Annotated in this window: 57 protein-coding genes, 1 tRNA gene and 1 pseudogene (2 of these 59 running past the window's edge); 28 read left to right on the top strand and 31 right to left on the bottom strand. The window is 47.6% G+C overall.

What is annotated here, in order from left to right:
• From MTBPR1_RS04575 to rplU, 5 genes are all read right to left on the bottom strand, one after another.
• On the bottom strand, positions 1-848 hold the 5' portion of the coding sequence (locus MTBPR1_RS04575) for a glycosyltransferase family 2 protein (protein WP_069186385.1). It extends 76 nt beyond the left edge of the window; 848 of the gene's 924 nt are visible here — the first part of the coding sequence; it begins with the start codon at positions 846-848; its stop codon lies beyond the left edge, outside the window.
• Entirely contained in the window at positions 845-1,978 is a 1,134-nt protein-coding gene (gene proB / locus MTBPR1_RS04570; RefSeq protein WP_069186384.1) for a glutamate 5-kinase, read from the bottom strand. The genes MTBPR1_RS04575 and proB overlap by 4 nt, the downstream gene beginning before the upstream one ends.
• A gap of 53 nt (positions 1,979-2,031) precedes the next feature.
• Positions 2,032-3,135 carry a GTPase ObgE gene (gene obgE / locus MTBPR1_RS04565; protein ID WP_069186383.1) on the bottom strand — a complete coding sequence of 368 codons (1,104 nt, stop codon included), beginning with the start codon at positions 3,133-3,135 and terminating at the stop codon, positions 2,032-2,034.
• Between the two features lie 151 nt (positions 3,136-3,286).
• Positions 3,287-3,544, bottom strand: coding sequence for a 50S ribosomal protein L27 (gene rpmA, locus MTBPR1_RS04560; protein WP_069186382.1), 258 nt, complete (start codon positions 3,542-3,544; stop codon positions 3,287-3,289).
• Between the two features lie 26 nt (positions 3,545-3,570).
• Positions 3,571-3,882 (bottom strand): 50S ribosomal protein L21, encoded by a 312-nt coding sequence (gene rplU, locus MTBPR1_RS04555; RefSeq protein WP_069186381.1) that lies wholly within the window; start codon positions 3,880-3,882, stop codon positions 3,571-3,573.
• Positions 3,883-4,164: 282 nt separating this feature from the next.
• Here rplU and MTBPR1_RS04550 point away from each other — a divergent pair, with 282 nt between their 5' ends.
• Together MTBPR1_RS04550 and MTBPR1_RS04545 are read left to right on the top strand one after the other, a co-directional pair.
• Entirely contained in the window at positions 4,165-4,692 is a 528-nt protein-coding gene (locus MTBPR1_RS04550; RefSeq protein WP_069186380.1) for a PAS domain-containing protein, read from the top strand.
• The gene (locus tag MTBPR1_RS04545) at positions 4,670-5,956 is read left to right on the top strand and encodes a methyl-accepting chemotaxis protein (protein WP_083222885.1); all 1,287 of its coding nucleotides are present in this window, start codon (positions 4,670-4,672) and stop codon (positions 5,954-5,956) included. Before MTBPR1_RS04550 ends, MTBPR1_RS04545 begins: the two co-directional genes overlap by 23 nt.
• Before the next feature lie 39 nt (positions 5,957-5,995).
• On the opposite strand, the gene greB is transcribed toward MTBPR1_RS04545, so the two are convergent.
• Positions 5,996-6,472, bottom strand: coding sequence for a transcription elongation factor GreB (gene greB, locus MTBPR1_RS04540; RefSeq protein WP_069186379.1), 477 nt, complete (start codon positions 6,470-6,472; stop codon positions 5,996-5,998).
• A 69-nt stretch (positions 6,473-6,541) separates the two neighbouring features.
• Here greB and MTBPR1_RS04535 point away from each other — a divergent pair, with 69 nt between their 5' ends.
• From MTBPR1_RS04535 to MTBPR1_RS04525, 3 genes are all read left to right on the top strand, one after another.
• A complete protein-coding gene (locus MTBPR1_RS04535; protein ID WP_069186378.1) occupies positions 6,542-7,099 on the top strand; it encodes a DUF1190 domain-containing protein in 558 nt (185 codons plus the stop codon).
• Positions 7,100-7,160: 61 nt separating this feature from the next.
• A complete protein-coding gene (locus MTBPR1_RS04530) occupies positions 7,161-8,321 on the top strand; it encodes a glutathionylspermidine synthase family protein (RefSeq protein WP_069186377.1) in 1,161 nt (386 codons plus the stop codon).
• Positions 8,322-8,451: 130 nt separating this feature from the next.
• Positions 8,452-9,528 (top strand): DUF2336 domain-containing protein, encoded by a 1,077-nt coding sequence (locus MTBPR1_RS04525; RefSeq protein ID WP_069186376.1) that lies wholly within the window; start codon positions 8,452-8,454, stop codon positions 9,526-9,528.
• Positions 9,529-9,538: 10 nt separating this feature from the next.
• On the opposite strand, the gene MTBPR1_RS04520 is transcribed toward MTBPR1_RS04525, so the two are convergent.
• From MTBPR1_RS04520 to MTBPR1_RS04505, 4 genes are all read right to left on the bottom strand, one after another.
• Entirely contained in the window at positions 9,539-10,363 is an 825-nt protein-coding gene (locus MTBPR1_RS04520) for a protein phosphatase CheZ (RefSeq protein WP_165602612.1), read from the bottom strand.
• Between the two features lie 212 nt (positions 10,364-10,575).
• Positions 10,576-10,650 (bottom strand) — tRNA-Gln (locus MTBPR1_RS04515).
• 64 nt (positions 10,651-10,714) lie between these two features.
• The gene (locus MTBPR1_RS04510; protein ID WP_069186374.1) at positions 10,715-11,569 is read right to left on the bottom strand and encodes a 4-(cytidine 5'-diphospho)-2-C-methyl-D-erythritol kinase; all 855 of its coding nucleotides are present in this window, start codon (positions 11,567-11,569) and stop codon (positions 10,715-10,717) included.
• Entirely contained in the window at positions 11,566-13,257 is a 1,692-nt protein-coding gene (locus tag MTBPR1_RS04505) for a tetratricopeptide repeat protein (protein ID WP_126465016.1), read from the bottom strand. Before MTBPR1_RS04505 ends, MTBPR1_RS04510 begins: the two co-directional genes overlap by 4 nt.
• Positions 13,258-13,418: 161 nt before the next feature.
• Here MTBPR1_RS04505 and MTBPR1_RS04500 point away from each other — a divergent pair, with 161 nt between their 5' ends.
• A complete protein-coding gene (locus MTBPR1_RS04500; RefSeq protein ID WP_069186372.1) occupies positions 13,419-15,230 on the top strand; it encodes a sensor histidine kinase in 1,812 nt (603 codons plus the stop codon).
• Positions 15,231-15,301: 71 nt separating this feature from the next.
• Positions 15,302-17,002, top strand: coding sequence for a hypothetical protein (locus MTBPR1_RS04495; RefSeq protein ID WP_069186371.1), 1,701 nt, complete (start codon positions 15,302-15,304; stop codon positions 17,000-17,002).
• A gap of 9 nt (positions 17,003-17,011) precedes the next feature.
• Here the strand turns inward: MTBPR1_RS04495 and rodA are convergent, their stop codons facing one another.
• The 11 genes from rodA to miaA form a co-directional block, all read right to left on the bottom strand.
• The gene (gene rodA / locus MTBPR1_RS04490) at positions 17,012-18,184 is read right to left on the bottom strand and encodes a rod shape-determining protein RodA (protein WP_126465022.1); all 1,173 of its coding nucleotides are present in this window, start codon (positions 18,182-18,184) and stop codon (positions 17,012-17,014) included.
• Between the two features lie 12 nt (positions 18,185-18,196).
• Entirely contained in the window at positions 18,197-20,083 is a 1,887-nt protein-coding gene (gene mrdA, locus MTBPR1_RS04485; RefSeq protein ID WP_069186369.1) for a penicillin-binding protein 2, read from the bottom strand.
• A 15-nt stretch (positions 20,084-20,098) separates the two neighbouring features.
• Positions 20,099-20,608 (bottom strand): rod shape-determining protein MreD, encoded by a 510-nt coding sequence (mreD, locus tag MTBPR1_RS04480; protein ID WP_069186368.1) that lies wholly within the window; start codon positions 20,606-20,608, stop codon positions 20,099-20,101.
• The gene (gene mreC / locus MTBPR1_RS04475) at positions 20,605-21,579 is read right to left on the bottom strand and encodes a rod shape-determining protein MreC (RefSeq protein WP_069186367.1); all 975 of its coding nucleotides are present in this window, start codon (positions 21,577-21,579) and stop codon (positions 20,605-20,607) included. Before mreC ends, mreD begins: the two co-directional genes overlap by 4 nt.
• A gap of 66 nt (positions 21,580-21,645) precedes the next feature.
• The gene (locus tag MTBPR1_RS04470) at positions 21,646-22,686 is read right to left on the bottom strand and encodes a rod shape-determining protein (protein ID WP_069186366.1); all 1,041 of its coding nucleotides are present in this window, start codon (positions 22,684-22,686) and stop codon (positions 21,646-21,648) included.
• A 300-nt stretch (positions 22,687-22,986) separates the two neighbouring features.
• A complete protein-coding gene (locus MTBPR1_RS04465) occupies positions 22,987-24,546 on the bottom strand; it encodes a 2-isopropylmalate synthase (protein ID WP_069186365.1) in 1,560 nt (519 codons plus the stop codon).
• Between the two features lie 128 nt (positions 24,547-24,674).
• Complete coding sequence (locus tag MTBPR1_RS18350) at positions 24,675-24,797, bottom strand: hypothetical protein (RefSeq protein ID WP_276204531.1); 123 nt, start codon at positions 24,795-24,797, stop codon at positions 24,675-24,677.
• Positions 24,798-25,219: 422 nt separating this feature from the next.
• Entirely contained in the window at positions 25,220-26,239 is a 1,020-nt protein-coding gene (gene ilvC / locus MTBPR1_RS04460; protein WP_069186364.1) for a ketol-acid reductoisomerase, read from the bottom strand.
• A 53-nt stretch (positions 26,240-26,292) separates the two neighbouring features.
• Entirely contained in the window at positions 26,293-26,811 is a 519-nt protein-coding gene (ilvN, locus tag MTBPR1_RS04455) for an acetolactate synthase small subunit (protein WP_069186363.1), read from the bottom strand.
• A 17-nt stretch (positions 26,812-26,828) separates the two neighbouring features.
• On the bottom strand, positions 26,829-28,610 hold the full coding sequence (gene ilvB, locus MTBPR1_RS04450; protein ID WP_069186362.1) for a biosynthetic-type acetolactate synthase large subunit: 1,782 nt from the start codon (positions 28,608-28,610) through the stop codon (positions 26,829-26,831).
• A 112-nt stretch (positions 28,611-28,722) separates the two neighbouring features.
• Positions 28,723-29,670: a tRNA (adenosine(37)-N6)-dimethylallyltransferase MiaA gene (gene miaA / locus MTBPR1_RS04445; protein ID WP_069186361.1), complete on the bottom strand. Its 948-nt coding sequence runs from the start codon at positions 29,668-29,670 to the stop codon at positions 28,723-28,725.
• Between the two features lie 62 nt (positions 29,671-29,732).
• Between miaA and serB the strand changes: the two genes are divergently transcribed.
• Positions 29,733-30,590: a phosphoserine phosphatase SerB gene (gene serB, locus MTBPR1_RS04440; RefSeq protein WP_069186360.1), complete on the top strand. Its 858-nt coding sequence runs from the start codon at positions 29,733-29,735 to the stop codon at positions 30,588-30,590.
• Positions 30,591-30,597: 7 nt separating this feature from the next.
• Here serB and MTBPR1_RS04435 read toward each other — a convergent pair whose 3' ends face one another.
• Positions 30,598-31,656 carry a tetratricopeptide repeat protein gene (locus MTBPR1_RS04435; protein ID WP_069186359.1) on the bottom strand — a complete coding sequence of 353 codons (1,059 nt, stop codon included), beginning with the start codon at positions 31,654-31,656 and terminating at the stop codon, positions 30,598-30,600.
• A 188-nt stretch (positions 31,657-31,844) separates the two neighbouring features.
• On the opposite strand from MTBPR1_RS04435, the gene MTBPR1_RS04430 reads away from it, so the two are divergent.
• The 3 genes from MTBPR1_RS04430 (at position 31,845) to fmt (ending at position 34,099) form a co-directional block, all read left to right on the top strand.
• The gene (locus MTBPR1_RS04430; protein WP_069186358.1) at positions 31,845-32,486 is read left to right on the top strand and encodes a carbonic anhydrase; all 642 of its coding nucleotides are present in this window, start codon (positions 31,845-31,847) and stop codon (positions 32,484-32,486) included.
• Between the two features lie 66 nt (positions 32,487-32,552).
• Positions 32,553-33,062, top strand: a complete 510-nt coding sequence (gene def, locus MTBPR1_RS04425; RefSeq protein WP_069186357.1) for a peptide deformylase — start codon at positions 32,553-32,555, stop codon at positions 33,060-33,062.
• Positions 33,063-33,145: 83 nt separating this feature from the next.
• Positions 33,146-34,099, top strand: coding sequence for a methionyl-tRNA formyltransferase (gene fmt / locus MTBPR1_RS04420; RefSeq protein WP_069186356.1), 954 nt, complete (start codon positions 33,146-33,148; stop codon positions 34,097-34,099).
• On the opposite strand, the gene MTBPR1_RS04415 is transcribed toward fmt, so the two are convergent.
• Positions 34,100-35,191, bottom strand: a complete 1,092-nt coding sequence (locus tag MTBPR1_RS04415) for a hypothetical protein (RefSeq protein WP_240492859.1) — start codon at positions 35,189-35,191, stop codon at positions 34,100-34,102.
• Positions 35,192-35,307: 116 nt separating this feature from the next.
• Between MTBPR1_RS04415 and truA the strand changes: the two genes are divergently transcribed.
• The 6 genes from truA to MTBPR1_RS04385 all read left to right on the top strand — a co-directional run bounded on the left by truA (position 35,308) and on the right by MTBPR1_RS04385 (position 39,969).
• Positions 35,308-36,045 (top strand): tRNA pseudouridine(38-40) synthase TruA, encoded by a 738-nt coding sequence (gene truA, locus MTBPR1_RS04410; RefSeq protein ID WP_069186355.1) that lies wholly within the window; start codon positions 35,308-35,310, stop codon positions 36,043-36,045.
• Entirely contained in the window at positions 36,042-36,734 is a 693-nt protein-coding gene (locus tag MTBPR1_RS04405) for a M48 family metallopeptidase (RefSeq protein ID WP_165602611.1), read from the top strand. The genes truA and MTBPR1_RS04405 overlap by 4 nt, the downstream gene beginning before the upstream one ends.
• A gap of 80 nt (positions 36,735-36,814) precedes the next feature.
• Positions 36,815-37,015, top strand: coding sequence for a DUF1289 domain-containing protein (locus MTBPR1_RS04400; RefSeq protein ID WP_069186353.1), 201 nt, complete (start codon positions 36,815-36,817; stop codon positions 37,013-37,015).
• Positions 37,012-38,673 (top strand): U32 family peptidase, encoded by a 1,662-nt coding sequence (locus MTBPR1_RS04395; protein WP_240492858.1) that lies wholly within the window; start codon positions 37,012-37,014, stop codon positions 38,671-38,673. Before MTBPR1_RS04400 ends, MTBPR1_RS04395 begins: the two co-directional genes overlap by 4 nt.
• Before the next feature lie 93 nt (positions 38,674-38,766).
• Positions 38,767-39,519 carry a DODA-type extradiol aromatic ring-opening family dioxygenase gene (locus tag MTBPR1_RS04390; protein ID WP_069186352.1) on the top strand — a complete coding sequence of 251 codons (753 nt, stop codon included), beginning with the start codon at positions 38,767-38,769 and terminating at the stop codon, positions 39,517-39,519.
• A 30-nt stretch (positions 39,520-39,549) separates the two neighbouring features.
• Positions 39,550-39,969 carry a secondary thiamine-phosphate synthase enzyme YjbQ gene (locus tag MTBPR1_RS04385; RefSeq protein WP_069186351.1) on the top strand — a complete coding sequence of 140 codons (420 nt, stop codon included), beginning with the start codon at positions 39,550-39,552 and terminating at the stop codon, positions 39,967-39,969.
• Here the strand turns inward: MTBPR1_RS04385 and MTBPR1_RS04380 are convergent, their stop codons facing one another.
• Complete coding sequence (locus MTBPR1_RS04380) at positions 39,970-40,635, bottom strand: tetratricopeptide repeat protein (RefSeq protein WP_069186350.1); 666 nt, start codon at positions 40,633-40,635, stop codon at positions 39,970-39,972.
• Positions 40,636-40,720: 85 nt separating this feature from the next.
• Positions 40,721-41,710, bottom strand: a complete 990-nt coding sequence (locus MTBPR1_RS04375) for an MDR family oxidoreductase (protein WP_069186349.1) — start codon at positions 41,708-41,710, stop codon at positions 40,721-40,723.
• 158 nt (positions 41,711-41,868) lie between these two features.
• Between MTBPR1_RS04375 and MTBPR1_RS04370 the strand changes: the two genes are divergently transcribed.
• From MTBPR1_RS04370 to MTBPR1_RS04340, 7 genes and pseudogenes are all read left to right on the top strand, one after another.
• Complete coding sequence (locus MTBPR1_RS04370; protein ID WP_069186348.1) at positions 41,869-42,606, top strand: FadR/GntR family transcriptional regulator; 738 nt, start codon at positions 41,869-41,871, stop codon at positions 42,604-42,606.
• A gap of 18 nt (positions 42,607-42,624) precedes the next feature.
• A complete protein-coding gene (locus MTBPR1_RS04365; protein WP_083222883.1) occupies positions 42,625-42,999 on the top strand; it encodes an ATPase inhibitor subunit zeta in 375 nt (124 codons plus the stop codon).
• 93 nt (positions 43,000-43,092) lie between these two features.
• Positions 43,093-44,898, top strand: a complete 1,806-nt coding sequence (locus MTBPR1_RS04360) for a DNA polymerase III subunit gamma/tau (RefSeq protein ID WP_069186346.1) — start codon at positions 43,093-43,095, stop codon at positions 44,896-44,898.
• A gap of 4 nt (positions 44,899-44,902) precedes the next feature.
• Positions 44,903-45,225, top strand: a pseudogene (locus MTBPR1_RS04355) (YbaB/EbfC family nucleoid-associated protein).
• 99 nt (positions 45,226-45,324) lie between these two features.
• On the top strand, positions 45,325-45,921 hold the full coding sequence (gene recR, locus MTBPR1_RS04350) for a recombination mediator RecR (RefSeq protein WP_069186345.1): 597 nt from the start codon (positions 45,325-45,327) through the stop codon (positions 45,919-45,921).
• Positions 45,922-46,016: 95 nt separating this feature from the next.
• Entirely contained in the window at positions 46,017-46,970 is a 954-nt protein-coding gene (locus MTBPR1_RS04345; protein WP_069186344.1) for a hypothetical protein, read from the top strand.
• A gap of 142 nt (positions 46,971-47,112) precedes the next feature.
• Positions 47,113-48,045, top strand: a complete 933-nt coding sequence (locus MTBPR1_RS04340; RefSeq protein ID WP_069186343.1) for a ribose-phosphate pyrophosphokinase — start codon at positions 47,113-47,115, stop codon at positions 48,043-48,045.
• Between the two features lie 80 nt (positions 48,046-48,125).
• Here MTBPR1_RS04340 and MTBPR1_RS04335 read toward each other — a convergent pair whose 3' ends face one another.
• The 5 genes from MTBPR1_RS04335 to phaR all read right to left on the bottom strand — a co-directional run bounded on the left by MTBPR1_RS04335 (position 48,126) and on the right by phaR (position 52,838).
• Positions 48,126-48,962 (bottom strand): 2-oxoacid:ferredoxin oxidoreductase subunit beta, encoded by an 837-nt coding sequence (locus MTBPR1_RS04335; protein WP_069186342.1) that lies wholly within the window; start codon positions 48,960-48,962, stop codon positions 48,126-48,128.
• The gene (locus MTBPR1_RS04330) at positions 48,962-50,686 is read right to left on the bottom strand and encodes a 2-oxoacid:acceptor oxidoreductase subunit alpha (protein WP_069186341.1); all 1,725 of its coding nucleotides are present in this window, start codon (positions 50,684-50,686) and stop codon (positions 48,962-48,964) included. Before MTBPR1_RS04330 ends, MTBPR1_RS04335 begins: the two co-directional genes overlap by 1 nt.
• 241 nt (positions 50,687-50,927) lie before the next feature.
• A complete protein-coding gene (locus MTBPR1_RS04325; protein WP_069186340.1) occupies positions 50,928-51,323 on the bottom strand; it encodes a helix-turn-helix domain-containing protein in 396 nt (131 codons plus the stop codon).
• Positions 51,324-51,557: 234 nt separating this feature from the next.
• A complete protein-coding gene (locus tag MTBPR1_RS04320; protein WP_069186339.1) occupies positions 51,558-52,133 on the bottom strand; it encodes a hypothetical protein in 576 nt (191 codons plus the stop codon).
• Between the two features lie 87 nt (positions 52,134-52,220).
• Positions 52,221-52,838: a polyhydroxyalkanoate synthesis repressor PhaR gene (gene phaR, locus MTBPR1_RS04315; RefSeq protein WP_069186405.1), complete on the bottom strand. Its 618-nt coding sequence runs from the start codon at positions 52,836-52,838 to the stop codon at positions 52,221-52,223.
• 232 nt (positions 52,839-53,070) lie between these two features.
• Here phaR and MTBPR1_RS04310 point away from each other — a divergent pair, with 232 nt between their 5' ends.
• The 4 genes from MTBPR1_RS04310 to phbB all read left to right on the top strand — a co-directional run bounded on the left by MTBPR1_RS04310 (position 53,071) and on the right by phbB (position 56,828).
• A complete protein-coding gene (locus MTBPR1_RS04310) occupies positions 53,071-53,478 on the top strand; it encodes a hypothetical protein (RefSeq protein WP_069186338.1) in 408 nt (135 codons plus the stop codon).
• Entirely contained in the window at positions 53,450-54,550 is a 1,101-nt protein-coding gene (locus MTBPR1_RS04305; protein ID WP_240492857.1) for an alpha/beta fold hydrolase, read from the top strand. The genes MTBPR1_RS04310 and MTBPR1_RS04305 overlap by 29 nt, the downstream gene beginning before the upstream one ends.
• A gap of 147 nt (positions 54,551-54,697) precedes the next feature.
• Entirely contained in the window at positions 54,698-55,873 is a 1,176-nt protein-coding gene (locus MTBPR1_RS04300) for an acetyl-CoA C-acetyltransferase (protein WP_069186336.1), read from the top strand.
• A gap of 232 nt (positions 55,874-56,105) precedes the next feature.
• The gene (phbB, locus tag MTBPR1_RS04295) at positions 56,106-56,828 is read left to right on the top strand and encodes an acetoacetyl-CoA reductase (RefSeq protein WP_069186335.1); all 723 of its coding nucleotides are present in this window, start codon (positions 56,106-56,108) and stop codon (positions 56,826-56,828) included.
• A 142-nt stretch (positions 56,829-56,970) separates the two neighbouring features.
• On the opposite strand, the gene pnp is transcribed toward phbB, so the two are convergent.
• On the bottom strand, positions 56,971-57,099 hold the end of the coding sequence (pnp, locus tag MTBPR1_RS04290) for a polyribonucleotide nucleotidyltransferase (protein WP_069186334.1). The gene runs 2,079 nt beyond the window's last position; 129 of the gene's 2,208 nt are visible here — the last part of the coding sequence; its start codon lies off the right edge, out of view; the stop codon is at positions 56,971-56,973.

Here is a 57,099-nt window from a genome sequence, read left to right as displayed (position 1 = left end):
TTATACCAAATGGGCAGTTGCGCCATAAGATAGAGATAGAAATCCTTTGAAAACATGGATTTCTTCTGTTCACGCTTGGCCCATTTCCATGCCCGCCCCGCACAGCGTTTAAACGCCAAACGTTGCAATTGCGTTGGCACATCGGGGTTATCGCGCAAGAAATGATACATATTGGCACTCATGGTATAGACCATGGTGGGATGTGCCCCCATCATGCGCCCATCCACATCGCGCGGGCCAATAACAGCCAAAAGGTCGGTTGAGCCCATGCGCCCACGCCCAGCCACACGCAAGGGAATGGAAACATCTTGCACAAAGACTTCAGGGTCCGCCCCGCCCATTTCCTTAAACATACTGGTACGCACCATGGTGGAGGTTGAGCCTGCCATACCGCGTTTAATAAACTCACGAAGTGGATCATTAATGATATGAACGCTACCGCTCTCATCTTCTTGCTTTAAGGCTTCAGCTTCCACATCATCACTTAAAACCCATTTGGCGGAAAGATGATCAAGCTTATGTTCGCGCATCATTTCTAACATGCGCCTTGAGGCATAAGAAGTCAGCACATCATCGGCATCAACGATTTTGATAAATTCACCAGATGCCGCAAAACCACCTGTGTTGGTTGCCACACTGATGCCGCCATTTTCTCGCGTGATGATACGCACGTTATCCCAGCCTTTTGTGCGCTCCCGGATCATCTCAACTGAATTATCTGTGGAGCCATCATCAACAAAGATATATTCGCGCGAAAAATCACCGCTTTGGCGCTCCAACCCATTGAGCATGGGTTCCATATAAGGGGCTTTATTATAAACCGTGATAACGTAAGAAATATCAATCATAGTTCCACCACCAGATGGTCACGATGGATCATTTCATCACGCCCTATATAACCAAGCTTATCTTTAATCTCGCTAGATTTTACCCCAACGATTTTGCGCGCATCTTCTGAGCCATAGGCAATCAAGCCGCGCCCGATCTCCACCCCGTCCGGTCCTTTAACCGTAACAGCCTCACCGCGCATAAAATCGCCTTTAACTTCCTTCACCCCAATGGGCAAGAGACTTTTCCCCGCCTTTAAGGCCTTGATCGCCCCGCCATCAACAATGACTTCGCCAACAGGTTTAAGACTGCCCGAAATCCATTGTTTGCGCGCTTTCTTGGGTGTGGCAGCAGGTAAGAACCATGTACATTTTGCGCCATCTTCCAAGGCTTTTAAAGGATGCTCGCGCTCTCCTTTGGTAATCACCATGCGACAGCCCGCATTAATGGCAATTTTAGCAGCAGCGATTTTTGTCGTCATACCGCCTGAGCCCACATCGCTGGCAGAACCAGACGCCATGGCCTCAATATCAGCATTAATACTATCAACTACGGGAATAAAAGTGGCATTTTCATCCTTAGAAGGATCAGCCGTATAAAGTCCGTCGATATCTGAAAATAACACAAGCGTATCCGCACTGATCATCGCAGCCACCCGTGCGGCTAAACGATCATTATCACCAAAACGGATTTCATCGGTTGCCACAGAGTCATTTTCATTAATCAAGGGCACCGCGCCGACTTTCAGCAATGTCTCAATGGTATTGCGCGCATTAATATAGCGACGACGATTTTCACTATCTTCCAAGGTCACCAAAATTTGCGCCACAGTAATTTGATGATGACCAAGAACTTCCTGATAGGCATGGGCAAGGCGGATATTACCACAGGCCGCAGCGGCTTGTTTTTCATCAAGGCGCAGGCTTGTTTTAGGTAAATCAAGATGGCGTCTTCCCACCGCAATGGCACCAGAAGTAACGATCACCACTTCTTGACCACGTGCACGCACAGCTGCAATGTCAGCAGCTAGACTATCAAGCCATTTGCGATGCACCGTGCCATGGGCTTCATCCACCAACAAGGCAGAGCCGATTTTAATGACAATACGCTTGGCATCTTGAACCTGCGTACTTTTGAGAAGATCACTCATAAAATTACCCTGATATATTCTTGATGTTTTTATAGGGGATTAGAAATGCGTTGTCATCCCAATGGATCAAACGGTTTATCTTCGCCTTGCTCGCTCTTATCTTCATCAAGAGGGCCTTCATCCCATGGGCCTGCGGTGAATTCTTTAACACCACCGACTTCACCTTTAATGATGCGTTGCATTTCCAGCAAGAGAGCAGGCACACCTGTGTGGGCCACACCGGAAATGGTGTGAATATTGCCATCATAGACTTTTGCCAGCAGTTCTTTTTGCTCTGCCACCTGTTCTTCAAGCAGTGCATCACATTTATTAAGTGCAACCACTTCAGGCTTGGCTGCCAGTTCAGGGCTATAGGCTTCCAGCTCGTGACGGATGGTTTTATAAGCCACATCCACATCGTCTTGGGTCACATCAATTAGATGGAGCAAAACCGCACAGCGTTCCACATGCCCAAGGAAGCGATCGCCCAGGCCTTGGCCTTCATGGGCACCTTCAATCAAACCGGGGATATCGGCAATCACAAACTCACGACCATCTTTCTTATCACCAGAAAGCACAACACCAAGGTTAGGATGCAAGGTTGTAAAGGGATAATCTGCAATCTTTGGCTTGGCGCGCGAAACAGCTGATAAAAAGGTGGATTTACCCGCATTTGGCAAACCAACAAGGCCAGCATCGGCAATCAGTTTAAGGCGCAACCAGACCCAACGTTCCACACCGGGCCAGCCCGGCTCATTTTTGCGAGGCGCTTGGTTGGTGGATGTTTTAAACTGGGCATTACCGCGCCCGCCATCACCACCGCGCATCAAGACACTTGAAACACCGGGTTCTAGAAAATCAGCCAGAACCGTTTCACGGTCTTCATCCAAGATTTGTGTCCCCACAGGGACTTTTAAGACAACATCGTTGCCTTTGCGACCAGACATGTTACGCCCAGCACCACCATCGCCACGCTTGGCTTTGAAATGTTGCTGATAGCGATAATCGATCAGGGTGTTGAGGTTATCCACACATTCGATGATTACATCACCGCCGCGACCGCCATCACCACCATCAGGGCCACCAAATTCGATATTTGCTTCTCGTCTAAAACTGGTACAGCCATTGCCGCCATCGCCACTTTTAAGAAAGATTTTTGCCTGATCTAAGAATTTCATTGTCTCGTCGTCCTCGCCGATGCGGGGACCTCCGTATAATCTGGATAAAAGATCCCCACATTGGCGAGGACGACATATTTCTATTAACGAAAAAAGAGGAATGGAAAAACCACCCCTCTCTTCTCTAACTTTTCATAAGCTTTGAAAAAGCTTATTCAGCAGCGTCTACGTTTACGTAGGTGCGGCCTTTGGCTTTGGTGCGGAAGTTCACTTTACCTTCTGCTGTAGCAAACAGAGTGTGATCTTTACCGATGCCTACGTTTTCGCCTGGGTAGAATTTTGTGCCGCGTTGACGGACCAAAATGTTACCAGCGAGAACAGCTTCACCACCGTATTTTTTTACGCCGAGGCGTTTGCTTTCTGAATCGCGACCGTTACGGGACGAGCCACCAGCTTTCTTATGAGCCATAACTTAATCTCCTGAGGTTAACGGCCTTAGCCTTTAATAGACTTAATGCGCAAAACAGTCTGCTCTTGGCGGTGACCTTTTGTGCGGCGATAGTTTTGACGGCGCTTTTTCTTAAAGATGATAACTTTATCACCTTTGCCTTGCTCAAGAACTTCTGCAGTAACTGCAGCGCCTTTAACAAGTGGCGTGCCAACTGTGGTTTTGCCTTCTGCACCAACCAGAAGAACGTCTTCCAGCTTGATTTCAGAACCGGCTTCACCAGCCAATTTTTCAACAACGATTACGTCGTTTTCAGCGACAGTATACTGCTTGCCGCCTGTTTTAACGATAGCGAACATGGTTCACATACCCTTTAATATACGCGCTTTACGGTGCCTGCATCATGCAGAACTTGCCAACTTAAAAATTACCCCAAGCAGCGTGCTGATAAAATGGACAAAGAAAAACATCTTTATCCAGAGTCGGCGCAATATACTTATATTTGCCAAAGAGTCAATATTTGTCTGTTTTACTACCACATATGTATAACCACATAAATTTTATGAGTTTTTTGTGTACAAATGGAATTTGTTTTATAAAATGTCTTGTACAAAGCAAAAACCAACAAAGGTTCTCAAAAGATGACGAACGCCAATAATATTTTGACCGGGGAAGAACGTACATTTGGTGACGATGAGATTATCGTTAGTAAAACGGACTTAAAAGGCCGCATTACTTACGCTAATAAAATTTTCCTTGATGTTGCGGGCTACATCCTGCCTGAAGTCATGGGTCAACCCCACAGCATGATCCGTCATCCAGATATGCCACGATGTGTTTTCAAACTCCTTTGGGACACAATGGCACAGAAGAAAGAGCTATTTGCTTATGTCATGAACCGCTGCAAAAACGGTGACCATTACTGGGTTTTGGCGCATGTTACGCCAAGCTTTGATGTGAGTGGCAATATTGTGGGATATCATTCAAACCGCCGCGTTCCAAAACGCGACACGCTGGATAACATCATCATTCCGCTTTATGCCCAACTGTTACAAATTGAACAGTCCCATCAAAATAGAAAAGAAGGTATGGAAGCCTCAACTCAGCATTTAATGGGCATCTTAAACGAGAAAGGTGTTGCCTACGATGAGTTTATCCTCTCAATCTAGGACTACGTTTTTAACTATTCTTGCCTTTGGCGCGCTGATCGCCCTTTTCATCCAGACGATTGTTGTAAGCGGGTTTTCCCTGCTTCCTGTTGTCTTGATCGTGCTCACGTCTGTTTGTCTATTTCTCCTGCTTTCTTCGGGTGAAAGTGCTGCTTCTTGTGCAGGCATGGATGAAGTTACACGTGTATGTCATGAAATTGACAAAGGTAATTTCGAAGCCCGTATCACGTCTGTAAGCTCGGGAAAAACCCAAGAGCTTTATGATGCGGTAAACGCTGCCATTGATCGAACAGATGCCTTTGTTCGTGAATCAGCTGCGGCTATGGAATATGTTGCTGATAAAAAATACTTCCGTCGTATTTTTGAGCGCGGCATGACAGGGGCATTCTTAAAAGCCTCACGCGATATCAATGGCTCCATCCATAACCTTTCTGAAATGCAAAGATCATCTATTGAACTGCAAGGAAAAGTGCATGAAGTGGTTGGCCGTGTTGTGGAAAATTCCAATTCTATCGTTCAAGAAGCCGAAAGCATGGGCGGCAAAATCGATAAAAGCTCATCAGGCACCATTGAAGTTGCGGATTCTGCCTTTGAAACCTCACAAAGCATCACGCTTGTTGCTGCTGCAACCGAAGAATTAACCTCTTCTGTTGCTGAGATTACCCGTCAGGTTTCTTACGCCAGTGAAACGTCCAAAACAGCCATGGATAATGTGGAAAGTATTCAAAGTGATATCACCATGCTTTCTGATGAAGCCAAAAACATTGGTGAAGTCATCCAGTTGATTTCTGACATTGCAGCAAAAACCAATCTCCTTGCCCTAAACGCGACTGTAGAAGCTTCACGTGCAGGCGAGGCTGGTAAAGGCTTTGCCGTTGTGGCAGCTGAAGTTAAAAATCTTGCAGATCAAACCAGTAAAGCCACTGATAAAATTGCAGAGCAAATCGGCAATATTCAAGAGGCCACAGATGGTGTTGTCCATAAATCACGCGATATCAGCCGCACCATTCATGAAATTAATGAAGTCTCAGCCGCCATCGCAGCAGCAGTTGAAGAACAAGGTGCAGCCACCAGTGACATTTCAACCAAAGTCAGCCATGTTGCCGATCAATCCACCAAAGTATCTGATCGCATCGGTGATATTGCCCAAGCTTCAGCCGGGTCTTATGCAGGGGCCATTGCCGTAATTTGGGCCGCTGGTGACCAGATTGAACCTGTGGAAGAACTCAACACAGACCTCAAGACCTTCTTTAAAATGCTGTAAATTATCGTTAAGAGCCTCCCACCATATGCGGGGGGGCTCTTACTTATAAGAAATCTCGATAACTTCGAGCTCTTCTGCGCCCTTGGGGGTCTTTACTGTTACCAAGTTCCCCACCCGCGCTTTATTGAGCGCACGCGCAACGGGCGAGACCCAGCTGATCAAGCCTTTGGTGGAATCGACCTCATCTTCACCAACGATGCGCACAGAAACTTCTTCTTCACGCTCATTTTCATAAATAACGCTTGCGCCAAAAAAGACCTGATCGCGGTTGGTTTGCTCTTCGACCTTAACCACAACCGCCGCCTCAATACGTTTAGTCAGGAAACGCACGCGACGATCAATTTCGCGCAGGCGTTTTTTACCATATTGATAATCGGCATTTTCTGAGCGATCACCATTACCCGCAGCCCATGAAACCACCTTGACCACTTTGGGTCTTTCAACCGACCAAAGCGCGTATTTTTCATCTTTTAGGGCCTCAAGACCCTCTGGAGTGATGTAATTTGGTCTTTCCATTGAACTTTCACTTGTTTGATTTTCTATTCTGATTACATTGTTTTGCAGACAGGTCAAAAGGTATTCAAAATGAAACGCTCAAAATCTTTAAAACTGGCCCTCATGGGTGCAACACTTTTCACCATGACGGCATGTGACAACCCCGATGAGGTTGCCTCTATTTTCGAAGACGTGGATGAATGTGCAAAGTTTGAAGGACAAGACCTTGATCAATGCCGCCAAGGTTGGGAAAAAGCTGCTGAAGAACATGTGCGCACAGCACCGAAATACACCTCCGTTGAAGATTGCCAAGCTGACTTTGGTGAAGCACAATGTGAACAGGCCCCGCAACAAACCTCCACAGGTGGTTCTATCTTCATGCCGATGATGATGGGCTATATGATGGGCTCCATGCTGTCAGGGGGTGGACGTTCCAACGTGGCAACACAGCCGCTTTATCGCTCCAAAGATGATCCTAAAAACTTCCGCACGGGTGATAACCAAAAAGTCTCTGGCAAAACGGGTGTGCAAAAAGTCCCCTCAAACGTGACCAAACGCCCAACAACCAAAACTTCAACCGTGCGTCGCGGTGGTTTTGGCAGCACAGCCATGCGCAAGACGGGTGGCTTTAAGAGCTATGGTGGCTGATGTCATTCTGGCACAGGCCAGAAACTAGACACTGGTCTTCACCAGTGTAACAGGAAAAAAAATGCATCGTATTGAGATTGAAGAACGTTCCAACTGGCAGGACCTGGCAAAAGAGGTCGGCTTCCAGTTTCACACCATTGATGGTGAGAAATATTGGGATGAAAGCGTGTGTTATCGCTTCACCCTAGAGCAGATTGAAACCCACATCGAAGACCCAACAGCCGAGTTGGAGCAGATGTGTTTTGAAGTGGTGGAACGCGTCATCAACGATGAAAGCCTGCTGCAAAAATTTGCCATCCCCAGACATTATTGGGACTTTGTGCGCCAAAGCTGGTTAAACCGTGAAAAAAATCTCTATGGTCGCATGGATTTTTCCTATGATGGATCAGGGCCTGCCAAGCTTTTAGAATATAATGCTGACACCCCCACCTCGCTTTATGAAAGTGCCGCCTTTCAATGGGTCTGGCTGGAACAAGCCATGGAACAGGGGCTCATCCCGCCTGATTGTGACCAGTTTAACTCCCTTCATGAAGCCATGGTTGGTGCCTTTGGCACGATGGAGATCAAAGACACTCTTCATTTAGCCGCCTGCCAAGGTAGCCTTGAAGATGAAGGCACCGTTCGCTATATCGAAGAATGTGCCAATCAGGCCCAAATCGAGACACACTTCATCCATATGGAAGAAATTGGTATTGATGAACAAGGGCGTCTCACAGACCTGCATGACCATGTCATCACCAATCTCTTCAAACTCTATCCATGGGAATGGATGATGCAGGATGAATTTGGGGCCGCCATGGCAGACTGTGGTGCAACCTTCATTGAGCCTGCTTGGAAAACGGTCCTGTCCAACAAAGCCATCCTACCCGTATTATGGGATATGTATGAAGGTCATCCGAACCTTTTACCGGCTTATTTTTCTGATGATCCAAAAGCGTCCAGCTTAAGCGGTGGTTTTGTTCAAAAGCCGCTCTTTTCGCGCGAAGGTGCTAATGTCACCATTCATCAAGACGGCGAAGCAATTGAAAGCGTCACTGGCCCTTATGGGGAAGAAGGCTCAATCGTACAAGCTTTACACCCTTTGCCCATTTTTGAGGGCAACCATACAGTGATTGGCAGTTGGCTTGTGGCCAGCCAACCCTGCGGCATGGGGATTCGCGAAGATAATTCAGCCATAACCAAGGATACATCGCGCTTTATCCCGCATGTGATACGCGATTAATCTAAAGCAAGCTCTTCAAAAAACTCATCTTTATGTGTGCGCCGTCACATACATTAAGATAATTCTATTCTACCCTAGGGATAGATTTACAAATCTGTTATAATTTTTCAGGGTTATAGGGATACTTGTTATGTCTGAAGTCACACAAAATGATGTGAAGATTTTATATGGGGATGCGTCACCGGAACGCCGCGCTGTTCTGGCGCAGAAAATCGCCTATAATATGAATAGCGAGACCTTATCGGAGACAGAATTTGAACTGGCCCTCGCCATCTGCCAAAAACTGGCCGATGATATTGATGAAACGGTTCGCTGCTCCCTTTCCCAAGCCCTGAAGAACTCAACTGACATTCCCAAAGAACTTGCTCTAAAACTGGCTCAAGATGTTTTAGATGTCTCTTTGCCTATGCTGGAGTTTAATGAGCTTCTCGATGATGCAGACCTGATTACCTTGATCAAAACAGGGGATGTTAAGCGCCAATTAGCCATTGCCCATCGCCCCGCATTAAGCCCCAACGTCACCCATAATCTTTGCAGCCAAGGTAGTGAAGAAGTTGTTGATCATGCCTTAAAAAATGAGGGTGCCCAATTTATTGAGCAAACTTATGAGCTTGTTTTACAACGCTTTAATCAAAGCGCACAGATTCAATCCAGCATGGCTTCGCGCGCAGAACTACCTGCCCAAATCATTGATCAAATGGTTGATCTGATCAGTGATCAAATCAAGGCACATCTCCTTGGAACCAACGATATCAGCCCCGTTCAACTGGAAAAAATGGTCCTTGAATCGCGCGAAGATGCCAAACAGCGGTTCTTTCAGAACCCTTTATCCAAACGCGATGCGCAAAAGCTCGTGATTGCGTTGGATAAACAAGGGAAACTCAGTAATGAGCTGATCATCAGAGCGCTAGAAATCGGAGACCGCACCTTCTTTGAATATGGCTTGGCTCAGCGCGTAAAAATCCCTGTGCAAAATGCCCAAGCCCTCATTAAAGACAAAGGCGAAAAAGGCTTTAAAGCCCTTTATACCCAAGCTGCCCTGCCCATGGCGGAATTTCAAGCCATCAACTATATGGTGGATGTGGAATATCACAGCAAAAAGAACCGCGCGATCACCTCCCCAGATGACTTATGCGCGCAGGCAGATGAGCCTGAAAGCTGGTTAACCCAGACCGCGAATAAAAAGAAAAAATGGCGTTTTTTCTAAGGCGTGGGTTTTAGCCGAATAACTTATCAATATCGTCTTGGGAAACTTGTCCACCCGGTGCTGGGGCTGCGGCTTCTTTTTTCGGCTCTTTAGGCTTAGGTGCAGGTTCTTTGGCAGCTGGCGCAGGTTCTGCATCAAACAGGGCATCAACTTCACTTTGAGAAGAGACAGCAGATGCGGGCGCAGCGGGTTCTTTTGCGGGTGGCGAAACAGGAGCGGGTGAATCAAACAGATTATCAATGGCATCTTGTGAGACCTGAGCATTGGGTGCTGGCGCGGCATCATTACCAAACAAGGCATCAATATCGTCTTGAGAGACTTCCTGACCAACCACATCGGGCCCGTGCATGGCAATATCGCCATCGCGCATGCCAATGGCATCTTCAATGGTTTCATTCTCATCAACGGGCATTTCTTCCAGCCCTTTGCGCCCAACAATCTCAACCAAGCTATCAAGCGTGCCTTCGAGCTTGTTCATAATACGCACGATTTTAGAAATACGCTGCCCTGTCAAATCATGGAAAGAACAGGATTCAAAAATCTTGTTGGTGCTGTCTTGAATATTATTGCAAGAATTTTGCGCCTCTGGATATTTTACATTTGCGCTTAGGTCCTCAACTGAATTGAGAATATCCTCAGCAGACTCCATAATCGTGTTGGTCGCATCTTCGGTGGTTTCACAGATCGTATTGAGCTGATCGGACACCGTATTAAAGTGATCAACCGAAGATTTTGGGTGTTTAATGGCGGCAAGCTCAGACTTAATCTTAGTGATATAATCCACCAGATGTAAAATTTGCTCTGCCAATAACTGAACGGGTACCTGTTCGGCCATTAAAAACTCCATTGAAACGGGTTATATTATGTAACCCTACTGTCTTTTTTATAGTGATATTTATAATACTCTTAAGTGCAACGCCCTGCCAAGCTTTGGATTCTTTTTTTTATAAAATCTCTCCCATACCCCCAAAATCATCAGATAAGGGAAATATCCCGGAAAGTCTCAATAAACAAAAAAACCGACCGGAAAATCCGATCGGCTTTTTTTGGCTGGGGCACCAGGATTCGAACCTGGGAATACTGCTACCAAAAAGCAGTGCCTTACCGCTTGGCGATGCCCCATTACTTGGTGGCGCGGAACATACGACCTAATTTTCGAAAGTGCAAGAGGATAATTTAAAAAAAATCAAATTATTTTACCCAGTGAGACCCACCATGAAGGCTGGATGGATTTTAATTGGTCCAAGGCCTCTTTTGCAGCTTCTTCATGCTCAAACAAACCAAAGCAAGTTGCGCCACTGCCCGACATTCTGGACAAACGGCAGGCGGGCTGCGCTGATATTGCTTCCAACACTGGTTTGATCTCTGGGGCAATTTCCATAGCCGGGGCCATAAGGTCGTTCTGGCGTTCTTTAAGGGCCTCAATAAAGCCCTCAAAACCATATTCCCCACCCATGGGGGCCGCAGGGCTAAACTCAGCTGTGCGCGCTTTAAAAACAGCAGGCGTTGAAACCGCAACCATGGGGTTCACCAACACCATCCAACAATCAGGCAAGGGCGGCAAGGGCGTGATTTTTTCCCCAATTCCCGCCACATGGTTGGCATGGGCTTTCATACAGATTGGTACATCTGCGCCAAGGGACAAGGCAAGCTCTTCAAGCCCCATTGGGTCTGGAAAAATCTGCCAAAGTTCGCATAAACCTTTAAGGGCCGCTGCGCCATCGCCAGACCCCCCACCGATTCCCGCCGCCACAGGCAGTCTTTTATCAAGGGTGATACGCGCGCCTTTTTCAAGGCCGCTTAAAGCACGCAAACCATGGGCTGCTTTTAAAACCAGATTATCTGCCGGTTCCCCATCCAAAAAAGGTGCCATCGGCCCGCTCACCTCCAAGGTGATATCTTCAGCCTCTTCAAAGCTCAAAATATCCCCCGTCTGGGCAAAAACAATCAGACTATCAAGCTCATGATAGCCATTATCGCGCCGCCCACAGACATGTAGATAGAGGTTAACCTTGGCAAATGCCTCACGTGTGATGGTCATTCTTCAATCAGGCCGTTTTTGATTTTTTCTTCAATTTTTTCCAGAACATCTTTTTCAGGGTTTAGACTACGTGCGCGATACCATTGAAAACGCGCTTCACGATTGCGCCCCACCTTCCAATAGGCATCACCAAGATGATCATTAATGACAGGATCAGAAGCTTGAAGTTCAACCGCGCGCTCTAAATGAACAACGGCTTTTTCATACTCGCCGATACGGTATAAAACCCAGCCCAGACTATCCACGATATAGCCATCGCGCGGGCGTTGGGCCACGGCTTCTTCAATCATCTTTTGGGCTTTATCCATATTGCGCCCAATCTCGATCCATGAATAACCAAGATAGTTCAACACAAAAGGTTGATTTGGTTCCAGCTCTAAGGCTTTTAGAAATAAAGGTTCCGCCTCATCCCAACGTTTTAAACGCTCTAGCGTAATGGCGCGGGAATAAAACAGGTTCCAATGGTGGCGCCCAATCCCTTGCCCAATCAGGTCAATTGCTTGGGCATAGACCGCCTGGGCTTTATCAAAATGGTCGCGATGGCGCAACACATCGCCCAAGGTCATCAACCCTTCAAGGCGTTCAGGATGCTGGGCGACCATCTCTTCTAAAACATCAATGGCTTCGTCACTGCGTGAAATATCATCAAGGTTCAGCGCCATGCGCAAACGTGCAGACCATGAAAATGGGTTGGTTTTAGGGATGGTGTTATAAACCGCATTGGCATCAAGAAAACGTCCATCCGTTTCTAGGATTTCTGCTACCAAAATCTGCGCAATGGGAAAATCAGCTTTGATATGCAGCGCCAAACGCCCCATGATCAAACCGGCCTGACGCGTACTGTGTGAGCGCAGCGATGAAGACAGGCCAAATAAGGTTTCCGCAATCCCATCTTTAATGGAAAGTTCCGTGCGTGTTGCCAGAACCCCGCTTTCCAATTCATCACGCATAGCTTGGATATAAAGTGAGTCGGGATGGGCCAGTGAATAGTCCTGATAGACTTTTTCGGCCTCAGCCAGACGGTTTTGCTTCACCAACAATGTGCCATAAAGCTCTGCTAGGCGAAGCGACATGCCATTGGGGCCAACCGAGGCTAGTTTATAATGTTTTTCCGCCTCTTCAAAACGCTCCCCATATTGGTTTAATAACCCACTATGAAGATGATAAAGCGCTTCCAGACCTTTTTGTTCTTTAAAACCATCCATGGATTTAAGCGCCGCATCCACCCCTTTTTCACCTGCAATTAACCAAGCATGGACCAACGGCTTAACGTAAGCTCCAAGACCTTTTGAAGATAGTGTTTCTGCCAGTTCATAAGCCGACTTCATCTGACCCTGTGCCACATGATCAACAATCAAAAGCACATGAGACATAAGATTGTCTTGTTTCAGCCTTTTCGCAATTTGCGCGGCTTCACTGATGCGACCCTCGCCTGCTAAAATGGTGAAAAGCTGGCGATCAAGGTTATTATCCAAGGTGGTTGGCAGGTCTTCGCTGGATTTCACAGAAGAAAGAAAATCTGCTGCATCGCGCATCTGGCGATGTCGCACGGCATATTGCCCCACAAGATAATCAGAAAAAGAAGATGCCCCCGGCGTAAGTGGCTTTGCGCTTGGCTCACTTGCTGTTGTGCAGCCTGTCATTAAAAGCGGCGCACAGATCAGTGCACTCACAAAAATCTTTTTCATGCCCAAAGCAGCCACTTGAATTCCTTTAGTTTTTTATCACATCGTCTTTTATTTAAAATGCAGTGTAGCCGAGCGATTACCCGTGGTGCAAACTCATAAATAGTTTTTTTGTTATTAATACTGTATCTTTAAGAAAAAAATACGGTGCTAAAGAGATAAAAATGTCAGAAAAAGAATCTGTTGGCCTTGATCATTGGTTTGAAACATCATTAGACCTGCTTTGTATTCTTAATGATCAAATGGGCTTTGAAAAAGCGAGTGCATCTTGGTCACACAGTTTGGGCTGGCCCCTAGGGGAACTTACGTCCCTCACTGTGCTTGAGCTTCTTCATTGTGATGATATTAAGAGCGTGGAAAAAGCCTTATCAAACTGCTTAAAAACAGGTGAGGCTGCGCATTTTGAATGTCGCTGTAAAAACCGTGACGAACAATATATTTGGTTTAGCTGGTCTGTCACGCGCCAAGGCAAGCAGCTTTATGGCAATGGTCATAATATTGATGCCAAAAAACAAAGTGAAATCCACACCCTTTATAAGCTTAACCTGCTTGAAATGGCAGAACAGACCGCACGGGTTGGTCACTGGCATTTAGATACGGCATCCGGCTTGTTTGATTGGTCCCAAGAGGTCTTCAACATCTTTGGCAGGCGGCCTAATAAAACAGAAATCACACTGGATGATTTTATCGATGCATTTTCCGGCAGCCATCAAAAACAGCTTTGGACCTTAATCCAACAAGCTCTCAATGATGCCAGCGAGATCAATACCGAGCTGGTCATCAAACGCGAAGATACCCAAAGACGAAGTGTGATTGTGCGAGCGGTGTGTGAGCGCGATGCCAATCAGGTGATTAAGGGCATGTTTGGCATTATTCAGGATGTCACAGAAGAGCGTCTCCATCAAAAAAGCCTGCGCAATAAAGAAGAGCTTCTCTCTATGGCCTTTCGCGCAACATCCGATGGCATTTGGGATTGGGATCTGGTGTCAGACCAAGTCTGGTTCTCGCCGCAATGGAAAGCCCAGCTTGGCTATGCTGATGATGAAATCGTCAATCGTTTTGACAGTTGGGCTAATCTGGTTTTTGAAGAAGACCGCCTCAAAGCCATGAATGAACTGGACGCGCACTGCCAAGGCAAAACCGATCGTTTTGAAATGATCCAGCGTTTTCGCCATAAAAAAGGCCATACGGTCTTTATCCTTGTGCGTGCCTATGCCTTGCGCGATGAAGAAGGCCGCGCCATCAGAATGATCGGTGCCCATACCGATATTACCGAGATTAAAAAGCTCGAACAGGCGAAATCAGAATTCACCTCCATCGTATCTCATGAATTGCGCACCCCCATCACCGCTGTTCGCGGCGCAATTGGCTTGCTTAATTCCCACTACAATTCAGAACTTTCTGATCAGGTTAAAAAGCTGGTGGAACTCGCCAATAACAACTGCGAGCGCCTGACCCTGTTGGTCAATGATATTTTAGATATGGATAAGCTGCAATCAGGGCGAATGGATTTAGACATCCAGCCCATTCAAATCAACAGCTTTCTCAATACCGTGATTGACAACCACCGCACATATGGTGACCAATTCGGCGTCTCACTTCATTGTGATACAAATGGTGAAGATCTTCAGGTACTCGCTGACCAAGACAGGTTGATGCAGGTCATGGCAAATCTAGTCTCCAATGCCATTAAATTTTCCGATGAAAAAGATACGGTCAAAGTGCGCGCTTATCTGCGCAACAAGAAAGTCGCTATTTCTGTCATTGATACGGGGCGCGGCATCCCACGTGAAATGCGCGACAAAATCTTTGATAAGTTCACTCAAGCCGATAGTTCAGATCAACGCCACAAAGGGGGAACAGGGCTTGGCCTGACCATTTCCAAGGCCATGGTTGAAAATATGAACGGCACCATCAATGTCATTTCCAAAGAAGGCGAGGGTTCAACCTTCAGCATTACCTTACCTTCTGCCTGAGAAAAATTAGTCCTTTCTTTTAAAGTTTATTATACTTATGTATAGGTCTCTTAAGAAATGAGAGCAATTAAATGACCAGCTTTTTCCAATCCATAATTGATCGCATCTTTGGGTCAAATGAGACCGAAGAAGAAATGCCCGATGATGGCGGCTTGGCTGAATTTGCCAAAAACCTTGCCAAGCAACTGGAAGAAGAAGAAAAATTCGGCAAAAAACCCTCGGTAAAAGCCGAAGATGTTTTGCATGTCCAACAAGGCAAGCATGGCATGCGAGCCTATCTGCTGGATACAAGTGATTTCTCTAAAGCAATTGTCAAAGAATTACGCGCCAGCGTCGCCCCTGTTTGTGAAGGCATTTTAAAAACTAGATGTGGCGATAAGGGGACTGGGTATATGCATGTAGACGCATTTTACGCTTTTCACATTGATCATGGTGACCCTGTTGAAGAATATAACGCCGCCATTACCATTATTGATGAAATTGGACGCAGCTTATTGGGTGATCGCTACCTCACAGGTGAAAAACGTGTTCAAGTCCCTATTGCTGAGGTTATGCCAGAAGATATCATCAACAAGAACGGTCGTTTTAATGTAAAAAAAGCCAAAAAAGCCATCAAGTTGGTGCGCGAAACCAAAACCCATGGACCTGCCCAAGTTGATGTGAAAAAGAGTGAAGTCACAGCCGCACAAGGATCAAAAGACTGGGTTCAAAATGAAGTGGTGAAAATTGAAAAAGACCAAGGTGAATGGGAAGAACAAGTCCTTAAAAAGAAAGAAAAAGAACAAAAAGAGTGGCAAGTTTTAGAGCATCAGAAAAAAGAGGAAGAGGACAAGAAACAATGGGAAAGCATTGAGCATAAACCGAAACAAAAAGAAGAAAAACAATGGGAGCCTTTAGAAAAAGAAAGCCCGGAAAAAACCACAGAACAGTCTTGGCTGTCTCCAACTCCTGAAAGCCCTAAAGAAGTTCCTGGCGTTAAAAAGAAAACGCCTCCTGCTCAAACCAAAAGTAAAATAACTGTTCAGCCCACCACCTTGCGCCAACTTGGCACCATTGCCCTTGCCTTTAGACCGTCTTGGCAGACCAAGAACCAGACCATCAACAGCTATGCCGGCTATATCTATCGCCAAAATGAAGGCTCAACCTTTCAAGGTGAAGACATCTATCCCCTAGATGGAAACGAAAAAGCCATTACCCGCATTGACAAGGCCGTTGCCAAACAGGCAGCCCTTCATCTTGAACAAGTCACAAAACTAGATGGGAAACGCATTATCCTGCCGTTTCATATTTCCAGCTTGCGCCTTAAGGCGCAACGCTCCCCCCTTAAGGCCTTGCGCACACTCAATGATAAACAGCGTCAATCTATTTGGATTGAGATTATCGGGATTACGCCCGCAACCTCCCCAAGCCAACTCATTGAGGCCATTAAAAACCAACAAGACAGCTTTAGCCATTTTGGTATACGCTGTGACCTTGTAGATATTAGCCCCTCTTTAATTAAAGAAGCCCAATCCCAAGCAGAGTTTTTAAGTGCTGACCTTGCAAGCTCCAACCTACAAACCCATGACCTTGATCGCGAGTTAGCCAACCTCAATAAAATTGCGACGAGCTATAAAATGGATATCTGTACATGGGGTTTGCGCAGTAAAACCGAGCTGCAACTTGCCCTTCAAGAAGGCAGTGGTTTTATCAATGGTCCTGCATTGGCAAAAGATATGCCCAAACCGGGAAAAGTCATCCCGGTTCCTGTTGAAAAACTACTGGGTCATTAAAGAGTATCGCTACAACTCTTCGTGTTCGCCTTTGCGCGATATGGTCACATCGCGGTGAACCGACACACTCAGCAACAAACCAAAGCTAAACAGGATGGAAATCATCACCGTCCCACCATAAGAAATCAACGGCAATGGCACACCCACAACCGGTAACAAGCCCATGACCATCCCGATATTAATGAAAATATAAAGGAAGAAGGTCGTCACCACCCCAAGGGCAACAAGACGCCCGAAAATATTGCGCGAACGCATGGCAATGGCATAGCCATAGATCAACAAGAGCAAGTAAAGCCCCATCACCGCCAAACCACCCATGAGCCCATGTTCTTCCGCAAGCATGGTAAAGATAAAGTCGGTCTGTTTTTCCGGTAAGAAATTCAAGTGACTTTGCGAACCTTGGCCAAAGCCTTTCCCCGTCATACCACCTGATCCAAAAGCGATTTTAGACTGCATGATATGATAGCCTGCGCCTAACGGATCATTTTCCGGGTTTAAAAAGGTCAGCACCCTTTTCTTTTGGTAAGTATGTAAGAATTGCCACGCAACGGGAATAGCCGCCAAGGCCGATATGCCTACAAGGGCAAATTTCCACAAGCGCACACCGGCAAGGAAAAAGATCACCCCGCTGCCCAAGATCAACATCAAGGTCGTACCCAAATCAGGCTGGCGCAAGATCAATACCGAAGGTGCCGCCACCATAAAGAGCGGAACAAAAAGATATGGAATACTTTGAATTTCTTCCAGACTTCGCCCGTGAAAATAACGCGCCAAGGCCAAAATCATGGTGATTTTCATCAATTCTGAGGGTTGTAACTGGAAAAACCCAAGGCTGATCCAACGCTGCGCGCCCATCCCGATGGAGCCTTTAACCTCGACCCCAATCAACAGACCAAGGGCGATAAAATAAAGCACATAGGAATAGCGCAACCAGATGCGAATATCGGTTAAGGCCACCACAAACATGATGACCAACCCGCCGCAAAAACGAATAAGTTGCCGCTTGGCCCATGGATTCCAACTCCCAACAGAGCCCGCCACATTGGGGTCAGCAGGTGCTGCGGAATACAGCATGGCAAAACCCACACAGGCCGTGATGATCAACAAAAAGACAAAACCCCAGTTAAGTTCCAGAATTTTGCGCCCTAATGTGAGTTTGTCCTGACCGAGGCGATAACGCATCATGATATGTCCCTATGCCTCCTTATCATCTTTTTTATCTGCCGGGCTTGGGGCAACCAAAGGCTCACCACGTGCTGATTCACGGCGTTGAGCTTCTAATAAAATATCGCGCACAATTGGCGCGGCGGCTTTAGAGCCAGACCCGCCATGCTCGACAACCACCGCTGCTGCATAGCGCGGATTATCATAGGGTGCAAAACCTACAAAGAGGGCATGATCGCGCAGCTCCCACGGTAATTCATTATTTTTAAGAACGCGCACATCGCGTTCTGCCTTGGAAATACGGCGCACCTGCGCGGTCCCCGTTTTCCCCGCCATGGTGAATTCACGCTCTTTAATGCGCGCCCGAAAGGCCGTACCACCGGGAATATTCGTTACCGCATTCATGCCTTTATGAATAATCTTCAAATGGTGCGGGTTAATGCCCAAGGGCTCAAACTCTTTTCGCACGGGTACTTCAATACCTTGGCTGGTGCTGATCTTGCGGGTGAGGTGTGGCACAACTTTCTTGCCACTAACCAAACGCGCTGTCATCACCGCAAGCTGCAAAGGTGTTGCCAGAACATAGCCTTGACCGATCCCCGTAATCAGGGTTTCCCCGCCCTGCCATGGTGCGCCAATCGTTGCCAGCTTCCAATCGCGCGACGGCATCAAGCCTGTGCGTTCCCCCGGTAAATCCAATCCGGTTTTATCACCAATGCCAAGGCGACGCGCCATATCATGGATACGGTTAATCCCGATGCGTTTGGCAATATCATAAAAATAAATATCACAAGAATGCATATGGGCTTCAATCATATTCATCGGGCCGTGACCGCCCTTTTTCCAACAATGAAAACGCGCATTGCCCAAATCCATATGACCTTCACAGGTGATACGCTGTGAAGGCGTAATCACCCCTTTTTCAAGGGCGGCAAGTGCCACAACCATTTTAAAGGTCGACCCCGGCGCATATTGCCCGGCAATCGCCTTATTGGTAAGCGGCCCACGTGGATTGGTAATAAGGTTCTGCCATTCTTTATGAGACAGACCACGGTTAAAGGCGTTGGGGTCATAGCTTGGGTTTGACGCCATCGACAGCACTTCACCCGTATGGATATCCAGCACGACTGAGGCAGCAGCATCTTCACCCAAACGCTCAGCCGTCATTTCTTGCAAGCCCGCATCCAGTGTCAGGGTAACTTCAGCGCCCGGTTGGCCTTCTTGGCGCTCAACTTCCTGAATGACACGGCCCAAGGCATTCACTTCCACCTGTGAGGTCCCGCCTGAGCCGCGTAATTTTAAATCATGGAGCCTTTCAACACCGGATTTACCAATGCGAAAACCCGGTAGTTCCAACAACGGATCATCCTTGGCATCTTTTTCCGTTACTGATGCCACATAGCCCAGCACATGGGCAGAATGTGTGCCTTTGGGATAATGACGCGTTTGACCCACATCGATTTCACTTCCGGGCAGGTCCGGTGTGTTAACCTCAATTTGCGCAACTTCTTCCCACGTTAGGTTTTCGCGCACAGTTACTGGTACAAAGCTGCGTTTGCGCTTAATCTCTTTGAGGATTTTCTTCTTTTCTTTTTCACTAATTTCAATGACTTGACCCAAGGTATCTAATGTTCCCGTGGGGTTACCATTGGTGTCCTCAGCCGTAATAATCACGCGGTAATTCTGCTCATTAACCGCCAATTCTTCACCGAAACGATCAACGATACGCCCCCGTGGCGGCGGCAATAAGCGAATGGAAATTCGGTTTTCTTCTGCCATGGTTTTAAAGCGCGGCGCTTCAACCACTTGGAGATAATACATCCGCCCCACAAGAGCTGAGAGCAAGACAAGCTTTCCCCCACCGAGCACAGCTGCCCGGCGACTGAAAAGTTTTGATCTATCACTTCCTCTTTGCATCTCTTTTTGTCGCTCTTATCTCAAAACGGAACGCTGCCAACGCCCCATCACCCATGCCAAAAGGGGATAGACCCCCATGGTCATTAGATATTGGAAAAACACCGGGCCCGGTGCCAAAACATGTACATGGTAGGCCGATAGCAAAAGCCAAGCCTGAAGGGCGGCCCCTGCGGCAATAATATTAAAACCGAGCCATTCCACCCAGAAGGTTTTCCCCAAGAAGAAACGGCGCTGGCCCAAAACCACCCCAAAAACCGTGAGATAGACAATGGTATTAAGCCCCATGGGCGCACCGCCCAACGCATCTTGCAAAATACCAATGACAAACACAGCCCAGATGGGAAATAGGTCAGGACGAAATACCGTCCAGTGGAAAACCCCCATCAACGCCAGTTGCGGCACGATCGAGCCATAGCCGGGAACATGTGTGGGAATGACACTGAGCAAAATCAAGACAACCGACAACCCCACAGGAGAAATATTGCGCGCCCAAAGGTCTAGACGCTGCCAGAAGGCCGGTTTCATGGCTCAGACGGTCTCCTCTCCGTACCCGGTTTGGGCACAACGGTTTTCATTTCCGGTGTCTTGGGTGCAATCGGTGTTACTTTTTTCACCGGAATATCATTTTTGGGCAGGTCCGTTCTTAAACGGTTGCGGTCCAAAATACCCTCAAGGCCGTAATCCACAATGCGTACAATCTCAAGGCGCGTGGTATCCACATAAAGCGTCACTTCAACCGAGATATCATCCACAGCTGAGATTTGCCCAACCGGAATACCTTGCGGAAAAGCCCCACCATGACCCGATGTCACAATACGGTCGCCCGGTGAGACAATAGTGCCCGGGGGCAGTTTGGTTAAAATTGGCTTATCTTCGTTGCGCCCTGCCATAATGCCGCGCGCACGTGAACTTTCAATCATCACCGGAATGCGGCTGTTTAAATCAGATAACAACAACACACGGGCAGAACGATGGGCCACACCGGCAATACGCCCCACAAGACCTTCGCCTGTAACAACCGCTTGACCATTTTTCAGGCCCTCGCGATTTCCGGCATAGACCAGCATACTTTCAGAATAAATACCGCCATCATCAGAGATCACCCGCGCAGCCTGATAGCTGCTTTCAGGACCGACCTGATAATTAAGCAAACCGCGCAATGTTTCATTTTCCGACTGCACTTTACGCGCAACTGTCTGCCATTGCAGCAAACGCTGATTTTCTTTGGTTAAACGCACATTCTCACTATGGATGGAAAGGAACTGACGCCCTTCATCCAAATAATTACGCACGGTTTCAGCAGGTTCAGCAATGGCTTCAAGGATAGGTGCAAAGGCATCATTAATGCGTGCACGGGCTTCTTCAACAATGATGGTTTCTGCTTTACCCAGCATCATCAGGCCAAAGGCTGCCAATATCAGCCCGAGATATGCAAATCTCTGCAGCAGATTACGGATCATATCAACCCGTGTTTGTGCACCTGGCCCTGATTTCACCAAAGGAAGTTCCCCTTCATCCTCAAGTCAAAAGCGCTTCAACCTATGTGAAGCGCTTTGTTGTGTTTAGTACATGGAGGACAGTACATGCTTGAGCTTTTTCATTTCCTCAAGCGAGCGTCCTGTACCCAACGCCACACAAGACAATGGGTCATCCGCAATGGAGACCGGCAAGCCTGTTGAGTGACGCAAAACAAAATCTAAGTTACGCAGCATACCTGCACCACCGGTAAGCACGATACCTTTATCCACGATATCAGCCGCCAGTTCTGGTGCAGTATTTTCCAAAGCCACTTTACAAGCTTCGATAATCGCACCAACGGGTTCAGTTAAGCTTTCTGCGATTTCACGCTCAGAAATAACCAATTCTTTTGGCACACCGTTCATCAAGTCACGACCCTTGATTTCCATTGTGCGGCCTTCGCCATCTTCAGGCGGGCAAGCAGAACCGATTTCTTTTTTGATACGCTCAGCCGTGCCTTCACCCACAAGCAGGTTATGTGTGCGACGGATATAAGCGATGATGGCTTCATCCATTTTGTCACCGCCCACACGAACCGAACGGGCATAAACGATACCGCCCAATGACAGGACGGCAACTTCTGTTGTACCACCACCGATATCAACAACCATGGACCCCGTCGGCTCTGTCACAGGAAGACCTGCACCGATTGCGGCAGCCATTGGCTCTTCAATCAACATCACTTTGCGTGCGCCTGCATTTTCAGCAGAGTTTTGAATGGCGCGGCGCTCAACAGCAGTAGAACCTGAAGGAACGCAAATCACAACCATGGGCGCTGCAAAGCTGCGGCGGTTATGCACTTTACGAATGAAGTGCTTGATCATTTCTTCGGCAATTTCAAAGTCGGCAATTACACCATCGCGCAAAGGACGGATTGCCTGAATGTTACCTGGTGTACGGCCCAGCATTTGCTTGGCTTCTTCACCAACGGCCAGAACCTGTTTTTTGCCATTATTATCGGCAATAGCAACCACGGACGGTTCGTTTAGAACAATCCCTTTACCTTTGACATACACCAACGTGTTTGCCGTTCCTAGATCGATTGCCATGTCAGCGGACAGAACGCCGAACAGTTTAGAAAACATCTTGCCTCAACTCATATTTTACAGGCCAAGCCCAAATAACCCAAGTAGCCCCTCGAATCACGATTCGAAAAACCGATTAACCTTTATAAGAAGTCATGTCGCGCAATGCTAGTCCTTATAACGAGTCGCGAACACTTTTTTTGCACTTTTTCGACATTTTTCGACTTCTTCACCACTTCATGATGAAACAAGAAAGTTAACAAATGATGATGGCTACGAAAAAAGAGGCTGAAACACGGGTTTCCAGCCTCTTTTTTCACTATTCATGCTCTAGCTTTATCCAAAGCCTGAGAGAATCTTTTAAATACTACCCACGTCTTCAGGCTTACCCTTTTCACGTTTAACCAGTAATTTGTTAACCGCGTTTAAATAAGCATTCACAGAGGCTACCATCGTATCGGTATCGGCCCCGCGACCATTAACCGTTTTGCCTTCTTCTTCCAGACGCACAGTCACTTCTGCTTGGGCATCGGTACCTTGGGTGACAGCATGAACCTGATACAGTTCCAAATGAGCATTTGGCAGCGGCACGATCTCTTTAATCGCTTTAAAGGCTGCATCAACGGGCCCATCGCCTTCTGCAATGGTTTTGCGCTCATCCCCATCAATTTCAAGGGACAAGGCCGCAATTTGGCTTTTCACATGGGTGCCGCACGTCACTTGGAAATGGGTCAATTTCACACGTTCATTAACGCGCATGACCTCATCATCAACCAAGGCAATAATGTCATCGTCATAAACGTCTTTTTTCTGATCTGCCAAATCTTTGAAACGCTTAAAGGCATCATTTAAGGCATTATCACCCAACTCATAGCCCAATGCAGATAATTTATCTTTAAAGGCATGGCGACCAGAGTGTTTACCCAAGACGATCTTATTGGCGTTATCAAGTCCAACGCTTTCAGGCGTCATAATTTCGTACGTGCCTGCATGTTTCAACATGCCATCTTGGTGAATACCTGACTCATGGGCAAAGGCGTTTTTACCCACAATTGCCTTATTAGGCTGCACAGAAAAACCCGTAATGGCAGAGACCATGCGCGAAGCACGCGTGATCAATTCTGACTTAATGCCTGTTTCATAAGGCATGAAATCTTTGCGCGTGCGCAAGGCCATAACGATTTCTTCTAAGGCGGCGTTACCTGCACGCTCGCCCAAACCGTTGATGGTACATTCCACTTGGCGTGCCCCAGCTTGGACTGCTGACAAAGAGTTTGCCACAGCCAAGCCCAAGTCATTGTGACAATGGGTTGAAATGATGGCCTGATCGATGTTTGGCACGCGGTTCATCAACATGTCGATCATCTTGTAATATTCTTCCGGCACCGTGTAGCCCACCGTATCGGGAATATTGATCGTGCGTGCACCCGCGGCAATGGCGGTTTCCACACAACGACACAAGAAATCGGGGTCTGTGCGTGTGCCATCTTCTGCTGACCATTCCACATCTTCCACCAAAGAGCGGGCAAATGTGACGGAGCTTTTGATTTTTTCCACAACCGCATCCGGTTCCATTTGCAATTTATATTTCATATGCAATGGAGATGTGGAAATGAAGGTATGGATACGATGGATCGGGGCGTGTTTTACCGCATCAAAGCAACGCTGAATGTCGCCTTGTGAAGCACGTGACAAGCCACAGATCGAGGAATTTTTTGCACGTTTTGCAATTTCGCTGACTGATTCAAAGTCACCTTCCGATGCAATCGGGAAACCCGCTTCAATCACATCAACGCCCATCTCTTCCAACGTTTCAGCAATACGCAGCTTTTCTTCCAAATTCATGGAAGCGCCGGGGCTTTGTTCGCCATCACGCAAAGTGGTATCGAAAATAATTACGCGGTTTGAATCGGTTGTCATTCTTCTCATCCTAAGAAAATATGTTTGGATATTAATTAGTGAAATATGCTTGTAAATGCAACAAGCCTTGTCCCCTGAACGCTCACTTCAGGTCACTTTTTCAATAATGGACGAGAAGTTTGCTTCGCTCAGGGGCGAGTAAGTCGTGCAAGGAGGAGAGAAAGTCGTTTTTGACCATATACACGCAAAGCAACCGCAGCGCTTAAAGAAGCGGCGATCATTGTTACAGCGCTGATTTCAATCATAGTCATGGTCGACTGAACCTTAAGAATGTTTGTTACCTCTTTATAAAAGGGGATTTATTTCGCAGAGTCAAACTGTTTTTCACACAAGCGCGCGTCTTACCCCAGATTTTCCACGAGACCCTTGCTCTGCGCGCAGAGTGCATACTGTCTTGTTTGAAGGGGCCTTATTTGCTTCTTGTGGCTTGGTGGCTTGAGACAAACCTGTAGCAGGCTTTTGGTTTTAACTGGGGCTATGATGTTCTTTTTCCAGTACCTCAAACACCCTAACAAAAAAGGAGGTTCCCGTTAAGGAACCTCCCTTTTCTGCAGTGCATGCAGACTCCATTTACTTGAATGGAGTCACGCACATCTAAACCCAAAAGGCTTAGTTGTGTTTCTTCGCAAATGCGTCTCCCCGCCCCCTTTTATCAAGGGCATGCGGGATTTGCTTAGTTGCGTTCTTTGTCAACCAGTTGGTTGGCTTTGATCCATGGCATCATGCCACGCAGTTGCTCACCAGTCTCTTCGATTGGGTGCGCAGCGCCTTGAGCACGACGTGCTTTCAGGAATGGCTGGCCAACTTGGTTTTCCAACATAAAGTCACGAACGAATTTACCGTTCTGGATATCCGTCAAAACGTCTTTCATGCGCTCTTTAACAGACGCATCGATAACGCGTGGACCAGAAACATAGTCGCCGTATTCAGCTGTGTTTGAGATCGAGTAGCGCATGTTGTGCATGCCGCCTTCGTACATCAAATCAACAATGAGTTTTACTTCGTGCAAACATTCGAAGTAAGCCATTTCTGGTGCGTAACCAGCTTCTGTCAAAGTTTCAAAACCGTAACGGATCAGCTCAGTCAAACCACCACAAAGAACAGCTTGCTCACCAAACAGGTCAGTTTCACACTCTTCTTTGAAGTCTGTTTCAATGATGCCAGAACGACCGCCGCCAACGCCACAAGCGTAAGACATAGCGATTTCTTTAGCATTACCAGAAGCATCTTGGTGAACAGCGATCAAACATGGAACGCCGCCGCCTTTAACATATTCGCCACGAACGGTGTGACCCGGGCCTTTAGGCGCGATCATGATAACGTCATGGTCAGCAGGCGCTTCGATCAAACCGAAGTGGATGTTCAAACCGTGAGCGAATGCAAGCGCACCGCCTTTTTTAAGGTTTGGCGCGATTTCGTTTTTGTAGATTTCAGCCTGAAGTTCATCAGGTGTCAAAATCATCAAAACGTCAGCCCATGCTGCAGCTTCAGCCACAGACATAACTTTCAGGCCTTCGCCTTCAGCTTTTTTACGTGTGGCAGAGCCTTCACGCAACGCAACAGCAACTTCTGTTGCACCAGAATCACGAAGGTTCAACGTGTGTGCGTGACCTTGTGAGCCGTAACCAACGATGGCTACTTTTTTGGTTTTGATCAAATTGACGTCAGCGTCGCGATCGTAATAAACCTGCATGTTCAAATACCCCTTGAACTAAAGTAAGAATAATAATTTAGAATCGATTTCTCTTAGAGACCTTCGGCCCCGCGAGAGATCGCCACGACACCGGTACGTGATACGTCAACCAGCCCCAATGGCTCCATCAGTTTAATAAATGCATCGACTTTGCCGGCCTTACCAAAGACCTCAAAGACGAAGGATGAATTCGAGCTGTCGATAACGCGTGCGCGGAAAATATCGGCAATGCGCAAAGCTTCTACACGATGTTCCCCCTCGCCTGCAACCTTTACCAACGCCATTTCACGCTCAACGCTTGGTCCATCGATGGTCAAATCGACCACACGACGCACCGGAACAAGGCGATCAAGCTGTGCTTTAATCTGTTCAATGACTTGACGTGTACCGCTGGTAACGATTGTAATCTTTGACAAATTGTCCTCATGGTCGACTTCGGCCACCGTCAAACTGTCAATGTTATAGCCGCGACCTGAGAACAGGCCAACCACGCGGGCAAGAACACCAGATTCATTATCTACCAGAACAGAAACTGTGTGGCTCAAGAGGTCATCTTTATCGTTATTTGTCATTTTTTCTCTCCTTTGCCTTACACCAAAACGCCGGATTCGACGCTGCCGCCGTCTTCGGAAGCTTCTGTGCCTTCAGGGCCAAGAATGATTTCGTTATGTGCAGCACCCGATGGGATCATCGGGAAGACATTTTCTTCCGCATCCGTGCGAATATCCACAATTGTCGGTAGATCAGAGGCATAAGCCTGCTTGATCACATCATCCAAGTCACCCGGATTTTCAGCACGAAGACCCAAAGCGCCGTAAGCTTCCGCCAGCTTGACAAAATCAGGCTGAACATCAATCACACTTTCAGAATAACGCTCGCCATGGAACATTTCCTGCCACTGGCGCACCATACCCAAGAACTTGTTGTTCAGGATGAAGCATTTCACCGGCAGGCGATAAGCCATCAATGTTGCGATTTCTTGCAAGTTCATCTGGAAGGAACCATCACCCGCAATCGCCACAACCAAGCCATCAGGATGAGCTGTTTGCACACCCATGGCAGAGGGGAAACCATAGCCCATGGTGCCCAAGCCACCAGAAGTCATCCAGCGTTTTGGTTTTTCAAAGGACAAATGTTGTGCCGCCCACATCTGGTGTTGACCTACTTCTGTTGTATAGAAGGTGTCTTTACCCGTTTCCAAAGCAAGGTCGCGAATACGCTCAAGCGCATATTGCGGCTTAATCACTTTGTTGGACTTGGTATATTTCAAGCTATCAACTTTGCGCCACTCATTGATCTCATTCCACCAGCTATCCAGTGCTTTAGCATCAATTTGGGCCTGATCGGCTTTCCAGTATTTGATCAATTCATCTAAAACATGGGCCACATCACCAATGATTGGCACATCCACAACAACGTTTTTGTTGATGGAAGAAGGATCAATATCCACATGGATTTTCTTAGAATGCGGGGCAAAACCTTCAAGCGCGCCAGTTACGCGGTCATCAAAACGCGCCCCGATGTTGATCATGACATCACAGTCATGCATCGCCATGTTGGCCTCATACGTGCCGTGCATACCCATCATGCCTAAAAACTGATCATCAGAACCCGGGAATGCACCCAAGCCCATCAGCGTCAAGGAACAAGGAATGCCCGTCATTTTCACCAGCTGGCTAAATAACGTACACGCTGCATCGCCAGAGTTCACAATACCGCCACCACCGTAGAACAATGGCTTCTTGGCATTTTTAATCAGCTCAAGAGCTTCTTTGATCGCAGCGGTCTCGCCTTTGATCTGTGGCTTATAAGATTTATGTTCCACCTGTGCATTTTTGGCAGGCGCTGTATAGCTGCCCAAGGCCAAAAGCACGTCTTTAGGTACATCAACCAAAACCGGACCGGGACGGCCCGAACGTGCCACATAATAAGCTTCGTGCAGAACACGGCCCAGATCGTTCACATCTTTTACAAGATAGTTATGTTTTGTAATACCGCGCGTGATCCCGGTGATATCGGCTTCTTGGAAGGCGTCATTCCCAATCAAGCTTGAAGGGACCTGACCTGTCAAACAAACCAAGGGGACAGAATCCATCATGGCATCAACAAGGCCCGTGACCGTATTGGTCGCGCCCGGACCTGATGTCACAAGCACCGTACCCACTTTTCCGGTAGAGCGTGCATACCCTTCCGCGGCGTGGACAGCAGCTTGTTCGTGTTTCACCAGAATGTGGCGAAGACCATTTTGTTTGAACAGCGCGTCATACAGCGGAAGAAGCACGCCACCCGGTAGGCCAAACATCACATCCACACCTTGATCTTTCAAAGCTTGAATGATGATTTCAGAACCGGTCATTTCTTTCGTGGACATGCAATTATCCTCCGTCTCAACGAATTCTTGTGCACCCAATCACTGGGCACAACAACGTACGCCCGCACACCTGCGCGGACTTCGAGCTGCGCAACCTAATGGGTCGCGTCCCCTAGGTCAACAAAAATTGACGAATTATATTATAAATTTCATCACACAAACTTTCCGAATATTGCGCAGAATGGATTTTTGGGTGGGAAATCTGATTTCTAAACCAAGTACATTGTCTTTTTGCAAAGCGTCGTGTCTGCATCTGGGCTTTTTCGCGTGCTTCATCAAGGCTGGTTTGCCCGCGCACATATGATAACAGCTCGGGCACACCCAAGGCTTTCATAGCAGGGACTTTAGGGTCCAATTTCATGGCCTCAAGGGCGCGCACTTCTTCAATAGCGCCTTGATCCAGCATGATATCAAAACGTTTATCACAACGCCCATACAAAATATCGCGCGGCGGCATAATCACATGGGTGGCGTAATCGGCTTTGAGTACCGGCTGCGGCTTGATCTCTCGTTGCAGCACTGCCAATGATTTGCCTGTGGTTTCCAAAACTTCCAAGGCACGACAGATTCGCTGCATATCGCGTGGTTTTAAACGCGCACCCATTTCAGGGTCTTTTTCACAAAGCTCTTTATAAAGCGCCTCTACCCCATCTTCATCACCGCGTTTTCGCACAGCATTGCGGATATCATCGGGAATCGGTGGCAATTGAGAAATGCCTTCCACCAATGTCTTTATATAAAGACCAGTACCTCCGGTCACCACGGGCAGCTTGCCTTCAGCCCATGCTTTGTTAATTTCTTCAATGCACATTTTTTCCCAAAGCCCTGCTGAACAGGTCTCTGCCGGGTCCATCACCTGATACAAGCGATGGGGAATGCGGGCCTCATCTTCAGGGGTGGGGCAGGCCGTAACCACAGGCAGGCCTTTATAAATTTGCATGGAATCCGCATTGATAATGACCCCATTAAATTCTTGTGCCACATCCAATGCGGTGGCGGATTTTCCGCTTGCTGTCGGGCCACCAATGACAACAACCTTATTTTTCCCTGTCTCAGCCATAGACTTTAACGACTTCCTCTGGCATAAAATGACGCACTGCGAAAACAAACAGCACCGATATAATGTCCTACGTTCTGACCCTTATTGCAAATCCTGACAAGCAACAAATTTCTCCAAAAGAAATTATCGCCCATATTAAAGGGGCCGATCCGCGCTGCTTATCAGAAGGCGAAGCCTATGATGTCGAGATTACAGACGTCATTAATCTCACCGCCTTGCAAGAGACCTTGCCCCATGTGGATTTGATCTTTCAAAGCACATCGCTGCGAAAGAAAAAGCTGCTGATTGCCGATATGGATTCGACCATTGTAACGGGCGAGACATTGGATGATTTGGCAGAATTTGCCGGATTAAAAGACCAAGTGGCAGAAATCACCACGCGTGCTATGAACGGTGAAATCCCCTTTCGCGAAGCCTTGCGCGAACGCGTTGCCATGCTTAAAGGCCTGTCTGAAGAATTTTTGTTAGAGGCCATGAAGATGGTCCATCTCACCAATGGAGCCAAAGAACTTGTGGCAACCATGAAAGCAAACGGGGCCTATTGCGCGCTTGTATCTGGGGGCTTTACCTTCTTCACCTCACGCGTGGCAGACCAAGTCGGGTTTGATTTTAATGCGGGCAATAATATGGAAATCCTTGAGGGTACGCTCACAGGCAATGTGATCGACCCCATCGTGACCAAAGATTCCAAACTGACCTATCTGAAATCCCTCTCTCAAGATCAAGGTTTCACCACCGATGAGGCTGTCGCTGTGGGTGATGGTGCCAACGACCTGCCGATGATTTTAGAAGCCGGACTTGGCATCGCCTATCACGCCAAACCAAGCGTCATCGCCAAAGCCAAACATAATGTACAAAACGGGAATTTAACCGCCCTGCTTTATGCCCAAGGCTATAAAAAGTCAGAGTTCGCCAGCTAAGCCGCCCTTACTGTACAGAAGCTAAAGCCTCTTCCATCTGCTTGATCAAAAGCTTTGCCCCAATATCTTTAAAAAGATCCAGCGCCTTTATGAAATAGGCCCGCGCTGCTTCTTTATTGCCCCGCACCTCTTCCAAATAACCGAGGTTCCCGTAATCAGAGGCCATACCCTCCTTGCGACCAAGTTCCTCATTTAATGCCAAGGATTTTTCATAATATTCAATTGCCGCATCAAGATTGCCCTGGGTTTTCTCCACAATTCCGAGATTACCATAATTAGAGGCCATGCCCTCCTTGCGACCAAGTTCTTTTTCTATTGCCAAGGATTTTTCATAATACTCAATTGCCGCATCAAGCTTGCCCCGGTTTTGCTCCACAACCCCAAGATTACCATATTGAATAGCCATACCCTCTTTGCGACCAAGCTCCTCATTTAATGCCAAGGATTTTTCATAATAATCAACTGCTGCATCAAGGTTACCTCGGGTTTGCTCCACAATACCAAGATTATCATAGGCAACCGCCTGAGCTTCTTTATCTTGCTGTTCTCGCCCAAAACTCAATACTTTTTGATAAGAGTCCTCAGCAGCAGCCAGCTCACCTAAACGACCTTCAATACTCCCACGACGATTCCACGCCGCGGCATATTCAGGATTAAGTTCTGTTGCGCGTTTGAAATTTTTGTATGCTTTATGATTATCATGCAAATAGGCTAAAACACCGATATGAAAAGCAGCTTCAGCCGCGCGTTCCAAATGGTTTTTCTCGCGTTCAAGAACCCGTTCTAGAATCTCTTCTGATTTGGTCGTTTTACCTTTTTCAAGTTCAGCCTGAATTTCAGCACGCTCGTCACGGCTGGCTTCTGTTTGTGCCGCGGCGAGGGCTTTTTTTAGTTCAGCAACTTGCCCAATTGCTTTTTCATATCGATCAAGAACAGGTCCTATTGATATTTGTTCCGGCTTATCAGTGAGCTTATTAAAAACAAACGTACCACCACCAATTATAGCGGCTGCAATCACAGTAATAAGTACACCTACTTTTACCTGCTTTCTGCTATCCTGATCCATATCATCACCTATCTCAACGCTAAACCTTTTGTAATTATACAATCAAAGATACACATGTCATCAAAAATACGCATTGCAATACCGAATTGCGCTTTCACCCTCTTGACCCCTTGGCAAAAAACATTACATTCGTTCTAATCGACATGGACATTGGCTATAGCCCGTGTGGCAAATTGGGAGTGAAGAAGATGGAAGCAACAGCGAAGCTTAAAGTAGGTTACCTGAAATTTCTGCAAGGATACTATCTGGATCATAAAGACACCTTTCATGACTTGGTCGAAAACGGTCAGCATCCAAAAACTCTATTGATTTCCTGTGCGGACTCTCGTGTGGAGCCTTCCATTATTTTGCAAAATGAGCCCGGTGAAATTTTTGCCATTCGCAATGTGGGCAACCTTGTGCCGCCCCATGAAAATGACACCCACTATCATGGGGTAAGTTCAGCCCTTGAATATGCGGTTAAGGTGCTTAAAGTTGAAAATATCATGATTATGGGCCATGCCCATTGCGGGGCCATTCAAGCCGCGATTGATACGGAAAATGATCCTGATAAGCTGGGAACTGAATTTGTCCATCACTGGGTTGATATCGCCCATGAAGTTTTCAAAAACCCGTGCTGTTGTGCAGATTCCATCAAGTCCGGCAAACGTATCCCGCGTGAAATTGAATATGCTTCTATTGTCAATTCCATGAACAATCTACTGACCTTTGATTTTGTAAATGAGCGCGTTGAGAATAAAGAGCTCAAAATCTATGGTTTGCATTTTGATATCGAAAGCGGGCAATTGCGCGCTTATGACCGCAAATCAGGTGAATTTGGCCCGCTTTAACTTGACCTTTGGGCCTGATCCTCTTATGTCCAGAGCAAAGTTTGAACAAAGCAAAGAGACCCTGTCGTGGCTATTTTAGAAATCCTGACTGCACCGGACCCTGTTTTAAAGAAGAAGGCCGCCCCTGTTGTTGATGTTAATGACAGTATTCGCGCCCTTCTCGATGACATGCTGGAAACCATGTATGATGCCCCGGGCATTGGCTTGGCTGCCCCGCAAGTGGGTATCTTGCAGCAAGTGATTGTCATTGATGTTTCAGAGGATGATGAAGGTGCCAAGCCTGTCAAAATGATCAATCCTGAAATCACATGGGCCTCTGAAGAGCTGGCTTCTTATGAAGAAGGCTGCCTGTCGGTTCCCAAAAGCTTTGGGGATGTGGAACGTCCAGAAAAAGTGAAGGTGAAATACCTTGATGAAAATGGTGCCCCACAGGAAATGGAGGCCTACGGCCTGCTTGCAACCTGCATCCAGCATGAGATTGATCACCTTAACGGCAAACTTTTTATCGATCATATCTCGCGCCTCAAACGCGCCATTATCATTAAAAAACTGACCAAGCTTAAAAAGACAGGTTAATACCCTGCCCTATCTGGCACACCGCCCAGAGACAAAGCCCTTAAAATAAAGATACTGGCCTTTGCCAGAATGACGAGAGCATCATGAGCGAAGAAGAATTCCAAAAAGTCGAAAAACCCATGCGTCTTATTTTTATGGGGACGCCGGATTTCAGCGTGCCGATTCTCGCCGCCCTCATTGATGCAGGCCATGAGGTTGTGTGTGTTTATAGCCAACCTCCGCGCAAAAGTGGACGCGGGCAAAAGGTTAATCTGACGCCCGTTCATGCCTATGCTGAAAGCCAAGGCATTGAGGTGCGCACCCCGCTTAACTTAAAAAGCGAGGAAGACCGCCAAGCCTTTGCTGATCTAAATGCTGATTGTGCCATTGTAGCGGCTTATGGATTGATCCTGCCCAAAGTCATTTTGGATGCGCCCAAATATGGCTGCCTTAATGCCCATGCTTCTATCCTGCCACGTTGGCGAGGTGCAGCCCCCATCCAGCGCGCCATTGAAGCAGGCGATGATGTCTCAGGTGTCACCATTATGCAGATGGATGTGGGGCTTGATACGGGGGATATGTTACTGGTCCAGCCTGTGCCCATTACCCCTGAAACAACGGGCGAGAGCCTACATGATAGCCTATCTATGGAAAGTGCACAGCTCACCCTTGAAGCTTTGCGCGCAGTTGAAGGTGGCTTTGCCAAACCTCAAGCCCAGCCTGAAGAGGGCGTAACCTACGCTAAAAAACTGGAAAAAGGCGAAAGCCAGATTGACTGGTCACAAAATGCGCTTGAGATTGATCGCAAAATTCGCGCCTTCACCCCATGGCCCGGCACTTGGTTTGCCAAAGGCAAAGACCGCATCAAAGTGATTGAAGCCGAGATTGTGGACATGGACGGTGAGGCCGGCACCCGTCTTGATACGCACGGGCTTGTCATTGCCTGTGCAAAAGGGGCCTTAAAACTCACGCGCGTTCAACGCAGTGGCAAAGGTGCCACTGATGCTGAAAGCTTCCTCAGAGGGTTTGATATTGCGCTTGGTGAAAAGCTGGATTAATTACTCATCCACATCCAGCGCAGCACCCATAGGCTGGGCCTGTTCAAGGTCACGCATACGGTTGATACCCTGTTTCATCTCAGACATGATGAACTCAGCACGACGCACCGGGCCACCAAGTTCTGGGTCTGGGAAGAGGCGTTTCCAGTGAATCATCTTGACGGTCAGGCCGCACAAAATACCACCAATGACCGTATGGTAACTTTCAATCATGCCTTTCACCTGACGGAAACGTTCCGCATTCAGGTTTTTCCACATGCTTTTAGAAGCTTTATTGAACGTTTCAAATCGACCGGAAATAGACGCACAGGTCTCGTTAATGGTGTTTTCAACCATTGTGCAGGTCTTCATCAAAGCCGGGTCATTACGTAACTGCCAGTTTGAACGAATGCCTTCCATAGAATCGAGGAATTCATTTACCACCGGCATGATGTTATCCATATTTTGGCGGTAATAAGAAAGGGATAGGAAGATATCACCATAATCTTCAAGGAATTTTGGAATTTCCATCAGATCAATATCAAGCTTTTCCGCCATTTGCTGCAGCTTATCACGGGCCTTTTTCACATCGGGGTCTTTAAACAGACCAACCACATCCTGAAAAGACTGAATGGATGCATCTTCAGAGCCATAAATCTGCATGATCAAGGGCATGGTGAAGCTGCGCATATAGCCTGCCAATTCCGCCTGCTTATCAGCAGACAGCGAAAGGGAGACATCGTCATTCACCGGAATGCCATGTTCGCGAAGTGTGATTCGCAAAGAATAAATATCATAACTCTGTAGAACAGAGAGTTTGCGCATGATGATCAGATCAGGATGCGTTTTATCATCCGGCCAATCAAATTCACCGGGTAAATCCTCAACGTCAAGTTGGCCAGAGCCTGTTTCCTTATCGGCAAAAACCTCAATAGCGCTTTGTAGCTTAACGTTCTTAACCATACGGGCGCGTTTAAGCCCTGTTGTCTCAAGCGGTAAGATCGACAAAGGCACAGCATACATGGAATCCATATCATCCTGTATACGTTTGCGGTCCTCTGCGTCGTAGTCTCTTGCTTCCGCTTCAGGTAAGCGTACGCCTTTTTTTGCCACGGGAAACTTCCTTAATTCTTTGATCTATTACAAGCGCTTATATTATTCCTAACATATATTTATGTATAAGACGAAAAAATATCGCCTTTTTTTTCCAAAAACGTTAAAAGAAGCCCATGCCAAGATATAAATTAACCATAGAATATGACGGCACGGGCCTTGTGGGCTGGCAACGTCAAAACAATGGAATGAGCGTACAACAGGCCATTGAAGATGCTTGTGTCATTTTTGCCGGACAAGAGGTGCGCCTTCATGTTGCCGGGCGCACGGATGCGGGTGTCCATGGTTTAGGCATGGTTGCCCATTTCGATATGGCAAAAAACATCCCTGCCAATAAAGTTCAACTGGCGATTAATCACCATATCAAACCCCATAAGATTTCCATCCTGCATTGCGAAGAAGTAGATGAAGAATTTCATGCGCGTTTTAGCTGTATAGAGCGCAGCTATCTTTATCGCATTCTATGTCGCTCAGGTCGCCCGGCTTTGGATGACCGACGTGTCTGGTGGTTTCAGCGCGAATTAGATGTGGAAGCCATGAATATGGCCGCCCAGCTTCTCATCGGTCATCATGATTTCAGCACCTTTCGTGCTTCTCAATGCCAAGCAGACAGCCCTTTTCGCACGCTTGATGAACTTAGCGTTGAGCGGGTTGGCAAAGAAATCCATGTGCGTTGTCGTGCGCGCTCTTTCTTACATCACCAAGTACGCAACATTGTCGGCACACTCACCTTGATTGGGCGGGGCAAATGGTCGGCAGAAGATTTGCAAAATGCCCTTGATGCCAAGGACCGCGCCAAAGGTGGCGAGACCGCACCAGCTTATGGGCTTTATTTCGTTGAGGCGAAATATTGAGCCACTTTATCGAGCTGGATGGTCAATCCATTCCCGTTACTTTACGCTGGAATAAACAAGCCCGACGCTTAATTTTACGCCTTAACCTCAAAGAAGACGGCATTATCGTCACCCTGCCCCATGGGGTTTCGACCCATGAAGGCTTGGAAATGGCAAGTCGCAATAAAGTCTGGATTGCCAACCAGTTTTCCAAACAGCCCCAAGCCATGAAATTCGCCCATGGACAAGAAATATCTTTGCGCGGGCGCCCCCATACGCTCATCCATCAACCAGAAGCACGCGGGACTGTGTGGCGCGAAGGTGATCAGATTTTTATTGCTGGTAAGACGGAATTTTTTCAACGCCGCTTAACCGACTGGCTTAAAAAACAGGCCAAATCTGACATTCATGCCCTAGCCCATGATATGGCGGCTCAATTGGGTAAAGAGGTCAAACGCATCAGCGTGCGCGATACGGTCTCGCGTTGGGGCTCGTGTTCTTCCACAGGCAACCTGTCTTTTAACTGGCGCTTGATTATGGCCCCTGAGGATATTTTTGAATATGTCATCGCCCATGAAGTCTCCCACCTCAGGCATATGGATCATAGCCCCGCCTTTTGGGAGACGGTTGCCAGCTTCAATGTCGATGCCAAAAAATCGCGCCATTGGTTGAAAAAACACGGGGCTTTGCTGCAAAAAGCAGGTCGCTAAACCCTTTTTTTTGAGTTTACGCTTTCTTTGGTTCATGCTATATGACCGACAAAATTAGTCAGACATTAAGGAATTAGATTATGGCAGATGCAAAGGCCTCCTCCCCTTGCACAGGCGTATGTACGCTTGATGATGAAGATAAATACTGCATTGGCTGTTACAGAAGCCGCGTTGAGCTCGCCAACTGGCGCAAAATGAGCGATGAAGAACGTGATGAAGCCATGGTGCGCGTTGAAGGTCGCATCAAAGATTTAGCTGAAGGTAGAAAGATCGCCGTATGAACATGCCCTCTTTACCCCATGTGAGCAGACCAAAACGTTCAGAACTGTTGATGCCGGCAGGATCACTGACCAAGCTAAAAACCGCCATCCTTTATGGCGCAGATGCCGTTTATGCTGGCACGCCCGATCTCTCACTGCGCACGCAATCTTCCTTTACACTGGAAGAACTGATCGAAGGGGTAAAATTTGTTCATGAACATGGCAAGCGTATCTATTTAACGCTTAACCTGTTTACCCATAACTCAGATATCGAAAAACTCCCAAAGTTTATCGAAACTATCCGCACAGTTAAACCTGACGGCGTTATCATTGCTGATCCGGGTGTATTCCAATTTGTGCGCCAACATGCACCAGAGCTGGAAGCCCATGTCTCAACACAAGCCAATGTTTGTTCTTGGCTAACGGTCGATTTCTGGCGCAACCAAGGGGCCTCTTTGGTCGTGCTTGCGCGTGAAACCAGCTTTGAAGAACTTGCTGAAATCCGTGAAAAACAGCCTGAGATCAAGCTGGAAGCTTTCGTTCAAGGTTCCATGTGCATGACCTATTCCGGTCGTTGCCTGCTGTCTAACTTCATGTCTGAGCGCGGGGCCAACCAAGGTAACTGTGCGCATTCTTGTCGCTGGAAATATAAGCTGAACCTCAAGCTTAAGGATGGCACCGATAAGGCCATTGAAATCACCGATCAAAATGCTGACCTGTTTGAATTCCTCATGGAAGAACAGTTCCGCCCCGGTGAGCTTTTCCCCATTGAGGAAGATAACTTTGGCTCCTATATCCTAAACTCCAAAGACCTTTGTCTCATGCCTGTGCTGCCGGAATATCTCAAGCTTGGGGTGGATAGTCTCAAGGTTGAAGGACGCAACAAGTCTGAATATTACGCTGCCATCACCGCGCGTGCTTATCGCTTGGCTATTGATGATTGGTATAAAGACCCTGAAAATTGGGACCCTGAGCCTTATTTGCGTGAACTTTACACCTTGCAAAACCGTGGCTTTACCATGGGCTTTCATGAAGGTCGCCTAACTGGTGTGGCCCATAACTATGATCGCACCAAACCTGTGGGCGGTTGGCAATATGGCGGGCTAATCACCAAATGGGATGGGGATGACATGATCTTTGAAATCCGCAATTTCCTTTTGCCCGGTGACGTGATTGAATTCTTGCCGCCCAAAGAGATTGAGCCCATCCGCCTGCGTCTTTACGAATTTGAAGATGCCAAAACAGGTGAGATCACCCATAAGGTCAACCCCGGTCAGGGCAAAGCCATCCGCGTGCCCATTTCTGTTTTTGATCAAGAAAACCCAGAAGAGCTGAAAAAACGCATTCCAGCGCTTACGGTTGCACGTCGTGAAACACCCATGAGTGAAGAAGAACGCGTCAGTCGCCTTTCTGAAATCCGTGCCCAAGAGCTTGAGCGCGGCCTGATCAGCGAAGAAGAATATCGCGCCATCATGGATGACCCTGAACTTTTGGGCAAACGTATTTCCATGAAAGCCAACACAGGCCACCGTGCGCCCAAACAGGGGCTTGATAGCTGTTGTGGTAAAGGGTGTAACGGTTGTTTGATGTTCTGGCAGGATGATAAATACGCCAAAGCACGTGAAAAAATGAAAGAAAAGAAAATCGGCGAAATGTTGGAAGTAACAGAAGTTTCTTGAAAGACGTAAACAGACTGTTTCCATTTCTCCTCCTAATCAAAGGGAGGGCGACATCTTATATTCCTTAAGAACACACAAGCTGGAGTATGAAAGATGTTGCCCTCCCTTTTTATTTCCCACGGTTCCCCCACTGTTTTGATTGAACAAGACAGCGCAGGCCATCAATTTTTAAAATCATTAGCCGATGATCTCCCCACCCCAAAAGCCATTGTCATCATCAGCGCCCATTGGGAAACCCGTGATCTTCAGGTGAGCGCAACTGAGACGCCACAGACCCTCAATGATTTCTATGGTTTTCCCAAAGAGCTTTACCAACAGGACTATTCTTTCAAAGGCTCTGCTTTAATCGCCGAGCGTGTGAGCACCTTAACGGGGGCAAAACTGGATCATAAACGCGGACTTGATCACGGGGCATGGATTCCCATGGCCTTGATCTATGGGCAAAGCGATATCCCTGTCATTCAATTAAGCCTGCCTGTAAATCTATCTGCCCAAGCCCTTTATGAGATCGGGCAAAAGCTTGCGCCCTTGCGCAATGAGAACATCCTGATTATGGCTTCTGGGGCTATGACCCATAACCTTGGGGAATTGGAATTCTTTTCATCAAAAGCTGAGCGTTGGGCCATAGAGGCTGAGGACTGGTTTGCGCATAAGATCAAAGAAAATGACCACCACGCCTTGCTCAAGGCCGCAACACAAATGCCCCATTTTGCCAAAGCCCACCCCAGAGATGAACATTGGAAACCGATCTACATGGCAATGGGGGCAGCGCAATCAACATCGAGTTTGCTTCATCGCGGGTTTGAACATAAAAACTTGTCTATGGCAGCGGCGCGATTTGATTGATATCATCTCTCCAGCCTAAGGAGAGCCCCCATGCAACAAGCCCAGACCACATTTCAAATTTCAACACGCAGCCAAGGTCTGTATGAATTCACCCATGATGTGAGCACGTGGGTCAACGAGACAGGCATTGAAACGGGGCTTTTGACGCTCTTTTGTAAACATACCAGCGCAAGCCTGACCATTCAGGAAAATGCTGATCCTGATGTACAGCTTGATCTTAATGAATTTTTTGCCCGCATGGTGCCTGAACATATGGAATGGTTGCGCCATACCATGGAAGGCCCCGATGATATGCCTGCCCATATAAAATCAGCGCTAACAGACGTATCTTTAACCATTCCGGTTTCAAACGGGCATCCCACATTGGGCACATGGCAAGGGATTTACCTGTTTGAACATCGTGCCCAGCCCCATCGGCGCAATGTTATCGCCCATTTAATGGGACAATAATTAACGCTCGTCCCAATATTCTTTCGGGATCATGCGGTTTTCAACAAGACTGCGGATTTCATTGGCCCAGTCTTGGCCTTTTTCCTCAATCATTTTAAGCTGCAAGGTGCGCGCACTTCTGTCTTTTCTTTTGACAGCGAGCTCATACCAAGCAAAGGCCAATGTCAGGTTAAAATGCACGCCTGTACCGTTATAATAATAGCGTGCAATTTCCCGCATAGCCGTCACATCACCCATGACAGCGGCCTTTTTGTACCAATAAGCCGAGTCTGCATATTTTTTTTGCGAAACCGCCATGGCCCCAAGCTTGACCATAGCTTTGCGAGAGCCTTTTTTCGCGGCCTTTTCATTCCATTTAGTGGCTTCTTCTACGCTTGGGTCAATGCCCTTGCCTGCCAAATACATGTCAGAGACTTTCATCATGGCTTTGACATCATCATGTTTGGCTGCGCGCAAAAACCATTCAAAGGCGGTGACATAATCCACCTGAACTTTTTTGCCTTGGGAAAAAAGCAAACCCAATTTATAGGTTGCTCTGATATCCCCGTTCATGGCCTTGGCTTCAAGGCGTTCTGCCAGCTCACGCGCAGCATTGCTATCAGCCCATGCCTGTGGTGCAGAAAAGAGGATAAAGGCCAAAAAAGAAAAGCGGACCAGATTGATCACCAGATGTCTCCCAAATGAGTCAGTTCTGATACCAATCTAGTCCGCTTTAAAGCGTAATTACAATACGTAATACTGCGTTGTTGGCTTAGCTGCCAGCAACATCCACAACCACACGACCACGTACTTGGCCTGCAATGATGTCTTTGCCCAATTGCGGCAAGTCTTGAAGTTTGGCTTGTGAAATCATACCGTCCAGTTTTTCCATTGGCAGGTCTGTGACAATGCGGTTCCATGCTTTAACGCGACGCTCTTTCGGGCACATAACAGAATCGATACCCAACAAATTTACACCACGCAACAAGAACGGAATGACTGTCGCATCCAGTTTGTTACCACCCGCAAGGCCGATGGCTGCAACAGAGCCGCCATATTTCATTTGCGCCAAAACGCGTGACAATGTTGTGCCACCAACCGCATCAATACAGCCTGCCCAAAGTTCTTTTTCCAATGGGCGTTTTGAAGCTTCTGAAAGTTCATCACGTCCAATAATGTTTTTCACACCCATCTCGCGCAAATAATCATGTGTGTCTGCGCGCCCTGTTGAGCCTGCAACATCATAACCAAGCTTGGCAAGGATTGCGGCGGCAACAGAACCTACACCACCCGCAGCACCTGTGATCAAAACTTCGCCTTTTTCAGGGCTTAGACCTTGATCTTCCAGCGCCATCACACCCAACATGGAGGTAAAACCAGCAGTTCCAACAGCCATGGCTTGGCGCGTATCCAGACCTTCTGGCAAATGCACCAACCAGTCACCGCTCACACGTGCTTTTTGACCATAGCCGCCCCAGTGAACTTCACCAACGCGCCAGCCTGTCAAAACAACTTTATCACCTGCTTTGAAGTCTGCATGGGTGCTTGTCTCAACTGTGCCGGCAAAATCAACACCACCCACATGCGGGTAGTTACGCACCAGACCACCAAGACCGTTTAACACGAGACCGTCTTTATAGTTCAATGTTGAATATTCAACATTTACCACCACATCACCTTCTGGCAACTGGTCAGCATTCATTTCCTGAATTTCAGAAGAAACACCGTCATCGTTTTTAGACAGAACTAACGCTTTAAACATGAAACACCTCAATTGATTAAATTTGACCCTATGGTACCCTAATTTATATATTTGTCAAACAAATTAACAAATGTCAAAATAAGCTTGAAAAACTGCCCCTTTGGGCGCATTGTAGCGCTTCGCGCATTGAGTAAATAGAAATAAGCTAGATAAAATTTATGGGCATGAAATACGAACCACTGGTGACTGAGAGTTTGGCAAAACAAATCTCAGAGACAATCCGTCTCGCCATTTTAGAAGGCGAGCTTAAAGTGGATGAACGCCTGCCCACAGAACCGGAGCTGGCTGCACGCTTTGGTGTCTCGCGCCCGACAATTCGCGAGGCTTTAAAACGTCTTGCCGCGCAAAATCTTATTCGTTCGCGCCGCGGCCCAACAGGTGGGACCTTTATTAATCGCCCTGATAGTGATGAGGCGCAAAACTCCCTCACCAATATCACCTCCCTCTTGACCACCATGGGCGAGTTTGACCTTTCCGATATTGCTGAGGCTCGACGTGAGCTTGAACTTGTCTGCGTACGTCTTGCCGCTGAGCGCCGCGAAGAAAGCCATCTAGAGCGCCTGCGTGCAGAAATTCATATCCAGAAAACCCCCAATTTGGCCGATCAGGATTTTTGTGCCTCAGACGTGCGCTTTCACCGCACCCTTGTGGATGCCACGCAAAATGCCATGTTGCGTTTTATGATGTCCTCGGTGATTGAGGCCGTGCAACCCATTGTGAACTTGATCGTTTTCAAATTTTGGGATAAAGAAAAAACCATTGCGCAACATGAACGTATGTTGAAGGCCATTGAAGACCAAGATGCTGAGAGCGCTGCTATGGTGTTTCTTGAACAAATGGATGACCTGCAAAATCGTTACGCAAAAGCGCAAGCACTAAGGGATGCGAAAACATAAAAACAGGGGGATCACTCAATGTCCGTCGTAAGAACCATGAATTCCAAGAGAACATGCGATGAAATTCGCCATGCCAATACGGAACTGGAATATTTCTATTTAGAAGCACGGCGCAATAAAAAAGCGGCCAACTGGGCGGCAAAAAAACTGGGCCGTAATAAAAAAGAATATTTCCTCGAACTCATCAGCGAAGATATTTCCCAAGCTGGCCCCAAGCCCGTTGTTAAACGCATCCGCAAGGATTTCAAAAAAGCTGGCCTAGATATCAGTGAAGATAAAATCTGGAAGAAGCTGAGAACTTTTGAGCAATATATTTTAAAAGCCATGCTGCGAAAACAGGCCAAGCGCACCAAGAAGGAGCTCAAAGGCCGCAAGAAAAACAAGAAGAAATAAAAGAATTCTTCAATTCCCATCTGGTATGTCACCCTCAGCCCTGCTAATTTGATGCAACTTAAATTCAAAGATTAAGACGACGGGCAAAATTCCATGACTGAAACAGAAGATAATGGTGCATATCGCGTTCTTGCGCGTAAATACCGCCCGTCAACTTTTGAGGAATTGATCGGACAGGACGCCATGGTGCGCACCCTGTCCAATGCCATCGAATCGGGTCGTCTTGCCCAAGCTTTCATGCTCACGGGTGTGCGCGGTGTGGGTAAAACTACAACGGCGCGCCTTGTTGCGCGCGCGCTTAACTGTGTGGGTGAAGATGGACAAGGCAGCGAAACCATCACCCCCTGTGGTGTGTGTGATCAATGCACCGCCATTGCCCAAGACCGCCATGTCGATGTGATTGAGATGGATGCGGCGTCGCGCACAGGGGTGGATGATATCCGCGAAGTGATCGAGTCGGTGCGCTATCGTCCGACCTCAGCACGTTATAAAATCTACATCATCGATGAAGTTCACATGCTTTCAAAAGGCGCTTTTAACGCCCTTCTAAAAACATTGGAAGAGCCGCCAGAGCATGTAAAATTCATCTTTGCGACCACAGAAATTCGCAAAGTTCCGGTCACGGTTTTATCGCGCTGCCAACGTTTTGATTTGCGCCGCATTGACCAAGAATTGCTTGCCTCCCACTTCAATAAAGTGGCTGAAAAAGAAGATGCCAAGGTTGATGAGAGCGCCCTTGCCATGATCGCACGTGCTGCTGATGGGTCTGTTCGTGACGGGCTGAGCCTGCTGGATCAAGCCATTGCCCATTGCCACGGCGAAGTGGGTGAAGCACAAGTGCGTGACATGCTCGGCCTTGCTGATCGCGGGCGCACCTTTGATCTGTTTGACGCCATTATGAAAGGCGATGCAGCCGCAGCCCTTGAGGTTATGGACACGCTTTATGCCGCCGGTGCTGATCCCAGTGTTGTTTTACAAGACCTGCTGGAACTCACCCATTGGCTCACACGGGTTAAAGTCGTGCCTGATGCAGCGCAAAATGCCGTTGTTTCTGAAATGGAGCGTGTGCGCGGCAAAGAAATGTCTGACACGCTTGCCATGTCCGTTCTTGCACGTGCCTACCAGATTTTAATGAAGGGATTGGGCGAAGTGCGCAATGCACCGCACCCCCAACAAGCTGCGGAAATGGTTATCATCCGCCTGTGTTATGTGGCTGATATGCCCACACCGGAAGAAGCCGTGCGCATGATCCAAAACAATCCGCCTGCCCCTACTGGTGGTGGCGGTGGCGGCGTGCCCACAGGCGGTGGTTCTGGTGGGGGGTCACAAATGGCCCAAGCGGTTGGCGCACCAAATATGGGCGCAGGCGGTCCGCCAAATCCGGGACCCCAAGCCAATATGCGTGTGGTCAATGGCGGGCGCACCGTGTGCCAACCCAAGGTGCAGGATGAGACAAAAGCTGATCCGCAAGATTTCCCCGCCGTGGTTGCCTTAAGTGAAGAAAAGCGCAACATCATCTTAAAAGCCAATTTGATGAATAACCTTCATCTGGTTTCTTTTGAACCCGGCAAGATCGAGTTTCGCCCCGGTGACCATGCCCCATCCACATTGGCGGGGGACTTGAAAAAATTCCTTGATACCCATACATCGCGTATCTGGGCGGTGAGTGTTTCGCGCCATGCTTCTGGTGATATCACCTTGGCCCAAGTGCGCGATGAAGCCATTGCCAAACGCAAAGCCGAACTGGCAAAACACCCGCTGGTCAGCGATATTTTATCGTCCTTTCCCGGCAGCGTGATTGAAAAAGTACACGAAATTAAACTTGATAGTATGGACGCTGCGATTCAAATCGAAGAAAATCCCGGCGACCCAGACCATAGTGACAACGGAGAAGAATAGTCCCATGAAGAATATGGCAAAAATGATGCAACAGGCGCAGAAAATGCAGTCCAAGATGCAAGAATTCCAAGACGGCCTCGTCGATCTGGAAATCTATGGCACCTCTGGTGGCGGTATGGTCAATGTTGTCATCAACGGTAAAGCCGATGTGAAAAAATCGACGTGGATAAAAACCTCGTTGATCCAGAAGACAAAGAAGTCATGGAAGATTTGATCGTGGCAGCCCTTGCCGATGCCAAATCCAAAATGGAAGCTGAAGTCAACAAACGTATGGCTGATATGACAGGTGGCCTAGAATTACCACCGGGTATGCAGTTGCCATTTTAAGATTATGTCATTCTGGAGCTGATCCAGAATCCACACTTTTCTGGGCTTTGGCATTTACCAGAGTGACAATTGCCAGAGTGACAATTGATAGAGACCTAAATGGCCGCAACAGAAATTGAACAGCTGATCCAAATTCTTTCCAAGCTTCCCGGTCTGGGCCCGCGCTCAGCACGCCGGGCGGCTTTGCATTTGGTGAAGAAAAAAGAAGTCCTCTTAAGCCCGCTTTCCCATGCCTTGCAGCGTGTGGAAGAAACGGTCAAAACCTGTTCGACCTGCGGCAATCTTGATGCCACTGACCCTTGCACCATCTGCACAGATGGGCGGCGCGATGACAGTGTGATTTGTGTGGTACAAGATGTGGCAGACCTTTGGGCTTTGGAGCGTTCCAACAGCTTTAAGGGGCGCTATCATGTGCTCGGCGGTACACTTTCGGCCCTTGATGGCATTGGTCCTGAAGATTTAAAAATCGACACGTTGGTCAACCGCGCCCAAAGCTCTTTAGTCACAGAAGTTATCCTTGCCACCAGTGCAACGGTTGACGGACAGACCACCGCGCACTATATCGCAGACTGTCTTGAAAATTGTGATGTGAGTGTTTCAGGTCTCGCCCATGGTGTTCCTGTTGGGGGGGAGCTGGATTACCTTGATGACGGCACCCTAAGTGCAGCGCTTTCAGCACGCAGAAAAATGGAATAAAGCAAATGCCCTATCTAATGATGATGCTATTGATGAGCATTGCTGCTTTGATGTTTTCCTGTGTCATGGCTGTGTAAAGCAGCGTTTCTTTGATCATGCTTAAACGTCTTATTTGCCTGAGCCTGCTTTTATTAGTTGTCGCCTGCACACAAGCCCCGCAACCCATGCGCCACAGCCGCACGGGCTTTGACACCACCCCTTTGCGCCTGCGCGATAGTGGCACGGTGTTAATCCAACCTATTGAAGGGGCAGCGCGCCCACTGGCAAAGATCATGGCAGCCTCACTGGCAGATAGTTTAGGCGTGCGCAATATTCCCTCCACCTCAAATCCAGTGACAAATACAGCTTATAAAGTGCGCGGTCAGGTCGTTTTGAAACGCGCGCGCAATGCAAAAAAATACACAGGCGAGATTTATTGGACCTTCTTTAGTCGGGATGACAAAATCGTTCATGAATCCTCCCAAGCTATAAATGTGGATCGCTATCGCTGGGATTATGGCGACCAACATATGATCAATCAGCTGGTTGAAAATGCGGCTGAGACCTTTGCCGATTACATACAGGATAAAGCTGAGCGCGAAGCGGTCAAACTGGATGAGCGTAATCAACAGGTTGTCTTTAAAATCGCCTCGATCAAAGGGGTGAAGCCTTCTGCGCAAAAAGAGCTTTATAAAGCTATGGCACTCACGCTGCGCCAAGCAGGTGCGATTGTGCGCCCTTCCCTTAGCCCACAAGGCTATCAACTCAGCTGTGAAATTGATGTGTTGGAACCTTATGAAGGCAAGCAACGCATTAAGGTCGCTTGGATTGTGAAAGATGCATCGGGTAAAGAGCTCGGACGTGCGCGCCAAAATAACCGCTTAAATGAGGGCCGTCTTGAAAAACCATTAGGGCGCATGGCCTATAATATTGCGCGCGCAGCCATGGGCGGGGTTGGGCAGATGGTGGAGCGCCACCGCGAAGAAATCCGATTTGAACGGAGTCGCACCCAACCAAGCCACACCGCAGCACCGGGACGGCGAAAACGTCTGGTTGCCCCACCCTTTTAAGCCTTCGCAAAGGCGCAGTTTGTCTTCGTTCTGTCATAAAGATTCAAACTTAGCTTAATAAGGCATTTACAGCATCCAAACCCGTTGATATGTTCCGAAAAATATTGATTTGGGCACATCAACTTAAGGATCTGATTTTCTCATGAAAATCCTTACTGGCAATGCAAACCGTCCTTTGGCCGACGCTATCTCTAAAGAGCTTGGCTACCCTCTCACTGAAGCGAGCGTAAAGCGCTTTTCTGATCAGGAGGTTTTCGTAGAAATTCTCGAAAACGTCCGTGGTGAAGATGTCTTTGTCGTTCAGCCAACATCTTATCCTGCAAACGATAATATGATGGAACTTCTGGTCACTATTGATGCTGCGCGTCGAGGATCAGCACGCCGTATCACGGCTGTGGTTCCCTATTTCGGCTATGCACGACAAGATCGTAAATCCGCACCACGCTCGCCAATTTCGGCAAAGCTGGTGGCCAACCTGATCACCACAGCAGGTGCTGATCGCGTCTTGACCATGGATTTACATGCAGGCCAAATTCAGGGCTTCTTTGATATTCCGGTTGATAACCTACATGCAGCCCCCGTTTTTGCCCGCGATATTGCGCAAAATTACGATACAGAAAACCTCCTGATCGTATCACCTGATGTGGGTGGTGTGGTACGTGCACGCGCCATTGCCAAACGTCTAGACTGTAACCTTGCCATCATCGACAAACGTCGTGAGCGCGCAGGCGTTTCTGAAGTCATGAACGTCATTGGTGATGTTGAAGGTAAAAACTGTATCCTGATTGATGATATTGTCGATTCTGGTGGCACCCTGTGTAACGCGGCACAAGCCCTGTTGGAAAACGGTGCAAAAAGTGCATCAGCTTACATCACACATGGTGTTCTTTCTGGCGGTGCGGTATCTCGCATCACGTCTTCTTCTTTGCAAGAACTTGCCATTACAGACTCCATCCAAGGTACGGATCAAGTGATTGATGCGGAAAATATCCGTCACATCTCAATCGCGCCAATCCTGTCAGAAGCGATGAAACGCATCCATGACGAACAGTCGGTCTCCTGCCTGTTTGATTAAGGTCTGCTGATAAAGAATAAAGAAAAAAGCGGTGAAGGTTTTTTCCTCACCGCTTTTTTTATGCCTGCACTAAAGCAAGCTTAAAGTTCAAAGCTTTCTTCAATGTCACTCACCGACATTTTCTCTTCCATATCCGGTGCATAAACCGGACGCTGGGTCTCATAAAGAACACCTGTTGAAAAACCATCATCTGTTGCCAAAAAGGTCATGGCCTCAGCCAAGGCATTGGTGCCATCAATCTCGCCTTTGCGCACAATCTTCTTCCACTCAGCCTGTTCAGGGCGAAAGGTCACGCAAGGAGAGAGAATTTGCACAAAAGAGAATCCCTTATGCTGCATGGCTTGGGCAATCAGTTTCGCAGACCCGTTAGGGTCACCCGCAAAACCACGCGCTACAAAGCCCGCTCCGGCTGATAAAGCAACCGATAAAGGATTAAAGGGGGATACCCCTGTGCCATGCGGTGTTAGTTTGGAGCCATCCCAGTCAGAAGCCGTGGTCGGGGATGCTTGGCCTTTTGTCATGCCATAGACTTCATTATCCATGACAATATAGGTCATATCCACATTGCGACGACAAGCATGAAGGAAATGGTTCCCGCCAATGGAAAAACCATCCCCATCGCCCCCTGTTGCCACAACGGTGAGATCAGGGCGCGCAACCTTCAAACCTGTGGCAGAAGCCAAGGCACGACCATGAATGCCGTGAAAGCCATAGACACTGGTATAAGCCGGAATGCGCGATGAACAGCCAATACCAGAAATGACTGCAGCATCTTCGCGCGGAATTTGAAGTTCAGCCAAGGCTTTTGTAATGGATGCGAGAACCGAGAAATCCCCACAGCCCGGACACCAGACCGGCTTATAATCGGATTTATAATCTTTAAACGTCAGGGGCTTTTGTTGAACTGCTTGATCCATTATCCCAGCTCCTTAATTTGAGTAACGATTTCATTTGGTCGAAACGGGAGTGGTCCCGGTTTTGCCAGAACAGTTGTCTGTGCAGGCAGGTCAAACTCACTGCGCAGATAGCGATAGAACTGTTTTGAATGGGTCTGCTCCACCACCAACGCTTTCGTGACACCCGCAAGGGCTTCATCCATTTTATCAGGCAGGGCAGGCATTAACAGGCGCATAGAGATCATCTTGATCTTCTCACCTTCTGCTTCCAAACGCTTGATGGCTTCACGAACAGGCGCTGTGACCGAGCCAAAGGTAATAACCGCAAGCTCGCCCTCACCCTCAATTTCCGCCCAATGCTGACCATAATCAAACTGGTCTAATTTGCGTTGGCGTTTATCAAGCTGGGCATAATGGTCTTCTGCTGACGAAGACGGGCGGGCATTTTCTGCTGTTTCCAACCCATCGGCGACATATTCACCCCCGGCTGTGCCCGGGATCGCCATGGGAGAAACACCACTGTCAGTCAGTGCATAGCGTTTATAGTCTTCTAAGTCCCCTGTCGCGACCTCGCGTTGTGCCACAAAGGCCAAATCAGCAGGCTTATCAATCACATTTCGTGACTGACCCAAAGACTGATCAGATAAAACAATTGCCGCTGTCTGCATCGCTTCAGCCAAATGCACAGTCCATTGCGTGGTAAAAAGACAGTCCGAAATAGAGCTTGGCGCTGTGACAATATGCGGGGCATCACCATGCAAGCCATGAAGTGCGATGTTTAAATCACTTTGCTCAGATTTTGTTGGGATACCCGTGGATGGCCCACCGCGCATCACATCCACCACCACAATGGGAATTTCTGCTGAAACGGCCAGACCTAATGCTTCGCTCATCAAGGCAAGGCCCGGCCCAGACGTTGCGGTAATGGAAGGCACACCGCCAAAAGAGCCGCCAATAATCATATTAACAGAGGCGAGCTCATCTTCAGCCTGCACCAAGGTGCCACCGACTTTTTCAAGGTTTGGGGCCAACCATTCTAAAATCTCGGTCGCCGGGGTGATGGGATAAGCTGCACAAAAACGCACACCACCGCGAAGAGCGCCCATACCGGCGGCTTCATTACCTGTTAAAGACCAGCGTGTGCTTTTACTTTCTTTGCGCTCAAGATGGAGATCAATACCAATTTCGGCTTCCAGATCACGCGCAACCTGCATGCCTTTTTTCATCCCTTCAAGGGATGCATCAAGAGCAGCTTGGCCTTTGCGTTTAAGAACTTTTTCCAAGATCGCCTGAAGGGCATCAAGTGGAATACCTGCGAGCTCCCCAAGGATACCCAGACCGATCATATTGGGGCGACCGCCTTCAATTTCTTTAGCGGCCTCACTTAAAGGCACCATCACCTGGCGGGCAATGGAGTCTGTGATCATCTCAGGTGGGTTTTTCGCTGCCTCATCACCAATGATCACACTATCTGTGCGCAAGGGAAGTTCGGCTGCAAAACGGTCCACATTCATCCAGTCAAAACAGAACAACACATCAAAATGGTCATCGGGACAATTAATGGGCTCAGCGGACAAACGGATAAAGGCCGCGGCTTCACCACCACGAATTTGCGGGCCGCTTGAACGGGTCATCAATCCATAAAGACCTGCTTTGGCCGCAGCATCCAGAAGCATCTGGCCTGCAGTCATTACACCTGCCCCACCTGCACCGGTGATGGCAATAGAAACGCTCTGGGATGTCATGTGTCTCGTGTGTCCCTTAATGTGAAAATGAAAGGTTGCTCATATATTCCAAAAACAATGTGGCAAGCCCATGACATTTGTCAATTTCACTCTCTTTTAAAAAGTTTGCATCAACAGAAAGCAGTTTATCACGTTTTAAGGACGCTTATGGGACAAATTACCCGTCAAAAAGCGGGCATAGAAAAACCGGATGAACACTGGTCCATCCGGTTTCAAAAGTAAAAGATCGTTTTAAAAGAGATCAGTTATTTTCTGCAGCGAGCGCGCGGGCCAGTTGGCTAAGCGCGTCTTGATGACGGTCATTATCAATATGTGAGAAGTTTCGAGCAAGCTCAAGACACATACGTTGGCGATCTGTCAGATCAATTTCCGTATCATCATCTTCATCCAAGCCTTCAAAGAAAAAGCCGACAGCTACTTTAAGAACCTGTGCAATCTCATATAGACGACCAGCTGAAATACGGTTGATGCCGCGCTCATATTTGTGCGCTTGCTGATATGTTACCCCTATCATATCAGCCATTTGCTGCTGGCTAAGACCCAGCATAATTCGGCGCTCACGAATACGCGCACCAACATGGCGATCTGTATCCGTGGCTCTATTCGTCACTTTACCCTCTTTTGCTTCATTTGACATGAAAGCATGCTCCTTATTCAACTTACATACTGCGCATTTTTATTATTTTTCTATCAATGATTATAGATTCCGCCCTCATTTGGCAAGTAAATATTTCCTAATATTTCAAATAAATACACACATGATAATGTAAAATTATTGATAAAATTTTAAGGAAAAATGCGAGGTTTTTCAGTCTTTCCCCAAAGTGAAGGCAAAATATTTCTATAATATTTCAGGTTGTAAGAACCTGTTCTAAGCGCGCGTATTCAGGCTTGTTAAAACCGGTGGTACTATATGTGTTTTATTTTCAAGCTCTTCGCGCTTTAGTTGGGCTTCAAGCGCCGCCGTCTGCCCACCCGGTTGCGCCCCGGCACTCACATAGGCATCATGATATGCCCCATGTTGGGTTCGGCTTAATGATGCGTTGCCCGATGTTGTTTCATCCAAGGCAGCCAATTGAGCCTGTAATAAAGTCAGGTCCGCTGTAATAATCGGTGCTGAATAAGTCGGCTCTGTTGGGGTGGCTTGAGCAAGTTTTGCAGAAGCTTGTCCTTCAAGCCCCTTTGCCTGAACCGCGGCTTGCTCCTCACTACGCAAAGCTTCATCAAAGCGATTGCGTCGATAAGTGTCGCGTGGCTGGGGCTGTTGACCAACCCGTTCACGCACCTCAGGGGGGAGCTGCTCAACAAAGGCTTGTGCAGAGCGTTGAATGGAATCCGAACTTGTGCCGGGTGCCGTATTTTGCACGCGGGTTTGAGGGGTCCTTACAATACCAACGGGTAAAGAGACCTTCGGGTCAACAACAGAAACCACGATGTTCTCAAACATTCAAATTTTAAAAGAGGGAAAAAGTATAAACCGAATGAGCCTGTTTGTCAGCTCATTCGGTTTAATTTAATTCAAATTGTAAGATTCTTACTTATCTGACAGTTTTGAAAGTTGTTGCTGCATGGCTTCAAGCTGGGCTTTCATATCCTGCAAGTCATCAACAGTTTTTTCCTGTGCCTTGGCTTCGCCTTTAGAGGGCTTATCGCCTTCTTCAGAAGTTGCTGGCGTTTCACCTTCTTTATAAAAAGGTGGTGTGAACATACGCATGGCATTTTCAAACATGGCCATATTCTGTTTGTTCATTTCTTCAAACTGGCCAAACGGGTTTATCCCGCCCATGGTGTCTTTCATATAATCGCGCATCTGTTCTTGATTGGTCGCAAACGATTGCATGGACTGTTCAAGATAACTTGGCACGAGACCCTGAAGGCTATCACCATAAAAACTGATCAGGTGGCGCAAGAAACTTACTGGCAAAAGGTTTTGGCCCTTGGCTTCTTCTTCCACAATAATTTGGGTTAAAACAGTGCGTGTAATTTCATCACCGCTTTTCGCATCAAATACCGCAAACTGCGTGCCGTCTTTTACCATCTGTGCAAGGTGGTCAAGCGTTACATAACTGCTTGTTGCCGTATTATACAGACGACGGTTCGCATATTTTTTAATCGTAATCGGTGCGTCTTTATCTTCGTTTTGTGCAGCCATAGTTATATCTTCTTCTTTATGTCCCTGCCCCATCATCGTACTTTTGTGATGAGATCCCCGTATTCTTGTTAACATAGCGCGAAATTGCTGCGCACAAAAGTGTTGCATCGCACTATTTGCAAAAAAAATGTAAATTCATCAAATAATTGACCGTAATTGATGCAATATAGTAATTTAAAGACTGAAAAATGCTGCACCAATTGCTGCACTACACAATAAAGGTTTTCCATTCATGAGCGACTCGCAAAATAAAATGAACGATCTGGCGGCTCAATATTTAGAGCTCTGGCAAAAACAGCTCACCTCCGATGCGACCAAACGCGCTGTTGATGATGCCAGCAAATCAGCCGAGGCTTTTGGCGAACAATCCGCTGAATTTATGAAAAACCTTGATTCGCCACAAAAAGTCCAAAATTGGATGAATACATGGGCAGAAAGCTGGAAGGCACAATTTGAAGATGGAACAAACCCGTTCAGCCAATTCGCCGAAAATGTCCAAGCCGCCCAAAACGCAGCGGCTGGGGCCGCGACCGCTCGCCCTTCATCTGAGCACCCTGTGCATGACGTGGATGAGCTGTCGAAACGCATTGGCGAGCTCGAAAAACGGGTCCATGATCTGGAATCCCAGCTTAAAAAATGAGGCTGATGCCCTTTTAAGTGAAATTACCTCACTACCCGATGAAAAATTCCGCGCTGCCCTTGATGCCGAGGCTTACCTGCGCGGTCTAGACTTTATGAATGGGGTGCGCGCCTATCACACCCACCCCTATCAGCGAAACCTCAAAGACCCCGCCGCTATTTGGGCAGAAGGGGGCAGCCGCCTTTTGGATTATGGCGGGCCAAAAGACGCACCTGTTCTCCTGTGCGTGCCCTCTCTTATTAATAAGGCCTATGTGCTTGACCTTAAAAAAGGCCGCAGCTTCATGCGCACCATGGCAAAAAAGGGGTTGCGCAGTTTCCTTCTCGATTGGGGGGATGTGGGGGAAGCTGAAAAGAAAATGGGGCTTGAAGACTATATTTTAAAAAGGCTTCATAATGCGGTCGAAGAAGTCCATCGCCAAACGGGGCGCCCCGTAAGCCTAGTGGGTTATTGCATGGGCGGCGTTCTCACCACAGCTTATGCTGCCATGGAACCTGAAAAGATCGAGCGTCTTGTCTTGCTGGCGACACCATGGGATTTCCAGGCTGAAAACAACCCTTATGTTAAAGCCATTCAAGCCGCCAAGCCCCAGCTTGAACAGCTGATTGATTATTTGGGCGAACTGCCCATTGATGTCATTCAGTCTCTCTTCAGCGCGCTTGACCCTTATCGCATTTTGCAGAAATTTGCCGATTTCTCAAAGCTGGACCCAGACAGTAGCGAGGCTAAAAAATTTGTTGCCCTTGAAGACTGGGTGAATGATTCGGTCCCCTTAAGCGGCCCTTTGGCTAAAGAATGCCTGTTTGATTGGTATGTTGAAAACCGTCCTGCGCGCGGTGTTTGGGAATTGGACGGTCATTATATTGACCCCAAAGAAATCACCTGCCCGACACGGCTTTATATCCCGGCCAATGACCGAATCGTGCCGCCAGAATCTGCCATGGCTTTAGCCAAGCTGATACCTAATTGCGAGGTAAAGGCCGTAAAAAGTGGTCATATCGGCATGGTTACAGGACAAAATGCGGCAAAATCACTCTATAGCCCTTTAGCTAAGTGGCTATTATCCAAGTGAATGTAATTTTTTTATAATTCTAAGGTCGAACACATACAATCATTACTTGACCAATGATCAGGCGTCTATACTCTATGGGGCCTGTGGTGACGGGAAACGACTTTTCCGGCACAGCGAAAAAGAAATTTATTTTAGGAGACTTTGAATATGACTGAAGTTGTCATTGTCGGTGCTGCACGTACAGCGGTCGGTAATTTTAGCGGTAGCTTGGCTTCCGTACCTGCACAAGAATTGGGTGCCACTGTCATTAAAGCTGCACTAGAGCGCGCAGGCGTTGACGCTGCAGACGTTCAAGAAGTGTTTATGGGCCAGGTTCTCACAGGTGGTTCAGGCCAAAACCCTGCACGCCAAGCTGCGATCCTTGCAGGCTGCCCTGAAGAATCAACTGCGATGACAATCAACCAGGTTTGTGGTTCTGGTCTTCGTGCTGTTGGCATGGGCATGCAATCCATTCTTTTGGGTGATGCTGATGTTGTTGTGGCTGGTGGTCAAGAAAACATGTCTGCTTCCCAGCACGTTATGCACCTGCGTAACGGCACAAAAATGGGCCCATCCAAAATGGAAGACACCATGATCAAAGATGGTCTGTGGTGTGCATTTAACGATTACCACATGGGTACAACAGCGCAAAATATCGCTGACAAATATGAAATCTCACGTGAAGAGCAAGATGCGTTTGCAGCTGCTTCTCAAAACAAAGCAGAAGCTGCACGCAACGAAGGCAAGTTCGCTGAAGAAATCGTTCCAGTAACAATCAAATCTCGCAAAGGCGACATCGTTGTTGATACGGACGAATTCATCAAAGACGGCGTAACAGCTGAGAAACTCGGCAAACTTCGCCCGGCCTTTTCTAAAGACGGTTCTGTAACAGCAGGTAACGCATCAGGCATCAACGATGGTGCATCAGTTGTTGTTCTTATGTCTAAAGAAGAAGCTGAGAAACGTGGCCTGACACCACTTGCAACAGTGAAAGCTTGGTCTACACATGGTGTTGATCCAAAGATTATGGGTACAGGCCCAGTTCCTGCGGTAAACAAAGCTTTGGATAAAGCGGGTTGGTCAGTTTCTGACATCGACCTTGTTGAAGCCAACGAAGCCTTTGCTGCACAAGCGATCTCTGTAAACAAAGAGCTCGGTTGGGACACTGACAAAGTAAACGTAAATGGTGGCGCTATTGCCATTGGTCACCCAATCGGTGCCTCTGGTAACCGCGTTCTTGTAACCCTGTTGCACGAAATGAAGCGTCGCGATTCTAAAAAAGGTGTTGCGACACTTTGTATCGGTGGCGGTCAAGGCGTTGCACTTTGTGTTGAGCGTGAATAGACCCCTTTTAAAAGCCTGTTCATAAACTGAACATTCTTTTATAAAGCATTGAGAAACAGCCCCTTTCTGATGGAAGCGGGCTGTTTTTTTGCCTCAAATGTATAAAGTTTGAATATTTCAAAATTAGGGGTAGATTTATTAAGATAATGACCCCACAATACCGCTATTCAAGGATCGAAGGTTTCGATCTTTGTCGATTTTTTGATGACTATTTAAGTAGAGGAAGAAGCATATGGGTCGTGTAGCACTCGTTACTGGTGGCACGCGCGGTATTGGTCGCGCTATCTCTGAACGCCTTAAAGAAGCTGGTTATACAGTTGCAGCCAACTTTGGTGGCAACGAAGAAGCCGCAAAAAAATTCACAGAAGAAACAGGTATTGCTTCTTTTAAATGTGACGTGAGCGATTTTGACGCTTGTCAAGCAATGCTCAAGCAAATTGAAACAGACCTCGGTGCTGTTGAAATTTTGGTAAACAACGCTGGTATCACACGTGACGGTACATTGCACCGCATGTCTGAAGACAACTGGGATGCAGTAATTGCGACAAACTTGAGCTCTTGCTTCAACCTGTGTCGTGGCGTAATCGACGGCATGCGTGCCAACGGTTTTGGTCGTATCGTGAACATCGGTTCTATCAACGGTCAAGCTGGTCAGTACGGTCAGGTGAACTATGCTGCTGCTAAATCTGGTATCCACGGCTTCACAAAAGCCTTGGCTCAAGAAGGTGCTGGCAAAGGCATCACTGTAAACGCGATTGCACCGGGTTATGTTGATACAGACATGGTTCGTGCAGTACCGCCTGCAGTTCTTGAAAAAATCATTGCGAAGATCCCAATGGGTCGCTTGGGCCGCGCTGACGACATCGCTCGTGGCGTATTGTTCCTGGTTGCTGACGATGGCGACTTCGTAACAGGTGCAACACTGTCCATCAACGGTGGTCAGCACATGTACTAATTTCTCTTTTCAAAGAGAAATACAAAAGCCCTTCCCATTCATTTGGGAAGGGCTTTTTTGTGCCTATATTTCGCCTATAAAAAAAGCCCCTTGGCACAACCGTTACCAAGGGGCTTTCTCTTTAAAGCAGGCTTAACCTAACTTAGTCACGACGTGGCTTGCGTGGACCGCGTGGCTTGCGTGGACGATCAGAATCGCCTTCACCTTCGCTACGTGGGCGCTTTTCGCCAACTTCTTCTGTGATGTCGTTACCAGTTTCCTGATCAACAAC

This window comes from Candidatus Terasakiella magnetica (assembly GCF_900093605.1).
Lineage (GTDB): Bacteria > Pseudomonadota > Alphaproteobacteria > Rhodospirillales > Terasakiellaceae > Terasakiella > Terasakiella magnetica.
This window is presented reverse-complemented; position numbering and strand designations above follow the sequence as displayed.

Bases quoted from the DNA above. Each gene is read 5' to 3' on its own strand.
- proB (WP_069186384.1), bottom strand. From the start codon at position 1,978: ATGAGTGATCTTCTCAAAAGTACGCAGGTTCAAGATGCCAAGCGTATT.
- obgE (WP_069186383.1), bottom strand. From the start codon at position 3,135: ATGAAATTCTTAGATCAGGCAAAAATCTTTCTTAAAAGTGGCGATGGC.
- rpmA (WP_069186382.1), bottom strand. From the start codon at position 3,544: ATGGCTCATAAGAAAGCTGGTGGCTCGTCCCGTAACGGTCGCGATTCA.
- rplU (WP_069186381.1), bottom strand. From the start codon at position 3,882: ATGTTCGCTATCGTTAAAACAGGCGGCAAGCAGTATACTGTCGCTGAA.
- MTBPR1_RS04550 (WP_069186380.1), top strand. From the start codon at position 4,165: ATGACGAACGCCAATAATATTTTGACCGGGGAAGAACGTACATTTGGT.
- MTBPR1_RS04545 (WP_083222885.1), top strand. From the start codon at position 4,670: ATGAGTTTATCCTCTCAATCTAGGACTACGTTTTTAACTATTCTTGCC.
- greB (WP_069186379.1), bottom strand. From the start codon at position 6,472: ATGGAAAGACCAAATTACATCACTCCAGAGGGTCTTGAGGCCCTAAAA.
- MTBPR1_RS04535 (WP_069186378.1), top strand. From the start codon at position 6,542: ATGAAACGCTCAAAATCTTTAAAACTGGCCCTCATGGGTGCAACACTT.
- MTBPR1_RS04530 (WP_069186377.1), top strand. From the start codon at position 7,161: ATGCATCGTATTGAGATTGAAGAACGTTCCAACTGGCAGGACCTGGCA.
- MTBPR1_RS04525 (WP_069186376.1), top strand. From the start codon at position 8,452: ATGTCTGAAGTCACACAAAATGATGTGAAGATTTTATATGGGGATGCG.
- MTBPR1_RS04520 (WP_165602612.1), bottom strand. From the start codon at position 10,363: ATGGCCGAACAGGTACCCGTTCAGTTATTGGCAGAGCAAATTTTACAT.
- MTBPR1_RS04510 (WP_069186374.1), bottom strand. From the start codon at position 11,569: ATGACCATCACACGTGAGGCATTTGCCAAGGTTAACCTCTATCTACAT.
- MTBPR1_RS04505 (WP_126465016.1), bottom strand. From the start codon at position 13,257: ATGAAAAAGATTTTTGTGAGTGCACTGATCTGTGCGCCGCTTTTAATG.
- MTBPR1_RS04500 (WP_069186372.1), top strand. From the start codon at position 13,419: ATGTCAGAAAAAGAATCTGTTGGCCTTGATCATTGGTTTGAAACATCA.
- MTBPR1_RS04495 (WP_069186371.1), top strand. From the start codon at position 15,302: ATGACCAGCTTTTTCCAATCCATAATTGATCGCATCTTTGGGTCAAAT.
- rodA (WP_126465022.1), bottom strand. From the start codon at position 18,184: ATGCGTTATCGCCTCGGTCAGGACAAACTCACATTAGGGCGCAAAATT.
- mrdA (WP_069186369.1), bottom strand. From the start codon at position 20,083: ATGCAAAGAGGAAGTGATAGATCAAAACTTTTCAGTCGCCGGGCAGCT.
- mreD (WP_069186368.1), bottom strand. From the start codon at position 20,608: ATGAAACCGGCCTTCTGGCAGCGTCTAGACCTTTGGGCGCGCAATATT.
- MTBPR1_RS04470 (WP_069186366.1), bottom strand. From the start codon at position 22,686: ATGTTTTCTAAACTGTTCGGCGTTCTGTCCGCTGACATGGCAATCGAT.
- MTBPR1_RS04465 (WP_069186365.1), bottom strand. From the start codon at position 24,546: ATGACAACCGATTCAAACCGCGTAATTATTTTCGATACCACTTTGCGT.
- MTBPR1_RS18350 (WP_276204531.1), bottom strand. From the start codon at position 24,797: ATGACTATGATTGAAATCAGCGCTGTAACAATGATCGCCGCTTCTTTA.
- ilvC (WP_069186364.1), bottom strand. From the start codon at position 26,239: ATGCAGGTTTATTACGATCGCGACGCTGACGTCAATTTGATCAAAACC.
- ilvN (WP_069186363.1), bottom strand. From the start codon at position 26,811: ATGACAAATAACGATAAAGATGACCTCTTGAGCCACACAGTTTCTGTT.
- ilvB (WP_069186362.1), bottom strand. From the start codon at position 28,610: ATGTCCACGAAAGAAATGACCGGTTCTGAAATCATCATTCAAGCTTTG.
- miaA (WP_069186361.1), bottom strand. From the start codon at position 29,670: ATGGCTGAGACAGGGAAAAATAAGGTTGTTGTCATTGGTGGCCCGACA.
- serB (WP_069186360.1), top strand. From the start codon at position 29,733: ATGTCCTACGTTCTGACCCTTATTGCAAATCCTGACAAGCAACAAATT.
- MTBPR1_RS04435 (WP_069186359.1), bottom strand. From the start codon at position 31,656: ATGGATCAGGATAGCAGAAAGCAGGTAAAAGTAGGTGTACTTATTACT.
- MTBPR1_RS04430 (WP_069186358.1), top strand. From the start codon at position 31,845: ATGGAAGCAACAGCGAAGCTTAAAGTAGGTTACCTGAAATTTCTGCAA.
- fmt (WP_069186356.1), top strand. From the start codon at position 33,146: ATGAGCGAAGAAGAATTCCAAAAAGTCGAAAAACCCATGCGTCTTATT.
- truA (WP_069186355.1), top strand. From the start codon at position 35,308: ATGCCAAGATATAAATTAACCATAGAATATGACGGCACGGGCCTTGTG.
- MTBPR1_RS04400 (WP_069186353.1), top strand. From the start codon at position 36,815: ATGGCAGATGCAAAGGCCTCCTCCCCTTGCACAGGCGTATGTACGCTT.
- MTBPR1_RS04395 (WP_240492858.1), top strand. From the start codon at position 37,012: ATGAACATGCCCTCTTTACCCCATGTGAGCAGACCAAAACGTTCAGAA.
- MTBPR1_RS04390 (WP_069186352.1), top strand. From the start codon at position 38,767: ATGTTGCCCTCCCTTTTTATTTCCCACGGTTCCCCCACTGTTTTGATT.
- MTBPR1_RS04385 (WP_069186351.1), top strand. From the start codon at position 39,550: ATGCAACAAGCCCAGACCACATTTCAAATTTCAACACGCAGCCAAGGT.
- MTBPR1_RS04375 (WP_069186349.1), bottom strand. From the start codon at position 41,710: ATGTTTAAAGCGTTAGTTCTGTCTAAAAACGATGACGGTGTTTCTTCT.
- MTBPR1_RS04370 (WP_069186348.1), top strand. From the start codon at position 41,869: ATGGGCATGAAATACGAACCACTGGTGACTGAGAGTTTGGCAAAACAA.
- MTBPR1_RS04365 (WP_083222883.1), top strand. From the start codon at position 42,625: ATGTCCGTCGTAAGAACCATGAATTCCAAGAGAACATGCGATGAAATT.
- MTBPR1_RS04360 (WP_069186346.1), top strand. From the start codon at position 43,093: ATGACTGAAACAGAAGATAATGGTGCATATCGCGTTCTTGCGCGTAAA.
- recR (WP_069186345.1), top strand. From the start codon at position 45,325: ATGGCCGCAACAGAAATTGAACAGCTGATCCAAATTCTTTCCAAGCTT.
- MTBPR1_RS04345 (WP_069186344.1), top strand. From the start codon at position 46,017: ATGCTTAAACGTCTTATTTGCCTGAGCCTGCTTTTATTAGTTGTCGCC.
- MTBPR1_RS04340 (WP_069186343.1), top strand. From the start codon at position 47,113: ATGAAAATCCTTACTGGCAATGCAAACCGTCCTTTGGCCGACGCTATC.
- MTBPR1_RS04335 (WP_069186342.1), bottom strand. From the start codon at position 48,962: ATGGATCAAGCAGTTCAACAAAAGCCCCTGACGTTTAAAGATTATAAA.
- MTBPR1_RS04330 (WP_069186341.1), bottom strand. From the start codon at position 50,686: ATGACATCCCAGAGCGTTTCTATTGCCATCACCGGTGCAGGTGGGGCA.
- MTBPR1_RS04325 (WP_069186340.1), bottom strand. From the start codon at position 51,323: ATGTCAAATGAAGCAAAAGAGGGTAAAGTGACGAATAGAGCCACGGAT.
- MTBPR1_RS04320 (WP_069186339.1), bottom strand. From the start codon at position 52,133: ATGTTTGAGAACATCGTGGTTTCTGTTGTTGACCCGAAGGTCTCTTTA.
- phaR (WP_069186405.1), bottom strand. From the start codon at position 52,838: ATGGCTGCACAAAACGAAGATAAAGACGCACCGATTACGATTAAAAAA.
- MTBPR1_RS04310 (WP_069186338.1), top strand. From the start codon at position 53,071: ATGAGCGACTCGCAAAATAAAATGAACGATCTGGCGGCTCAATATTTA.
- MTBPR1_RS04305 (WP_240492857.1), top strand. From the start codon at position 53,450: ATGATCTGGAATCCCAGCTTAAAAAATGAGGCTGATGCCCTTTTAAGT.
- MTBPR1_RS04300 (WP_069186336.1), top strand. From the start codon at position 54,698: ATGACTGAAGTTGTCATTGTCGGTGCTGCACGTACAGCGGTCGGTAAT.
- phbB (WP_069186335.1), top strand. From the start codon at position 56,106: ATGGGTCGTGTAGCACTCGTTACTGGTGGCACGCGCGGTATTGGTCGC.